The following is a 57,539-nucleotide window of genomic DNA, read 5'->3' as shown; positions in this document are numbered from 1 at the left end:
GATATGACGTCCTGATGCTCGGGTACGTGGCGGATTTCGGCGATTTCCTTATCCACCTTGGCCGCAGGCAGAACCCCGCCATGGGATGGTTTCGCGCCCTGCGACAGTTTGATTTCAATCGCTTTGACCACATCTTTTTGGGCTTTTTCAGCGAATTTATCCTTATCGAACGTACCTTCGAGCGTACGGCATCCAAAATAGCCCGTACCGATCTGCCAGATGATATCACCGCCCTCGGCCAGATGGTGCGGAGACAACCCACCCTCACCCGTGTTATGCGCAAACCCCCCATCCTTGGCACCGCCATTTAACGCCCGGATCGCATTGGCGCTGAGTGCGCCGAAACTCATGGCGGATACGTTCAGACGCGAGGCATTATAGGGTTTGGTACACTGGGGTCCGCCCAGCATGACCCGTTCCTCACTTTCGGCCACCTCTTTGGGTGCAAGTGAATGGTTGGCCCGGTGATACCCTACGGTCATGATGTCGAATTGTGTGCCAAAAGCCTGTGTATCCATCTGCCCCTTGGCGCGGGAATAGACCAGGCTGCGGATGATACGGTTATAGGGGCGCCCGCTTTCGTTGGTCTCAACAAAGTATTGGCGGATTTCCGGGCTGACAAATTCCAGCATGTACCGGAAATGCCCCAGAACCGGATAATTGTTCAAAACGTTATGCTTTGTGGTCAGCATGTCATACAGGCCAACCACTGCGTAGGGGATCAGCAGGACCAGTAACCAATGCGCCGGTGGCCAGTACAGCCCCCACAACACAGTCAGCGGCAAACACACGTAGCTGAGGAAGTAATAGAGTTGACGTACAATCATTTTGCGCTCTCCCAAGGTGTTGCCAAACCGGCTAATGGCAAGCGTGGATCAATTCGGCTTTTGATTGCAAGCGTTTGAACCAAACGTCACGCGATCAGGTTAGATTACAAAACAGGCAGAATACAGAGCCACTGTTGATCCCCCTTGCCCCAATAGGTATGCCAAAACAAAGGTGAAATTGGGCAGGAATCCAGGCCGTGACACAGACCCGACCCGCCGTCCGGACCACGGCCATCACGTTTGCTGCCGTTTTCGTAGGGGGCGCTGCGGGGTCGTTGCTGCGCGAGGCGCTCTCGGCCCAGATCCCCGGCGCTCCGATTCTGACGGCCACGTTTGGGATCAATATTGTGGCCTGTTTCATACTCGGTTGGCTTTATGCAGTGCGGTATCGCGTGCATGCGCATGTATTGCATCTAGGCGCCGTCGGGTTTTGCGGTGGTCTGTCTACGTTTTCCTCATTTGTGGCTGAGCTGGAGCGTATGGCGGCAACGCATCTTTGGGGCGCTATTTCGGCTGCTGGTCTGGAAATAGCGGTTGGCCTCGCGGCAGCCGTTCTGGGTGAGGCTATCGGACGGCGTCTCCTAGGGCAGAGGCCAGCAAAATGACTGAGCTGTACCTGCACGCCATGTTCGGGCTGGGCGGCGGTCTGGGCGCAGTGCTGCGCCATTGGGTCGCCCTGCGGGTTCGCCACGACCTGCCGTTTGCAACACTGATTGTAAATGTTCTGGGCAGCCTGCTTCTTGGTCTGTGGATCGGTTTCCTGGGTGGGCCAGTCGATTTGGGCGAAGAAGAAAAACGGCTGGTCTTCGGGTTCTGCGGCGGGTTCACCACTTTCTCAAGCTTTGCTTATCAGTCGCTGGAGTTGCGGCGGCAACGCACGATTGCGCTGGCGGCGGGGAATATTCTACTTAGCCTGATCTTGTGTTGGCTTGCCTTGTTGCTGGGATTGTTCCTGACACACTAGTGCGCGGGAACAGCAGACTGTGTGCCTGGCTTAGGAGCGCGGCAGAAAAACAGCAAAGGAATCGTCGCCAGGGCCAGCAAACCCAGGTTATTGAAAACGGTCAGATATGAAATCAGTTCAGCCTGCTGGCTGATCGCTTGCCCCAGTATGGCAGCGCCTTGCGCACTGTCGGGCGTCAGGCCAAGCGGTTGCAGATAAGCCTGCGCAACCGGGTTGTAAGGGGTCACATTCTGGCCAAGCACAGCGGTATTCGTCTGCAACCCGCGCACCACCCATGTCCCAACAAGCGAAATTCCAACCGACGACCCCAACTGACGGGTCACGTTGAACAATCCAGACGCTTCGTCCTGCCGGGTTTTTGAAATACTCTCGAACGCCAGAATCGACATGGGCACAAAGACCAACCCCATACCCAGACCGCTGACGGCACCTGGCCAGGCCAGCTCCCAAAACCCCGCATTCATATTCAGCGCGCCCATCATGAAGTTGCTTACCGCCGTCAACGCCATGCCCAGCCCGGCCAGAATACGCGGATCAAAACGATGCACCAGTACAGCGCCAGTAACCACCATGGACAGACCCGCCGTAATACCCCGCGGAATGAACAAATGGCCTGAGGCGATGACCGGATAGTCCAGCAGGTTCTGCACAAAAGTTGGCAGGATCGCGATGCCTCCGAACAGCGAGATCGCAAACCCTGCGATGACCAGATTGCACAGGGCAAAATTCCGGTCCGCGAAAAGGCGTAGATCAACGACGGGGCGCTTCGAGCTGAGCGCATGAACAACAAACCCCAACGCGCCCAGAACCGACGCGATCAGCGCCACCTGTATCACACGAGAGGTCAACCAATCCTTGGTTTCCCCCTGATCCAGTATGTATTGCAGGCACCCAATGCCGATGGCCAGCAAGGCCAAACCGATCCAGTCGATCTTGACCTCTTCGGTTTCATCATCCGGCAGCTCTCCGGCCAGCAACAGCAGGGCCATGGCCGCCACCGGCAGGTTTACGAAAAACACCATTCGCCACGAGAAATACTCGGTCAGGATGGCCCCGACTGTCGGCCCCAAGACGGGGGCAACCACGACGCCCAGACCAAAAACAGCCATCGCCTGCCCGCGTTTTTCGCGGGGATAGGCATCAAACAGGATGGACTGCGACAACGGGATTAGGAACGCACCGAACATGCCCTGCGCCAGTCGGAAGAAGACGATTGTCTCAAGGCTCCACGAGAGGCCGCACATGACGGACATAGCGGTAAAGCCCGTGATGGCGGTCAGGATCAGCCGTCGCCGTCCGACCCGGCGGGAAACAAACCCCGTCAGCGGCATGACCACGACAGCCGAGACGATATAGCTGGTCAATATCCACGTTGCCTGATCGGTTGTGGCCCCGAAAGCGGCCTGAATATGTGGCAGCGCAACATTGACAATGGTGCTGTCCAACACCTCGAGTATAGCGCTGAGAACAACGGCGATCACAATCACCGGATTGACGCGGCTGGCCGCCGATCCCGTCATTTTTCTGCCTGATCGACGGTCGTATCCACAGTCACTTTGCTGCTGCCACCCACACGTAGGGGCACATCGGTCGGATCAAGTTCAACGCGCACCGCAAAGCGGCGGGTGACCTTGACCCAATTGCCGCTGGCATTCTCGGACGGCAAAAGCGAGAAAGTATCCCCCGAGCCGCGCCCGATCGAGGCGACCTTGCCCGTCAGCGTCACACCCGGCAGCATGTCGATCTGAACCGTAACCGGTTGGCCCGGGCGAATGCGCGGCAGAGCGGTTTCCTTGAAATTCGCATCCACCCACCACTGTGACGACTCTACAATCGAAAACTGCGGCGCATTGGCGGCCACCGCTGAACCTGGCCGTAAGGTCAGGTTAGCAATCCAACCATCCGCCGCTGCATAAACCTTGGTCCATCCCAGATCCGCCTGTGCGATCTCAAGCTGTGCGCGGGCAGACAGAACGTCATCTTGCTTTGCGGCCACACCGCTTTGCAGGGCCAACAGGCCGGACTGGCTGGCGGTCAGTCTGGCCGAGGCCTGCGCGAATTCTGTCGTTGCCTGGTCCAATGTGACCTGCGCCACATCTCCATCCGCAAAAAGCGCCTTGTTGCGTTCAAAATTGTTGTTGGCCGTGTTGAAGGCGGACTGAGCTGAATCGACCGCTGCCTTGGCCGCTGCGATCTGGGTCGAAAACGTTTGAACCTGCTGTATGGCTCTGTCCAGATCGGCCTGCGCCTGATCGACGGTTGCCTTGAATTGCGTATCGTCGATGGTGAACAGTAGGTCCCCTGCCTTGATTGGCTGATTGTCATTGATCGGCACCTCAGCAACCTTCCCGGTTACCTGCGCCGCCACGTTGATGATATTAGCACCGACATAGGCGTCTTTGGTCGTGGGGTACCTTTCCTCATGGCGCCAATACAGCAACAGACCAGCGGCGATGGCAATCAGCATGGCGGCAACGGCGACGCCTTTAATCGATTTCATGCGTCAGACCTTATACAATTCGCTACATCGGGTATGTGTGCATTCGCACCGCCAAATTGCCCATAATCCAGACAGTCCCAAGGATGATGATCAATAGCACCAGCGTGGAGAAAAGGATCAAATCCAGGTCTTCCCGGCTGCTGCGGCGGCGATCAATATGCAAGAAATAAACCAGTTGCACGACCAGTTGCGCCAACCCCAATAACGCGATTGAAAGGTAAACCCCCTTGGTCTCGATGCCGTATTTATAGGCTATCGCGAACACCGCCCCTGTCAGCAAAAGCGAGCCACCATAGCCAATTATGTAGCGCCGACGCTCGCGCCGGTGCATCTCGCTGCGCTTATCCATAGGTCAGCCCTCCGAAATAAACGATGGTGATAATCCCGATCCAGATCAGGTCGAGAAAGTGCCAAAACAATGCCAACCGCACCACGCGCGACATCAGCAGATCGGTCAAGCCAAACAGGCGCAGCTGAATGCCCAACACGATCAACCACAAGCACCCAGCAGCCACGTGCAACCCATGCAGCGGCACCAGACCGTAGAAGGCCGATAGAAACCCGCTGCGTTGAGGGACACCGCCTTTTTCGGTCATCGCCACGAAGTCGCGGATTTCCAGCACCAGAAAGCTGAGACCCAATACCAGCGTCACGCAGAACCAGAACACGATCCGCCATCTGGGCAGGTTGTATTTCAGCGCCAGCATTGCCAGCCCCACGGTAAGGCTGCTGGTCAAAAGGATTATCGTCTGGGCAAAGATGCTTCTCAGATCGAACAGCTCGTGCGGACCGGGCCCGCCAGCCTGTGCGTCGATCATGGTGATGTAAATGGCGAACATCAGGCCGAAATAGACCAGATCGCTCATCAGAAAGACCCAGAATCCGAAAGTGACAACCTCGGCGGCCTGGTCCGCGCTTGCATGCCGCCGGCCGAGGTTCAGCCCCGGATAGCTGTGCGTCGGTGCGCGCTTCATGTCACTGCCTCCAGGTCAGGGCGGGCAAGGCCGCGATTTTCCGGAGCAATTTCATGATCGCGATCCACCGGTGCAGAGCTGCGCACCAAATCAAGCCAGGCTTCGTGTTGTTTGCGAACCTCCTCGGCGGGGATGACCTCTTCGGTGTCCAGCCGGAAGGTCCACAGGACGAAGGACAGCAACATCAGAGCAGTTACCAGTGCGGCCAGCCACCAGATCCACCAGACCAATGCGAACATCCAGACTCCGCTGAGTACACACAGGATGAACCCGATCCCAGTGTTGCGCGGCATCGAGATATCTTCGTACTCATCAGGTGTCGGATAGGCCTCACCCCGTTCCTTTGCGGCGGCAAAGTTATCCCGATCCGTCACCTGCGGGATGACGGCAAAATTGTAGGGCGGCGGCGGCGACGGGATCGACCATTCCAGCGTGCGCGCATCCCACGGATCGCCGACTGGTACGCGGGTGTTTTCCCGGTCGCGGATACTGACCCACAATTGCATAACCACCGCCAACAGCGCCGACAAGATCACCAGCGCGCCGATGACTGCGATGATCATATAGGGGTGGAAACTGGGGTCTTCCCAACTGAACGACCGGCGCGGCATCCCCATGAGGCCAACGAAATAAAGCGGCAGGAAAGTCAGCATGAACCCAACCGTCCACAATACCACTGTGATGCGCCCCCAACGCTCGTTCAGCCGGAACCCAAAAGCTTTGGGGAACCAGTAATTGTATCCGGCCAGCAGGCCGAACAGTACGCCCGGCAACAGAACATTGTGGAAATGCGCCACAAGGAACAGAGTGTTATGCACCTGATAATCGACCGTCGGGTTGGCAAGGATCACACCCGACAAGCCACCAATCACAAACAACATCAGAAAGGACAGACCGTACAGCATCGGCACCGAAAACCTGATACGGCCACGATACAAAGTCGCCATCCAGTCATAGACCTTCACCCCGGTTGGAATGGCGATCAGCATGGTGGCGATGCCGAACACAGCATTGATCAGAGCGCTTTGGCCCATAGTAAAGAAATGGTGCAGCCAGACGGTAAAGGACAGCACCGCGATGCACATTGTGGCAATCACTAGCGAGTTGTATCCGTAAAGCCGTTTGGCCGAGAATGTGGCGAAAACCTCGGAATAGATACCATAGGCGGGCAGAACCAGCAGATAGACCTCGGGGTGGCCGAACAGCCAGAACAGGTTGGCATAGTTCATCATGTTGCCGCCAAGGTCGTTGGTGAAAAAATGGAAATCCAGATACCGGTCCGCCGCCAGCATCAGTGCGGCCACGCCGAGCGGCGGCATGGCAAAGATGATCAGGATCGAGCTGCTGATGATTGTCCAGCAATACATTGGCAGCCGCATGAACTTCATCCCCGGCGCCCGCAGCTTATAGATCGTGACTGCAAAGTTGATCCCCGTCAGCGTGGTACCGATGCCTGAGACAACAATGGCCCATATCCAGTAATCCGGCCCCACGCCGGGGTTAAAGGCGGCCCCGGTATAAGGCGGATAAGCCGTCCACCCCCCGGTTGAGAAATTGCCAACCACCAGCGACACCATCAACATCATGCCCGCCGAGACGGTCAGGCCCAGACTGATCTGGTTCATTACCGGAAAGGCCACATCCCGCGCACCGATCATCAGCGGGATCAGGTAATTCGCGAGCCCGAAGACAAAGGGCACGGCGACAAAGAACACCATGATCGTGCCATGGGTGCTGAACAACTCGGCAAAGTGTTCGGCCTCAAGGAAACCATCGCCCGGCCCGGCTGCTTGTTGGGCGCGCATGACAACGCCTTCAAGCACGCCGCGCGCCAGCATGACGATGGCAAAGACGATGTACATAATGCCGATTTTCTTGTGATCTGCGCTGGTTAGCCAGTCGCGCCACAAAGGCCCCCACAGGCGGAACCATGTCAGTGATCCGACCACGACAATGACGCCTACGATCACCACGGCCGCCGCCGCGTTGGCCACGATTTCATTTGCGTTAGGGTTTTGGATCAGACCCGTGATCGGGAAGGCATCCCAGTTCAGACGGCCAAAGAATCCTGTTTCGGTCATTGCGCGCCCTCTTGCCCGTATTCAGCGGTTCCCGGTTGTTGATCGCGTGGCAACGGTTGCCCACCGTGATAGCGGTGCAAAATGGACTGGAACAGATCACCGTCTTCCAGCGTAAAATAGAGCGCATTGAGTGGCATCAGTGAGGTCCCCAATGCTGCCTGTACCTCATCCCGATCCGTGCGCATGGCCAGCGTTTTGTACGTGTCTTCGGTCAGAGGGATCCCATGGGTGCGAACACTTTCAACCCAGGCAGTGAAGTCTTCGGGCTGCATCGCCTGAGTCAGAAACTTCTGCTTGGTAAAGCCCCGCCCATTATACTGCGTGTTTTCGCCCTGCATCGTCTCAGGCGTATCGGCGACCAGATGCAGCTGAGTCGTCATCCCCGGCATCGCGTAGATCTGCCCCGCCAGGGCAGGGATCATAAAGGATTGCATCACCGTATCCGTCGTCAGCGTCATCGCCACTTGCTGTTTGACAGGAATGCCGAACTCTCCAACGGTGGCGATACCAAGATCGGGGTAAATGAACAGCCATTTCCAATCGAGGCCAACAACCTGCACGTTCAGCGCGGGTGTTTCACCGAACGGAGCGGCGTAAGGGTCCAGCCGGTGGGTGGCTTTCCACAGGTAAAACGAAAGCAGCGCCACGATCACGACCGGTACGCCCCACATGGCAAATTCCAGCTTGCCCGAGAAATCCCATTTGGGCCGGTACTCTGCCGCGCTACCCTTGCGCCGCTGGTACCGCAAGGCGATCAGCGGCACCAATACTAAAACCGGCAATACGGCGATCATGATCAGAACAGTCGCCCGCAGCAGGTGGGTTTTCTGAACCGCCGCAATAGGGCCTTGCGGGTCCATGAAGCTGTTGCTTGCCCACGCCATCTGTGCCGAGGTCACAACAACCGCGATCACCAATGCCATTGCTGAAGGTTTGAGTAAGGCCACGCCTGATAGTCCTCTTAAGCCTTCGTTTCGGCCAACTATCGGCAGAGTCACAGATTTTCTCAAGGTTTTTTCCAAAACCGTCGATTGTTTCACGCCCTGCCTGAACAACCACAGCATTAGGATCGTGCAAATCGCCTTCGATGATGCGGTTGACTTGGCATCGCAGCCGGGTGAGACATTTTGGTGATGCGTTGGATTATTCTCGCCCTCGGCCTTTGGTGCCTTACGACAAGTGCAAGCGCACAGGATCGCGCGACGGTGGAACGCCAGTTTCAAGCATGGCTGCAGGATACAGTCTGGCCGCGAGCCAAGGCCAAAGGTGTTTCACGCGCAACCATGCAGCGGGCCTTTGATGGGGTAACGCTCAACTGGAAGTTGCCCGATCTGGTGCCGCCGGGCAGTTCTGCTCAGACACCCAAACAGCAAAAACAGGCTGAATTTGGATCACCTGGCCGATACTTCAGTGCCGGTTCCGTTCAGGGTGCAACTGCTACGGGGCGGCAGATGGCGCGGCGTCACGCCAAGACCCTGGCGCGGGTCGAGGCGGAAACCGGGGTTCCCGGACGGATCATCCTGGCCATTTGGGGCCGGGAAAGCGGGTATGGCCAAGTACCCATCCGCCACGATGCCTTTCAGGTGTTGGGGACAAAAGGGTTCATGAGTACCCGGGCCGCGTATTTCACCGACGAGTTGATCGCCGCGCTGCAAATTGCCGAGGCCGGCCACGCCCCAACGGGCACGTTGAAAAGCAGCTGGGCGGGCGCGTTGGGTCAACCGCAATTCATGCCTTCGAACTTCCTGACCTTTGCCGCGGATGGAAATGGCGACGGGCGGTCCGACATCTGGGGCTCGGCCGAAGATACAATCGCCTCCATCGGGCATTTCCTGTCGCAACATGGCTGGGTCACCGGGCGCGACTGGGGGTTCGAGGTCACGGTTCCAACCCAGATAACCTGTGCGTTGGAAGGACCGGATCAGGGGCAACCTATTCAGGACTGGGCTGCCATGGGGATCACCCGCGTATCTGGCAAGCCATTTCCACCACACGAACTGCCGGGTGAGGGGTTTCTGATGATGCCAGCTGGACGCAAGGGACCCGCCTTTATCGTCACGCCGAATTTCTACGTTCTCAAGGATTACAACAAAAGCGATCTCTACGCTCTGTTCGTGGGCCATGTCGGAGACCGCATTCAGTATGGCGTTGGGGACTTCAAAGCCCGCTGGGGCAAGGTTGATACCTTGTACCGGTCAGATATCGCAGCCATGCAACGGGCGTTGGAAAACCAGGGCCATGATGTCGGTGGTGCGGATGGATTGCCGGGGTTCAAGACTCGCCGCTCGATTGGGCGCTGGCAACAAGTGACGGGGCGCAGCCCGACCTGCTTCCCAGAAACCAGCATGAAATCCGCTCTGACGCAGTAGCGATTCGCTGCAAATTTGATGTGAATCGAGCTTCCTTGGCGTCAAGTTTGCGGGGTGACCTTCACGAAAATGTCAAGAAACGATGAAGTTTCATTATTAAATTTCCCAACCTACGTCCATTTCGTTCACGATCCACCTGTAGTTGCTTAAATTGTGGGCACCATCTTTATCCCGATTTGAAATAATGCCACCTTCACCGGCAGTGAAAGGCGACTTTCGCAAACACGTTCCCGACTGCAAACCGAAAGACTGCGACGCGGTGTTCCTTGCGCTCTGAAAAAGCAAAATTCGAACCCGTCCTGGTCTTGTTCAGGGTCGGACAAACAAGGTGGCCTGTACCCATCCTGAAAGGATGCGCGTGCCGGACCCCTAAAAACGGGAGTAGAAAAACATGAACAAGTATATTCGTACATCTCTGGCGGGGTTGTTGACCACGACCATGATCACCGGGGCCGCCTTTGCTGCAGGCACCCATCCTACAACCGGCGAAGCGCTGGCGGATGACCAGACCTTTATCTACCGCCTTGGCGATGAACACAGCTCGGTCGACCCGCAGGTTGTCGAAGATACCTATGGGGCCGAAATCACCCGCGACCTTTTCGAAGGTCTGATGAACCAGGACGAAGACGGCAACCTGGTTCCTGGCGTTGCCACCGGTTACACCACCAACGACACCAAGGATGTTTATACCTTTACACTGCGCGACAACGCCAAGTGGTCGAATGGCGACCCGGTGACCGCAGGTGATTTTGTCTATGCCTGGAAACGCGCTGTCGATCCCGAACTGTCCTCGCCCTATGCCTGGTTCATGGAGCTGATGTCGATCGAGAATGCTGCTGAAATTATTGCCGGGAACAAGCCTATTGACGAGTTGGGCGTCAAAGCCCTCGACGATCACACTCTGGAAGTCACTCTGAGCGCGCCCCTGCCCTATTTCCCGCAGATGACCACGCACTCCACCACCTTCCCGGCCCCGCAGAAAGTGATCGAGGAACATGGTGACGCTTGGACCCGGCCCGAAAACATCGTCTCGAACGGTGCCTATATCTGGACCGAACACCTGCCGCAGGAACGCTCGGTCCGTGAACGTAACGAGATGTATTGGGATAATGAAAACACGATCTTGGACAAAGTCGTGACGCTGGTCATCAACGACGAAAACGTCGCTTTGACCCGCTATCTGGCTGGCGAACTGGACCGCACCGAAGTTCCCGCAGGGCAGTTTCCCCGCATGAGCCAGGAACACCCGGATCAGGCCATCAGCTTCCCGCGCCTGTGTAACTACTATTACACATTCAACCTGACGGAAGACGGTCCCGAAGCGTTCAAGGACCCTAATGTCCGCCAGGCACTGTCACTGGCCGTTGATCGCGAGATCATCACCGAAAAAGTCATGGCTGGTGGCCAGCCGCAGGCTTACACTTTCGCTCCCGAAGCGACCGCTGGATTCACGGTCCCCGAGGTCGAGATGGCCTCGATGACTCAGCCCGAGCGGGATGAACTGGCTAAAGAACTGCTGGCCGGTGCCGGTTACGGCCCCGACAATCCGCTGAGCTTTGAGATGGTCTACAACACCAACGAAGATCACAAGAAAGTCGCCGTGGCGCTGAGCCAGATGTGGAAACAGAAACTGGGCGTGAATGTCGAGCTGGCCAACATGGAATGGAAAGTCTTCCTGGAAGAGCGCGGCAACCAGAACTTCGATCTGGCCCGCGGCGCATGGTGTGGCGACTATAACGAGGCCTCCACCTTCCTGGACCTGCTGCAATCGCAATCGGGCTATAACGACGGCAAGTACAACAACGCCCGCGTTGACGAGCTACTGGCCGAAGCCAAAACCTCGGACGATCCTGCACCTCTGTACACCGAGGTTGAGCGTATCATCGCGCAGGAAACGCCTGTGATCCCGATTTACCACTATGCTGGCGTCTACATGATGGACACCGACGTGGGGAACTGGCCGATCAACAATGTCGAGCAGAACTGGTACTCGAAGAACCTCTACAAACGCGCCGAGTAATCGTCTTTGAACCTCGCCCTGTCCCGGATGCAACCGGGGCAGGGCCAATAAACATGGGGGCATGAAATGCTTGCCTATAGTCTGCGGCGACTGCTGGTCGCCATACCGACGATCCTGTTGCTGATCGTCGCCTGTTTCTTTCTTATGCACTTCGCGCCCGGTGGGCCCTTTACCTCGGAACGGCCTCTGCCACCGGCGGTTCTGGCCAATATCGAGGCCCGCTATGGGCTGGATCAACCGCTGTGGAAACAGTTGTGGGATTACCTCTACAACATCGTCGTGCATTTCGATTTCGGCCCGTCCTTCAAGTTCAAGGATCGTGATGTGAACGACATCATCGCGCAGGGTTTTCCGATCTCGCTGACCTATGGGTCGCTGTCGTTTCTGGTCGCCACAACTGTTGGTGTGGGTCTGGGGATCGCCGCCGCAATCAAGCACAACAGCTGGATCGACTATTTCGCCGTGGGTCTGGGCATTGCTGCGCAGGCGCTGCCGAACTTCATCATGGGCCCGATCCTGATCCTGACTTTCACCCTGTGGCTGGGGCTGCTGCCCGGCGGTGGTTGGAATGGTGGTCAGTGGCAATATCTGATCATGCCGGTCATTGCGCTGGCGACCTCGTACATGGGGTCGATTGCGCGGATCACGCGGTCGTCCATGCTTGAGGTTCTGAACTCGAACTTCATCCGCACCGCGCGCGCCAAGGGCCTGCCGACCAGAACCGTAATCTGGCGTCATGCGTTGAAGCCGACCCTTCTGCCTGTTGTGTCCTATCTTGGGCCGGTCTTTGTCTACGTGCTGACCGGTTCGGTCTTTGTCGACATCTATTTCTCGACCGGTGGACTAGGTCAGGCCTATGTCGGCTCGGCCCTGTCGCGGGACTATGCCGTGCTGTTGGGAGTCACGATCCTTTATGGCGCGCTAACCGTTGTCGTGAACTTGCTGACCGACCTGGCCTATGCCTGGTTCGATCCGAAAATCCGGTACTGAGGGGCTGGCAATGCTTGGAAAATCACAAAAAGCCGCTCAGTTGGCCGGAGACGTAACTGACTACACGGTTATTCAGGGACGTTCGCTGTGGCAAGACGCACGGATGCGTTTTGTTCGAAACAAAGCCGCAATGGCCAGCGTCTTCATTCTGACCATGATCGTCCTGTTCACAATCTTTGGCCCATATTTCGCCGTCTGGAGCAACGAGGAAATCGACTGGAACGTTATGGGGGACGTGGCTGGCATGGGCATGCCCTCAATCGAAACCGGGCACTATTTCGGCGTCGACGATCTGGGACGCGACCTTTACAGCCGCGTCATTCAGGCCACTACAACATCGCTGCTGGTCGGGCTTATCGGGGCGGCAACCGCACTGATTGTCGGAACCTGCTACGGTATCGCCGCCGGATATATCGGCGGGCGCACCGACGGTGTCATGATGCGGTTTGTCGACATCCTGCTGGCGATCCCGGCCACATTGATCGTCATCTTGCTGCTGGTCGTGGCGGGGCGGTCGTTCTTCATGTTGTTCATCGCACTTGGCGCGGTGGGCTGGCTAACCATGGCGCGGATCGTTCGGGGGCAAACCCTGACCCTGAAAAACCGCGAGTTCATTGAAGCCGCCCGTGCAGCTGGTGTCAGCGAGTTCACCATCATGTATCGCCATATCCTGCCAAACCTTTTGGGTGTGGTAATCGTCTATGCCTCGTTGTTGGTGCCGGAAATGATCCTGATGGAAAGCTTCATCTCGTTTCTTGGATTGGGCATTTCGGAACCCTACACGTCCTTAGGCCGTTTGATTGCCGAAGGCGCAGGAACGATGGCTTACGGGACGCTGTGGCAGTTGATGTACCCGCTGACAATCTATGTCGCCATCATCATCTCGATGTTTTTCATCGGCGATGGTTTGCGTGACGCTCTGGACCCGAAGGATCGCTGATATGAGCCTGTTCTCTGTTAAGGACCTGAGCGTCCAGTTCAATACGCCCGATGGTGTGGTCGAGGCCGTCAAAGGCATCAGTTTCGACATCAATCCGGGCGAATGCCTTGGCATCGTGGGTGAAAGCGGGTCAGGCAAAAGCCAGACCTTCATGGCCGCGATGGGATTGTTGCCGCCTGCCGGGCGGGCCATGGGGTCCGCTACTCTAAACGGCAAGGAAATCCTGAACCTGCCTATCAACAAGCTGAACAAGATCCGTGGCGATGATGTCGGCATGATCTTTCAGGACCCACTGACCGCGCTGACACCGCATCTGCGGATCGGTCAGCAAATGCGAGAGGTTCTGCAGGTACATGAAGGGCTGCAAGGGTCCGCCGCTCGGGCTCGCTGTCTGGAATGGCTGGATCGCGTCCGCATCCCCGAGGCAAAACGGCGGCTGGATCAATACCCGCACGAATTGTCGGGCGGTATGCGTCAGCGCGTGATGATTGCAATGTCGATGCTGTGCAATCCCAAGCTGCTGATCGCGGATGAACCGACCACGGCGCTGGACGTCACTGTGCAGGCCGACATTCTCGACCTGATGGTGCGCCTGCAAAAGGACGAAGGCACGGCGATTGCCCTGATCACCCATGACATGGGCGTTGTTGCGCGGATGTGCGATCGCATTCAGGTCATGCGTCTGGGTCAGTTTGTCGAGGCCGGAGACACGCGCGAAATCTTCCGCGCACCGCAGCACGAATACACCCGTACTCTGCTAGAGGCGATGCCGCGGATCGATGCTGGCGATGCGCCGAAGGCTTTGGACAAGGTCGAAGACCCGCTATTGAAAGTTGATGACGTCAAGGTCCATTTCCCGATCCACGTGCCGGGTGGCATATTTGGACGCAAGGTGCCATTGAAGGCGGTCGATGGCGTCAGTTTTGACATCCGCAAAGGTGAAACACTGGGTGTTGTAGGCGAATCTGGCTGTGGAAAATCCACTCTAGCAAGGGCGGTTCTTCAACTGATCGAGCCCAGCGGTGGCAATGTCAGCTGGCTGGGCCATCCCATTGTCGGGTTAAAACGGGCCGAGCTGAACAAATACCGCAAAGACTTGCAGATCGTGTTTCAGGACCCGCTGGCCAGCCTCGACCCGCGGATGACGATCTCGGCCTCAATCGCGGAACCGCTCAAGACCTATCGTCCCGATCTGACGGATCGGGAACGAAAGGAAATGGTCGCCGACATGATGGAACGGGTTGGTCTGAAGGCCAACATGATCAACCGTTATCCGCATGAGCTGTCCGGCGGGCAAAACCAGCGGGTCGGCATTGCACGGGCGATGATCAATAAACCCAAGTTGATCATCTGTGATGAGGCGGTTTCGGCGCTGGATGTGTCCATTCAAGCGCAAATCGTGGAATTGTTGCGCGAACTGCAACAAGAGTTCGGCCTGTCGATGATCTTCATCAGCCACGACCTGTCTGTGGTACGTGCGGTCTCGAACCGGATCATGGTTCTGTATCTTGGCCGAATAGTCGAGCTGGGGGATGGAGAGGTGATCTGTTCTGATCCAATCCACCCTTACACAAAATCCCTGATCTCGGCGGTGCCGATCCCGGACCCGGATGTGGAACGCAGCCGACAGCGGTTGAAGCTGCCTGGTGAACTGCCCTCACCCATGGATCCCAAAGCCGCATTGCGGTTTCTTCCCAGCCGGTTGGCCGCAGGTCAGACCGATTATGTGCCGCAGCTGAGCGAGGTGACGCCGGATCATTTCGTGGCCGAACACGACCCGCTGGAAATCATCATGAACGGGGCCTGACCCTGCTGCCCCGAAGCCGTTCACCCGGCTTCGGGGTTTGAATTGGACCCAGTGATTACGGCAACTGTCGGCAAGGCGAATCTATGGCAGGCAGATATCCGTTTCTGCTGCAGATAAGGGCAGAAATCCGCAATGTCGCGCAGGGTATATCCCGATCGTTTTGACTTCTACCGCACCGGGTGGCACCATCCTTTGCAAATGATACGTTGATTGTTACAGAGCGTTGATTGTTCGGACCACAGCGCCTAAGAGACCCGCGTAGTACGCTAACAGTCAGACATTGTTTTAGTAACTTGAGAGGTCAAATGACACGTAAGGTCACAAAGGCGATCTTCCCCGTCGCAGGGCTTGGTACGCGGTTCCTGCCCGCGACAAAGTCGGTCCCGAAAGAGATCATGACGTTGGTCGACCGCCCGTTGGTACAATACGCCATCGACGAAGCGCGTGCCGCCGGCATCACTGAATTCATTTTCGTGACCTCTCGCGGCAAATCTGCACTAGAAGACTATTTCGACCACAACTTGGTGCTTGAGCAGGAGCTGAAAGCCAAAGGCAAGGAAGACCTGCTGGAAACGCTGAACGCCACCAATATGGAAAGTGGCGCGATTGCCTATATCCGTCAGCACAAAGCGTTGGGTCTGGGTCACGCGGTCTGGTGCGCCCGTCGCCTGATCGGCGACGAGCCTTTCGCGGTAATGTTGCCCGACGACGTGATTGCTGCCGACAAGCCTTGCCTGCAGCAAATGATCGAAGCCTATGAAGAAACCGGTGGCAACATGGTGGCAGCCATGGAGGTTCCCGAAGACAAGACCAGCGCTTACGGTGTGTTGGACGTAGGTGAAAATATCGGAACGGTCGTACGCGCCCGCGGCATGGTCGAAAAACCCAAGCCCGAGGATGCGCCCTCGAATCTGGCCGTTATCGGCCGCTATGTGTTGGGGCCGTCGGTTTTGTACAATCTGAACCAACTGAAAAGAGGCAGCGGTGGTGAGATTCAACTGACCGACGCGATCGCCGAAGATATTGGCAATGGCGTGCCGGTCTTTGGGTACAAATTCAACGGACAGCGGTTCGACTGCGGCTCAAAATCAGGGTTCCTGCAGGCCACGGTAGCCTTTGCGCTGGCCCGCCAGGACTTGCGCGAGGATCTGAGCCAGTATCTGCGTGACGTTGTGGCGACGGATCAGGCTGCTCAGTAACAACATCTGACGACACATCGACCGGGGTTTTCTTCGGCACGGCATTTCCACAAGCCGGGGCGCTTAGCGCCTCGGCTTTTTTGATGCTTCTGAAAAGTAAGCAATTGGTTTTTCGGGCGTCCGGCACGGTCAGACGGAATTCATCCATCAAAAGGCAATGTGGCGCGCAATGCAATTGTCGGACCGACAGCCACAGGAGGACGCCCGTGCCACAAAATTCACCCCGATTGAGCCTTCCATTTCTGCAACCCTCACAGGCCCAGAAACACGTCACCCATAACGAGGCGCTGCGACAGCTGGATGTTGTTACCCAGCTGAGCCTGACCTCGACAAACGCGTCGACTCCACCTGCCGTTCCAGACCAGGGCGAGGTTCACGCATTGGGCAACGCACCAACAGGGGATTGGACGGGTCAGGCCGGAATGTTGGCTACTTGGCAGGACAACGCCTGGTATTTCGCCGCGCCCGGCACAGGCTGGCGTGCATGGGATGAAAGCACCGGTCAAATGAAAGTCTGGGACGGTGGGGCCTGGATCGACCCCCCGGTGGCGACGCACAATTTGGACGGAGTGGGTATCGCCACAAGCTATGACAGCACGAACCGCCTGTCGGTAAGATCTCCGGCCACATTGCTCAGCCACGAAGGCGGTGGGCACCAGCTGAAAATCAACAAGGCCGGTGCAGGCGACACCGCGTCCTTACTGTTTCAGTCCAATTGGACCGGCCATGCCGAGATGGGTTTGTCGGGCACTACAGGCTTTTCCATCAAAGTCTCTCCCGATGGCAGCAACTGGACTGACGCACTAAGCTTTGACCCCACGACCGGCATTGCAGATGGCGCGGCAATTCAGGCCAGCCCTGATGACATCACACCCGGGCGCCTGATGCGGGCTGACTACGGTTATGGCCCTGGCAACCTGTTAGGGTCCGTTTCCGAAAATGGCGGTGTACCAGACGGAGCGGTGATCGAGCGGGGCTCAACCCCCAATGGCGACTACGTGCGTTTTGCGGATGGAACGCAGATTTGCACCGTCACCCTGCCCGCAACGGGCTGTATACATGCTGATGGCGCGCTTTTCGCAAGCGGCGCGGCGGTTTGGTATTTCCCGATTACTTTTGCAACCGGTTCAGCCATTTCGGTCAGTGGCAGCGGAGGGGCCAGCAATCGGTTCATCGGCTTTGAAGCCCTGACCGAAACGCAGGTAGGTTTCAAGATTTTGGCCACCAACAGCGATGTGACGGCGCTGACACCAACGGCCATTGCCATTGGCCGCTGGTTCTGACGGAACGAACTGCCCGGGTCCCGACTTGGGCAGTTACTTAGCCCTCAAATCCGCCGCTGCCTGATCCAAGAACCAGGCATAGGTTTCGCGAATGCCGTCTTCCAGCCCAACGCGCGCGCGCCAGCCCATGTCGGCCAGACGGGACACATCCATCAGCTTGCGCATGGTGCCGTCCGGTTTGCTTACATCCTGAGTTATCCGCCCAGTGTAGCCGGTTGTTTTGGCCACCAACGCCGCCAGTTCCGCGATCGAAATATCCTCGCCACAGCCCACGTTGATGTGGCTCAACATCGGTTGGGTGTTCGCCTCATAGACATCGCGCGGCAGGTCGAGCACGAACAGCGATGCCTCGGCCATATCGTCCACATGCAGAAATTCGCGGCGGGGTTTGCCGGTACCCCAGATCACAACTTCGTCCAAACCATCGCGCTGCGCCTCGTGGAACCGGCGGATCAGGGCGGGCAGGACATGGCTGTTTTCGGGGTGGAAATTGTCACCCGGCCCATACAGATTCGTCGGCATGACCGAGCGGTAATCGACCCCGTGTTGCCGATTATAGCTTTCGCACAATTTGATCCCGGCGATCTTGGCAACGGCGTAAGGCTCGTTTGTGGGCTCCAGCACGCCTGTCAGCAACGCATCCTCGCGCATCGGCTGTGGCACGGCACGCGGGTAGATGCACGAACTGCCCAATTGCAGAAGATGTTTCACCCCAGCGGCAAAGGCCTGATGGATCACATTACATTCGATCATCAGGTTGTCGTAAATGAAATCCGCCGGATAGGTATTGTTGGCGTGGATGCCCCCCACCTTGGCAGCAGCAAGGATCACGACATCCGGGCGTTCAGCCTGCATAAAGTCGCGCACGGCGGCCTGATCGGTCAGATCTACTTCGGAATGTGTACGCGTGATCAACTCAAGCGCTTCGCCGGCTGCCTGACGATCCTGCAAACGCCGCAGAATAGCGCCACCTACCATGCCGCGGTGACCTGCTACGTAAATCTTGCGCATGTCGTGTTCCTCAGCCGTTTTCCAGACTTACCGGCAGTTCGTAACCATGCTCTTTCAACAGCGCATGGCGTTTCGCGGTTTTCAGGTCTTCGACAACCATTTCGGCGCACATTTCCTGCACGGTCAGTTCGGGCTCCCAGCCCAGCTTGGTTTTCGCATTCGAGGGATCGCCCAGCAGTGTTTCCACCTCGGCCGGGCGGAAATATTGCGGGTCGATGCGCATGATCACGTCGCCAGGTTTCAAGGCCGGCGCGTTTTCCCCTTCAATCGACGTGACGGTTGCGATTTCATCCACGCCGTCGCCCGAGAATTCCAACGTGATACCCAACTCGGCAGCGGACCATTCGATGAATTGGCGGACCGAATATTGCACGCCGGTAGCAATTACGAAATCTTCGGGATTGTCCTGCTGTAGCATCAACCACTGCATCCGCACGTAGTCTTTCGCGTGGCCCCAATCCCGCAGGCTGTCGATATTGCCCATGTACAGGCAATCTTCGAGACCTTGCGCGATATTGGCCAGACCGCGGGTGATCTTGCGGGTCACAAAGGTTTCGCCGCGGCGCGGGCTTTCGTGGTTAAACAAGATGCCGTTGCAGGCATACATACCATAGGCTTCGCGATAGTTGACGGTGATCCAATAAGAATACAGCTTGGCCACTGCGTATGGCGAACGGGGGTGGAACGGGGTCGTCTCACGTTGCGGCGTTTCCTGGACCAGACCATACAGCTCGGACGTGGACGCCTGATAGAACCGCGTTTTTTTCTCCAGCCCCAGAAAACGGATCGCTTCCAGCAGGCGCAGGGTTCCGATGGCGTCTACATCTGCCGTGTATTCCGGAGATTCAAAACTGACCGCCACATGCGACTGCGCACCCAGGTTGTAAACTTCGTCCGGCTGCACCTCTTGAATGATTCTCGTCAGGTTCGACGTGTCGCTCAGATCGCCGTAATGCAGGTGCAATTTGGGGTTGGGGTCATGAGGATCTTGATAAATGTGGTCGATCCGCTGCGTGTTAAAGGACGACGCCCGGCGCTTAATCCCATGAACTTCATACCCTTTTTCCAGCAGGAATTCGGCCAGATAGGACCCATCCTGCCCGGTAATACCTGTAATCAACGCCTTTTTCGTCATCTTATTTTCCCACGAAATACTGTGTGCATCTTTTCCACCTCAGAAACAGCAAGAACTCGCGGAATGCAACCCAACGCATTAAATCACTGAAAATACTGGCGGCTATTAACCGCCAGCCTGCGTATACATCACTATTTAACGTCAGGACGTCCCGTAGAGCGGCACATTGCTTTTAGCACCATCCGCCAGCGCTTTGCTCTGATCCCGGCGTACTTGTTCGTACAGAGCCAGCGATTGTTCAGAGAAGGCCGCGCTCGGGGGGGCGACATGAACAAAGTTTGACCGTTCGTCCTGACCGCGCACCAACATGGCATAGTCACGATCCGCAACCAGTTGCCGGGCGTTGGGGTTGAGATAGCGGATCGCCAGACCAATTCTGCGATCACCGGATCGGTTCGGACCCGAGCCATGAATAGTCAGCCCGTGATGCAGCGACATTTGCCCAGGGGCAAGTTCGATATGGGTTTTGTCTTCGTCTGCGACATCAACGGCGACTTCCTGCCCGCGCGACAACAGGTTGGTGTCGGAATAGGTGTCGTTATGCGGCAGGATCGGGTTTTTATGACTGCCCTGTACGAAATCCATACAACCGCTTTCGACCGTGGCCGGGGACAGCGCGATCCAGGCGGTCACTTGATCCGGTGTCTCACCCATGCCCCAATAGGTCAGATCCTGATGCATGCCCACCGTGTGTTCGGTATGGGCCTCTTTGACGAAAAACTCGGCGGACCAGACCATGATATCCGGCCCCAATACGCCTTCGACCACATCCAATACCCGCGGGTCCTGTGCCACCCTCGCGGCCAAAGGTATGACCAGATGTGCGTTTACACGCTTGTAGGTGTTCAATGGCAAAGGCAGATCTGCAGATAGCCAGTCGGTCTCGAGTTGTTCGAATTCCGCGCGGATTTCGGCGATCTCATCGGGAGAAAAAACCGTCAGAGGGAACAGAAATCCGTCTTCCCAATATTTCTCGGACTGGTTCACCGTCAGGGCGTGGGGTGAGTTAGCTGATTGCGGCATGAGGCACCTCTTGAATGATGATTCACGCAGGATAGGCCGGAACGCCACAAGGTCAGCGCACAACCTGTTGCCGGTTAGGCTAAGTTCAGCTTAGCCTATTCTCATGTCGTCCCGTATCCCGTCCCTCAACTGGCTGCGCGTGTTCGAGGCCGCGGCCCGCACCGAAAGCTTTGCCCGCGCGGCCACGCAGTTGAACATGTCGGCTGCAGCCGTCAGCCAGCAGGTGAAAGCGCTGGAAACGCGATTGGGCACGCCGCTGTTTCACCGCCACGCCCATGCCGTAACCTTGACCGAGGCGGGGCGGGCTTATTTGCCGTCTGTTCAACAATCGCTGCTGATGTTGGAAACCGCCACCACGGGGCTGTTCGGTGAAACGCGGGAACAGCGGTTGTTTGTGCAATCCATTCTGCTTTATGCGCACGGCATTCTGGCCGGTGGGCTGCCAGACTTTCACGCGTCGCACCCGCAGATCAGCCTGTCCTTGACCACCGGCAATCTGGTTTCAGATTTCGCCAACCAGTTCACCGATTTGCAGATCGTTTTCGGCAATCCGACACTCTATGGCGCGGACAGTGATGTGTTGTTGCATGAACGCCTGTATCCCGTAGCCCCGCCAAATATCGCCAATCAGATTCACCACCCCCAAGATCTGTTCCGTTTCCCTTTGATCGAGGTTTCGACTCACCGCGCCAGTTGGCTGCATCTGTTCGAGACCTTACGTCTGCCGACAGGTCAGGCGCGGTTTTTCTTTGCGGATAACTCCCTGATAGCGGCCGAGATATCGGCCAGCGGCGGTGGCATCGCACTGGCCCGCGCGCCCGCATCAGATCGGATCATGGAAATGTCGGGCCTTATCCCCTGCCTGCCTGACATTCAAGTGGCAGGTCACGAAACCTACCATCTGGTCTATCCATCCCGCGCAGCCCTGCGGCCACCGGCGCGTGCCTTTCGCGAATGGCTGCTGGATCACAATGCGGCGGTCCAGACCCGGTAACGCCCCTGCCCTGTCACCTCGCGGATCAGGCCGCGCCGGGCGAACCGGTCGATATTGCGCTGTACCGCTGCACGTGACGCTTTTGTCAGTTCCTCGGCCAGTGGGGCTGAAACCATGGGCCAGGCGGTCAGAACGTCGATCAACAAAGGCGGTGTCCGCCCGCTCAGCCCGCTGGTTGCCTCGCGCGCGCGTTGTTCCCAAGCGCTGACCCGATCAAGATGCATCAGCGCGGCTAAGGTTGCCTGCCCTGCCCCTCTGATCCAGGCCGAAAGCTTTTCGTCTACCTCGCCAACCCCGCGCAGCGCCCCGGGACCGGACAGCGCCAAAGGCATGAACATCGCCCCGCCCCGCCCCATCGTTGCCGCGTGGCGGGCCGCGATAATTGCGGCTTCGGTATCCTGTCCGATCCCCTGAGACAGCGCGCGCCAGGCATGGAACCCCATGGCCGCCTGCGTCACCGGATGCAAGCCTTCGGAATTGCGCATCACTTCTGCCAGATCGGCCACTGCCTCGGGGATGTCTTCGATACCTTGCGCCATGCGATCCAAAAAAGCGGTCAGGCCAATTTCCCACCCATCCGAAGACGGGCCCGGTCCGGAAGTTAAACGCCGTACCGCCCAACCGGCCCGAAACAAAGCCTGAACGTCATCACCGGTTGCACCGATCCGCAGACCGGTCCACAACGCCAGCCGGTCAACACTGATCCGGTCCCCGGTCCACCAGCCCAGATCGGATACATCCATCAGCGCCAGCCGATGCGTCCATCCATCCGGCCCGGCCCGCAACCTCTCATCCAAAGCACCGAAAATTGCCGCCAGGTCGGCAAGTTCAAAAGACAGCTCGGCCTGAGCCGTACGCCAATCGCGCGGATCGAACAGCAAACGGCGATCCACTTTCGGGCCCGGGGGCAAAAAATCCTCGACCGCCTCTTCATCCTCGGGCGGCAGAAACCACAAGTCATCGTCTTCGGGCGGGTCCACATCATAGATACTGGAAGGGCCTACCGCATCGGCGTCCTCATCCGGATCAGGCATGACGGGCTTTTTCTTCATACCCATTATATTTCGAGGATTTGCCTCGCTTCACAAGGCGTTTTTGCGCATTACGCGTTTAACCCGCAAAACTTTCAGTGAGAAAATCCAGCTGACCGCTCAGATCAGTCTGATCGTTATTCCCGATCAGCATGTAGCCATATCCGTCCCGCGCCCAGTTGGCTGTGGCCAATCCGCTCAGCACGGCCTGTTGTACGTCCTTGTTCGGCGCGCCCTCACCCTGTCGGATGACACAAAAGGCAAAGGGCCGACCTTCCGCATCGGCAAACACCACCTGAACCAACGGCTTGCCCTTAAATGACAGGACCTGCGCGCGTTTCAGCTCCATCCCCGGCAGGGTTTCAAGCTCTTCGCGGTTCAACGACCGACCCAGCTGTGCCTCAGCCTGTGCGAACTGCTCGTCTAAAGCCTGAGAGGAACTGTCCAGCGACGCAATCGTCTCTGGCACATACAACGACTGATAAATCGCTGCCTGTTGAACCCAGCCCAGCGGCTCTGGACGGGTCGCCCAAAAGGTCGCCGACGCAGCAACGACCGCGACCGAAGCCGCAACGGCAAGCAGACGCAGCCCACCACCGGCTCGCACGACCGGGGCCACCGGCTGTGGCAAATCAACCTGGGGCGTTTCCACTGGCACACGTTCGAAAACCGCCTGCACCACAGGTGCGAACGGGTCCAGCGCCATCAGGCGCTGTTCCAATGCGGGATCCGCCTCAACCGCGCTTTCGATCGCGGCGGCTTCGGCCTCATCCAGTTTGCCTTCCAGATACGCCAACAGCGTCTCGTCGGAAAACTTCATTTGCCACTCCGTCGAACGGTGTCTGCCGCCTCATGCTGCATCACAGTTTTCAGTTTCTGCCGGGCATTGGACAACCGGCTCATGATAGTTCCTATCGGCACCTCCAGCAACGCGGCAGCTTCGCGGTAGCTATAGCCCTCGACGAACACAAGCACGACCGTCTCCCGCTGCGCCTCTGGCAGCTGCATCACTTGTGTAAACACTTCAGTGGCGAAAATATTCGTTTCTGAATCGTTTCCGGGTGCAATTAAGTCTGCTTCGGGCGTCACGGACAGCGCCTGCGCCTTGCGAACCGAACGCGACCGCACCTCATTCAACCAGATCGAGCGGCAGATCGTCATCAGCCAGCTATCCAGCCGGTCATGTGACGTGACCTGGTGGTGTCGTTCCAACGCGCGCAGACATGTGGATTGTAGCAGATCGTCGGCCACGTCGGATGCGCCGGACAGTGCCAGCCCAAACCGCCAGACGCGTTTCGAATGCATCTGGATCGCGCCGCGCACGGCCTGTTCCGAACTAATCTCACCACCCATCGAATAAATCGCGACCTGTGTGTGTTTGCTTTCCACGGACCGGGCCCGCGGGGTCAGGACTGACATAACCCGAGGAGGAAAGAAATGAAACTTCTGTTGAAGGCAGTCACGATTGCGTCGGCAATTGTTGCAACCCCGGCGCTGGCGGACGGCTGGACCCTTGTCCCCGAAGGATCGCATCTGGCCTATGGGACCATCAAGAAAGACACCGTGGGCGAGGTCAATTCCTTCACCAACCTCAGCGGTCATGTCAGCCCGGACGGCAAGGCCGAGATTCAGATCGACCTGTTCTCGGTCGAGACCAATATCGACATCCGTAACGAACGCATGATCGAGTACGTGTTTCGCAAAGCAGGTACTGCGGCGCTGACGGCCACGTTTGACATGGCCGAAGTCTCAAGTCTGGGTATTGGCAAAACCACCACCGTCGATACCGAGGCCGTGTTGTCCCTGGCTGGAACGGATGTGGCCTTCGACGCCGAGATGTTTGTGGCCCGCCTTTCTGAGTCCTCGGTGATGGTGTCGACCAACGACATGGTGTTCATCAGCGCCGAAGACGCAGGCGTCAATGCTGGGGTCGAAAAACTGATGGAGCTGGCCAGCCTGCCCGGCATCACTCGCACGGTTCCGGTGACGGCCCGGCTGATCTTCAACTTGGATGGCGAACAGGCTGCGGTTGCCCCTGCTGCCCCGTCTGCCGTCGCCGCAGTGGAAGGAGACATCAAGGCGGGTAAGAAAGTGTTCCGCAAATGCAGCGCCTGCCACAAGCTCGAGCAAGACCGCCACACTGTCGGTCCGTCACTGCACGGGGTTATCGGCGCCACAGCCGGACAGGCGGACGGGTTCCGGTATTCGGCCCAATTGCAAGAGTCGGGCATTGTCTGGACCGCTGACACCCTGACCGCGTTCCTTTCTGACCCGCGCAGAACGATTCCCGGTAACAAGATGCAGTTTTCCGGCCTGAAAAGAGACGAAGATATCACCAACCTGATCGCTTATCTGCAGGCCGAAGCGCAGGGCTGATCCCGAACCCGGCGAAAACCGGGTTCCCTTTGCCCGCTCTGCCACGCTATCCCTTGTCTCAGTCACGATGAGGGAGACGCAGGGCATGAGCGAAACGGTCAAACTGTCATTGGACGAAGTCCGAGACCTCAGCCTTTCTATTTTGACCACGTCTGGTTTCGGGCCGGATCATGCCGCAGCGATCGCCGATACGCTAACCACCTGTCAAATCGACGATTGCCAATCACATGGATTGTTCCGCCTGTTCATGTGCGCCGACACGATAAATGCGGGTCAGATCGACGGGCATGCAGAGCCAGTCCTTGAACCGTCGGATAACGCAGTCGTTCGGGTTGATGCGCAGGGCGGGATGTCCCTGCTGGCGTTCGAAAAAGCGCTGCCGGTTTTGATCGAGAAAACCCGCACCCACGGCATCGCCGCCATGGCGATCAACCGGTGTTTCCATTTCTCGGCACTCTGGCCCGAGGTGGAGCGTCTGTCCGCGGTCGGTCTGGCGGCGATGGCGATGGGCCCAAGCCACGCCTGGGTCGCCCCCGCCGGTGGCACGCGCGGCAGCCTTGGCACCAACCCGCTGGCCTTCAGCTGGCCTCGCCAGAATAAAGACCCGTTTACCTTCGATTTCGCCACCAGCTCCTTTGCCCGGGGAGAGATCGAACTGTACCACCGCGCAGGCAAGCCCCTGCCCGAAGGTGTCGCCATCGACAAACACGGCAACCCGACCACCGATCCACAGGCCGCGATGGACGGTGCGATGCTGACCTTTGGCAGCTACAAGGGCTCGGCCCTGTCGATTATGATCGAACTGCTGGCCGGTCCACTAATCGATGATCTGACCAGTCTGGAAAGCATGGAATTCGCCGATGGCGCCGGCGGCGCACCTTATCACGGGGAAATCCTGCTGGCCTTCGATCCTGCGCAATTCAGCGGCGGTCGAGTCGATGAGAATGATACCCGTGCCGAGCGTTTGTTCGCCGATATCACCGATCAGGGCGCGCGTCTGCCGTCGCAACGGCGCTTTGCCGCGCGGGCCCGCAACACTGAACGCGGCTTCGTCGAAATAGCCAAAACACTGTACGACGACCTGCAGGCTTTGGCCGAACAGGCCCAGGCGCGCTAAAGCCCCTTTCCCTTGGCGATGCGGCTGGCTAAGAAGTCCCTCCAGACATATTCAGGAGGCCCCCTTGGACCGCATCGCCCGCACCATCGCCACCGAAATCAATGCCCGCCCCGAACAGGTGGGGGCCGCGGTGAAATTGCTGGACGAAGGGGCCACCGTGCCTTTTGTCGCCCGCTACCGCAAAGAGGTGACGGGTGGGCTGGACGACACCCAACTGCGCACCCTTTCTGACCGCCTGACCTATCTGCGCGAACTGGAAGCACGGCGCGAGACGATCCTGGGCTCGATCAAAGATCAGGGCAAGCTGACCGACGATCTGGTCAAATCCATCGCACAGGCCGATACCAAGGCGCAGCTGGAAGACATTTACCTGCCCTACAAACCCAAGCGCCGCACCAAGGCGATGATTGCCCGCGAGAATGGGTTGGAACCGCTGGCGGATGCCATTCTGACGGATCGGTCGGCTGACCCAGAAATTCTGGCGCAGGGATATGTCACCAAAGCAGTGGCAACCGTCAAGGACGCGCTGAACGGCGCGCGGGACATCATCACCGAACAGCTGACCGAAAACGCCGCCCTACTGGGCGAGCTGCGCAATTTCATGCAGCGCGAGGCCCTGCTGACTTCTAAGGTAATTGAAGGCAAGGAACAGGAAGGCGCCAAGTTCAGCGACTATTTCAGCCATTCGGAGCCTTGGGCAAAAGCCCCGTCGCATCGTGCGTTGGCGATGCTGCGGGCCTCGAAAGAGGGGATCGTGACACTGGATATCGCGCCCGATCCCGAAACCGGCGCCGCCCGTGCCGAAGCGATTGTCGCCGCGCACCTTCACACACGTGGAGACGGTCCCGGAGATCTGTGGCTACGTAAAGTGGCGGGTTGGACTTGGCGGGTTAAGCTGTCGCTGTCGATGATGGTCGAGCTGATGGCGGATCTGCGCGGCCGAGCGCAGGATGAAGCAATTGATGTTTTCTCGCGCAATCTCAAAGACTTACTATTTGCTGCACCGGCGGGTGCCAAGGCAACCCTGGGTCTGGACCCCGGCATTCGAACTGGCGTCAAAGCTGCGGTGGTTGATGCCACAGGTAAAGTGGTCGCGACCGATACGCTTTATCCGTTTCAACCTAAGAACGATCTACGCGGCGCGCAGGCCGCCATTCTGAACCTGATCGCTGCGCACGAAATTGAACTGATCGCCATCGGCAATGGCACCGCCAGCCGGGAAACCGAGAAACTGGTGGGTGATACGCTGAAACTGCTGCCAAAAGCTGTTTCGGCCCCGACCAAGGTTGTTGTGTCCGAGGCTGGCGCATCGGTCTATTCCGCCTCAGAACTGGCCGCGCGCGAATTCCCCGATCTTGACGTGTCGTTACGCGGTGCGGTTTCCATCGCTCGTCGGCTGCAGGACCCGCTGGCCGAACTGGTTAAGATCGAACCTAAATCTATTGGGGTCGGCCAATACCAGCATGACGTGGACCAGCACAGGCTGTCGCAATCTTTGGCCTCTGTGATCGAAGATGTGGTGAACGCGGTGGGGGTTGATTTGAACACGGCCTCGGCCCCCCTGCTCTCTCATGTCTCGGGGTTGGGGCCCGGCTTGGCCGAAGCAATTGTCATGCATCGCGACATGAATGGCGCATTTCAATCACGTAAAGAGCTGCTGAAGGTCGCCCGCCTTGGCCCGCGCGCTTATGAGCAAAGTGCAGGCTTTTTGCGCATACGCGACGGATCGGAACCTCTGGACGCATCGTCGGTTCACCCCGAGGCCTATAACGTGGCCCGCCGGGTTGTTTCGGCCTGCGGGCGCGACATCCGTCAGATCATGGGTCACGACGGAGCGCTAAAGGGGTTACGCGCAGAACAATTCGTCGACGACACCTTCGGCTTGCCGACCGTGCGCGACATCTTTGCCGAGCTGGAAAAGCCCGGTCGCGACCCTCGCCCCAGTTTTGTCACCGCCTCGTTCACCGACGGTGTCGAAGAGATCACCGACCTGAAACCGGGCATGGTGTTGGAAGGCACAGTGACAAATGTCGCCGCCTTTGGCGCTTTTGTGGATATCGGGGTGCATCAGGACGGGCTGGTCCATGTCAGTCAATTGGCCGACCGCTTCGTCAAAGACCCGCACGAGGTGGTCAAGACCGGACAGGTCGTCAAGGTCACCGTGGTCGAGGTGGATGTTCCCCGCAAGCGGATTGGCCTAACCATGCGCAAGGATGGCGGAACATCAGCTCGCGAAGATCGGGCCAGTCGAGGACCAAAAAAGAACACTGGCCTGTCAAAACCCAAAGGATCGCAACGCGCAAAATCTGATAGTAAAGCGCATAACAGCGCATTTGCGGATGCGTTGAAATCTGCGATGAAGGACCGTTGATGAAAACGGGCATTCACAGCCTTTGCCTTTGACGCCTAGGCGAAGGCGTCCGGCTCAAGCTCTTCCCAAAAATCAAAGATGGCATTGGCGTTCAGACCAGAACGCCAGCCATGGGCGCGGAAGTGTTCCCGGTCCAGATCATTGTCGAGCCCTGCCATAAACAAGCGTTTGTCTGCATCCCGCTGGGTTGGGTTTCGCCGCGAAACCAGTTCTTCAACGATAGACAGCTTTCGCGACCGCTCGGTACGCTCAGCCACTCGGGCTGCGTAAGCCTGATCTTCTAGCGCCTTCTCAACGTCCCGTACGCGCGCGGCCTCGACGGCCTCGGGGCTGGGTTCAGGCAGAGAATCGTTTTCCGGCGGTTGATAGTCGTCGCGCAAGGCGGCGGACAAATATCCAACCGTTGATTTCACATCCCCCTGCCCGCTTACATAATCCAATTTTTGCTGCACATAGTCTTCGCCATGTTCCGCAATCCACTGTCGCGCCAACCGGTCGGACACCCCTTGCTTACGGAGCGTCTTGTAAACTTGCAGATTGCGGACGCCATCGCTGTCATCGATTTCGAACATCGCCTTCTGTGGATTGCCTTTGATCAGAAACCGGATATCAGTAACCGTGCGGCCCTTTTTTTGAAACTGTGGCTCTATCAGTATGTCCGAACTTTTGTTCACCTCAGCCACGGCGGGTTTGATGATCTTGGCGTTGAGGTGTTTGAAGCTGCCGTAATAGTCGCTGCCGTCTACCCCCATGAGTTTGCGGAACACGTCCAGCGCCCACCAGCCCGTAGAACCGGTTCTGACGAACCTATAACAATTCTCATACAGCGCCAGGCCATGCCCAGAGCTAAAGTTCCTTTGGATCTGCACATTGATCAGGGCATAGATTTTCGGATCATAGAGCTTTTGGGCCAGCGCCGGGGAGTAGGCGTATTCACAGACCCCGTTCTTCAGCTTGGCGAAGCTGAGCAATGAGGACACGCCCCATTCTTGTCTGCCCTGCTCATCCAACATGTCCCACTCCGCGACGGTCTCGGCCAGCGCTCGCAAACTCGCCCGCAGCGTATCGAAGTCGTTTGAATTATAGCCGACCATCATCGCAAGCGTCCGCGCGTCGATAGTATGTGTCTGCGCCGAGGTTAGTGCGTCATACGCGTTCAACAACAGGACATTCGAGAGCTTACGTTGCAAAAGCGTAAGCTTGCCGCTGATGTGAATCGCGGCGACGTTTTTCTTGACCGTCTCCCGGCGCAATGCACCAGAGAGCTGATCCATATCCAATTGTGTATCCGGCATGATTCTGCCTGGCTGCTCGTTTTGGTATTTCTTGCACAAAAAGTACCCATGGATCAATTCTATTTGGGTACCCAAATACAGGAAAGAGGGAATCCTGTATCTGGGTACCTGACCTGAAAATCTTCGCAGTTATCCACAGAACCGGATCGAGGGTCGCCCAATTTGAGGGTTTTACATGTACTGCGACCCGGCGAAAAACAAAAATTTAGGGTCTAATCTGGTCGAAGTTTCAGTGTCCTGCGAATCGGCCCCCTTCTTCCTGAAACTCGGCACTCAGCAACCTGTAGACGGGTACCTTTGATACCGGAATCTGGTCCCTTTCATACCGTAAACAGGTTCTAAAGTGAGTTTAATTCTTTGGTTTTAAACACTATTTTTCTTGTAAAGTCTCTAAAACATCTAAAATAAATAAACTCTTTGTTAGCTTTGGTGTTGCCTATTTTACTGGTTTCGTGACGAAACCCACTCAGAGGGGCTTATTCTGTGGAAAACTCTCACTCTGAGGATAGCGTCATTAGAAAATGTTCGCTATGTTGGGCAATATACGCCGCTAAGGCGAACATTACCCGAGGCATCGACAGTGAATAAATCTAACCAACCTCCTCTGCCGCCCTATTTGAATCTGGATCCAGAGCTAGCAGCGCAAAAGTTGCCTGATCCTATCGGAACTTCTCGATTCGCCAAAGCGGCTACATTCTGCGCAAAAGGGCGCGAAGACCTGGCGCGACGTGGGTATGCTCCGGACGGGGAAAAAAGACTGCGTAGATTTTCCATCTGGGAGATCACCAAATACCTGATCCCGGTTGCACCTGCGCATCTGCGACGTGTGCTCAAAGCCAATCCCGAATTGCCGCAGGGTGAAGGCGAGGCTGGCTCCAAGTGGTTTTCGCTGGAGGAAGTACTGACCCTCCGACAACACTTTGCAGCCGAGGGTGTGAGCACCAAGGAATATCTGCCGTACCGACCAGATGGCCTTCCTGCAAAGGTGGTTGCTGTGGCCAATTTCAAAGGGGGTGTAGGTAAGACATCTACTGCCGCGCATCTGGCAATGTCAGCTGCGCTGGACGGATATAAAGTATTGGTTATAGATCTGGACAGCCAGGGATCGATGACCTCAATTCTAGGTGGGAGTGTTGCAGATGAATGGCAAACGGTTTTTCCACTTATAGCCAAAGATTACGCGCGTGCCGTACAAGAGGAAAACCGGGTCCGCAATGCGGCTGGGCAGCCTGAAATCCCCCTGGATGAAACGCTGCAAGAAGCGCTCAATACCCTGCCCCGCGATGTTATTCAGAAAACGCATTGGCCCAATATCGACCTGATTGGCGCCCAGTTGAACCTGTATTGGGCCGAGTTTCAGATACCCGTTTGGCGCATGGGTTTGCGCAGTTGGCCGCTTTGGGATGGTTTGACCAACTTTCTGCAGGATGAAGGAGTGTTGAACGACTACGACATTGTTTTCCTCGATACGCCTCCTGCACTTGGGTACCTAACGATCAACGCGCTGGCTGCAGCTGATATTTTGCTTGTGCCGTTGGGGGCCTCGTTTCTTGAATTTGATTCAACGGGCCGGTTCTTTGACATGCTCTACACGACTTTTGCCAGCATCGAGGACGGTGAGAACGCGGCGCAAAGGGCGGCTGGTTTACCCGAGCTCAAGTTTGAATGGGACGTGGTCAGGGCCATAATCACTCGGTTTGATGCCAGCCAGCAAACCGATATGGCAAATGTGATTCAGGCCTATTTCGGGGACTTCATGAATGCATACCGTCAGGACTATACCGCTCTGGTTGGCCAGGCGGGTGAGCAGGTCAACGGTATCTACGAAGCGGATTACAGGGACTTCAATCGCGATACGTATGTACGAGGTCGGGAAACATTCGACCGGACCTATGCCGAATTCAAGCAGGTCTTGATCGGCTGCTGGTGGCGCGACGCTCAGATGGAAGGAAACGCAGATGGCTAAACGCAGAAGACTGACCGCTCCGGACACGTCAGAATTGGAACAGCTTGAGGCTGGTTTCGCGGCGAAACCGTCGATCAGCCCGTTTGAAACCAAGTCATCGACGCCTCCGATTGCACAGGTCGCGGCTGAGGCTGCAACGCTCAACGGCATGGCAGCGGTGACCGATCGCCTTGCTCTGGCGCAGGATCAAGGTGATGCAGCTCGATGGCGCGATGCGCAGGATGCCGGACTGGTGGCGGAAATGCTATCGCTGGATCAGATTGATGCCGATTTCATTCGTCGCGACCGGATGGTTGAAGATGAAGAAGCCATGGCAGAACTTTTGGAGTCCTTGCGCGTTCACGGGTTGCGCACACCAATTGAGGTCACGCGTGACGGCGAAGGTTACGGGTTGATTTCTGGCTTCCGACGATTGAATGCCTTCCGGCGCCTGGCCGAGACCGATCCGCGGTTTTCTGAAATCCCAGCCTTTGTCCGAGAGGCTGGTTCGGGGCAGGGCGCCTATGTCTCAATGGTCGAGGAAAACGAACTTAGGGCAAATCTCAGCCCTTATGAACGTGGACGCATTGCGGTTTTAGCCGCGGGACAGGGGGTATTTGCATCGACCGAAGCCGCTGTTGACGTTTTGTTTGCTGCTGCGTCCAAGGCAAAACGATCCAAGGTTCGTAGTTTTGCGGTGGTACACGAAGCACTTGGTGACTTGTTGCAGCACCCGGTCGCCCTGTCCGAAAAAGCAGGACTGAAACTAGCGGCCGCATTGCGGGAGGGGGCACAACCCCAATTGCGTCAGGCTTTGGCCGAGGTGGGCGAGCTGGACCAAAAATCGGAATGGGCGTTGCTGGAAGCCGCCCTAAAGACGTCACCTGCCCCTGTGAAAGACAAGGCGAGGGGAGGGCGTCCGCAACAGGTTCAGCGCCTGGTTCCGGTGGCGTTGACCGGAGGCAGCGACATTCTGGCCGAAGTGTCCGCAGGCGAATTACGCCTTCGTATTCGTGGAATGGATATCCCTGCCGAAGACGCGCAGAACATCGTTGAACGGTTGGCCGATTACCTGCGTGAGTTTCGCGGCAAAACATAAAGCGGGAAGGTGAGATAGGACCGCAAAATCAGACCCGCTATGTGGTGCGCAAAATGACATATTTTTGCGCACCAATTGGGTCGACCGTTTGACACCATAGGACGCTGGGATTCCACGTAATGTGCCAACGGTTATGAGGATCATGCCGTACCTGTATGAAACGGGAACTTGGTTTTCAGGACGTCAAATGGGACGGGTTCGGAATGGCTGACCGCCGTTCGATCAGCTGACCGTCAAGCCGTTCGGCACTGGGTCTTTCTTGATCCGAAATCCAGCGTGCGAGGGCAACGGCGGCTTTCTCGCCCATTTGAGACACCGGCAAATGCACTGTGGTGATGGCAGGCACTGCGACAGCAGAACTGGGCAGATCGTCGACCCCAACCAGAGAGATATCGTCGGGCACGCGGACATCCTCGGCCTGAAGACCGAACAAAACCCCCAAGGCAACGACATCTGACAGGCACAAAATGGCGTCCGGTTTTTGAGCCTGTCCGCAGATGAGTTTGGCACTTTCCGCGCCGCCACGATGGCTGATCTGGGTCTCGTAGCAGGTTAGCTTTCCGTCCCAGGGCAGGTCCTGCAGCCCGGAAAGTCGTGCGCGTGTTCGGTCATTATCATGCACCGGGCCGTGTACGACAGCTATGTGGCGATGCCCAAGGTCGGCAAGATGCTGAAGGGCAAGCTGAGCCACCGCTTCGTTGTCATACCCGATGGTCGGCAGAGGGTTTGTTGCGTCATAAAAGGATGTGATGATCGTCGGCAGCATCGTCCGATCGATCAAGTCGTGCAGTGCGTCGCTGTGGGTGGCACCTGTGATAATCAGACCTTCGGCTCCGATATCAACAAGGCTTTGCGCTTTCTCGGCTTCGATTTCGAGGTCCGAGTTCGTTGTCGCAACGACAAGGGACAATTGGTGTTCGGACAGCTCACGCTCTAGCGCGGCAAGGAACCGGGCAAAGATCGCGTTGTCCAGCGTTGGCACCAAAGCTCCGACAAATCGGGTGCGGCCGGAATTGATCGCCCGTGCGGCGGCGCTGGGTACGAATTTCAACGCGTCAATGGCAGCCTGGACTTTCTCAAGCGTGTCTTTCTTCACCACGCCTGGTTCATTGAGAACCCGAGACACCGTTGCGACCGATACACCCGCCGCTTTGGCCACGTCTCTGAGATTTGCGCGTTTTTTGGGTTCAGGGCTTCTTGGCTTCACCGTTTTCTGGGTCCGTTTCTGCGGTCGTATAAGAAAGTGTTGACATATGTAACTAGTTTCAGCAACCTCTGTAACTAGTTACATTTTGGCTATCTGGCTGCACCATGCACGGATCTTCAGTCTTACATACGTTCGCGAATACGGGGTTTAACGGCCTTGGCCGGCGGTTTCCGGGCTTTCCGAAAATCTCAGATGCGCGTACGCATATCCTGGCCCCGCGCGAGGCGTTGCAACTGAAAATGTCCGCTGGGGATTTGCTGTCGATAGAAGGGGTTGGCCCGGCGCAACCTCTGGATTTGACGGCATTTGACGAGGTTGGGCAACCAATGTTGGCAACCTTGGGGCTTACTGCAAACGGACAGATCGCAGCGGGCGACTTTGATAGTGCCCGATTTTCAGGATGGATTGCTGCGCAAGGCGGGGGGGAACCGGTTCCCGGACACAGGTTGGATCAAGTGACCGATCCGGTGATTCTGCGCGCCGACACGTCCGTTACGGTCTGGGTGATCCGTCCCATTGAGCGTTCGGGGTTGATCGAAGGTGCAGGGGCCGGATGCGTTACGGTTCAACACAAATCATCCGCTGCGCAAGACCCGCACCTGCCACCTTTGCTGGGTGATACACGGGATGAATTCACCGTACCGCGGGGCAGGGCAGTTGCCTATGAACTGAAGGCAGGAGAATTTGTTCAGATCATCGACGTCGAAGGCCAGCAGTGTTCAGATTTCATGGCGCTGCGCGCTGATGGGTTGGATTGTGGTGACGAATGGATGATCGACTCGACCGCCACCCGCTCGATGGTGCGTCGTGCATTCCCGGGGCCCGGGTTGCTGGACAAATTTTTTGATCGCGAGATGCGTCCGCTGTTGAATGTCATACAGGATACCTGCGGGCGGCATGACACTTTCGGTCTGGCTTGCACCGCACGCGGGTATGAGGAGCGGGGGTTTCCCGGTCATCTGAATTGTTCCGACAACATGTCGAATGCCTTGGCCCCGTATGGCGTCGCACGGCGTGCGGCCTGGCCGGCCATCAATTTCTTTTGGAACACATGGATCGACCCGGCGACCCATCACATCCAGACCGAAGAATCCCATTCTCGTCCTGGGGACTATGTCGCGATGCGCGCGATCGAGGATCTGGTCTGTGTCTCGACCGCCTGCCCGGATGACATTGATCCGATTAATGGTTGGAATCCGACAGATGTGCATGTGCGCATCTATCGCCCCGAAACACCGATCCGCCGCGCGGTGGCCTATCGCGAAAAGGAAGATGCCCCGATGTCGATCAGTCAGGAATCCGCGTTTCACGACCGGCTCGCTCCGCTGACCCAGCATTTCGCGCCGGCGCGCGATCTGTGGGCGCCGGTCAGCTATCCCGCCCACGGCACGCTGGGAGAATATTGGGCCTGCCGTCAGGCGGTGACGGTTCAGGATATGAGCGGGCTGCGCAAATTCGACATTATCGGCCCGGATGCCGAGGCGTTGTTGCAGCTGGCGACCACGCGAAACGTGGCCAAGTTGCCGGTGTGGCGTGGGTCTTACACTTTGATGTGTGACGAAAGCGGGGCCGTTATTGATGACGGCACCTTGTTCCGCCTTGCGCCCGAGATTTTTCGCTGGTGCTGTGGCTCGGAAGAAAGCGGGCGCGTGTTGCAGACGCTGGCGGATGAACGCGGTTTGCAGGTGCGCGTGCATGCATTGCGCGGTGCGATGCCGAACCTGGCAATCCAGGGTCCGAAATCGCGCGACCTGTTGCGCAAGATCGCCTTTACGCAACCTCATGTGCCCGGGCTGGATCACCTGAAATGGTTTGGCGTCACCGTCGCCCGTCTGCGCGATCGCGAGGGCGCGCCATTCATGCTGTCGCGCTCAGGCTATACCGGAGAACTGGGGTATGAGGTCTTCTGCTCTAAATCCGATGCAGTCGCAATCTGGGACGCGGTGATGGAAGCGGGTGAGGAATTCGGGATCACGCCAATGGGTTCGGCCGCGCTGGACGTTATCCGGATCGAGGCCGGTCTGGCCGCCGCCAACGCCGAATTCGAGCCGGGTGTCGATGCGTTCGAAGCGGGGTTGGGTTTTGCCGTCGACCTGACCAAATCCGACTTTACCGGCAAGGCTGCGCTGGAACGTAATGCGCGCGAACCGCGCCGGGTACTCAAGGGGTTGCTGATTGGCTGCGATGATGTACCCGCCCACGGTACCCCTGTCTTTGCAGGTGAGCGGCAGGTGGGTGTGGTCACTTCGGCCACCCGCTCACCGATGTTGGAACACGCCATCGCGATGGCGCGGCTGTCGGTCGAACACGCAGAAAATGGCACCGAACTTGAGATCGGACAGCTTGATGGGCGGATGAAGCGCCTGTGCGCCGCCGTCTCGGACATTCCATTCATAGACCCGCAACGCAAGCGGGCGCGCGCTTGATGGCGCATGCAACTCAACGCAACGGGAGAAGACATATGAGGAAACTAACATTCACGGCAACCTTGACCATGATCTTGGGCGCAACAACGGCAATGGCGCAGGAGAAGGTCATGGTGGGTGAACCCAGCTGGCCCGGTGCCAAAATCATGAGCCGCGTAATCGGTCAGGTCATCGAAACCCGTTTGGGCGGCGAAGTCGGTTATGCTCCTGGTGCTAACGCGGTGATCTTTGCCGCCATGGATGGCGGGCGCGGCGATATCGACGTACACCCGGACGTCTGGTTGCCGAACCAGTCTTCGTTCACCGATGAGTACGTTGATCAGAAGGGCACGGTTGGACTGTCTTCGGGCAGCTACGAAGGCCGCGCCGGGATTTGCGTGCCGAACTACATGGTTGAAGATCACAATATCAAATCCATCTACGATCTGGCCACCCCAATGGCGCAGGAGCTGTTCGATTCAGACGGTGACGGGCTGGGCGAGGTCTGGGTCGGCGCGTCCGGCTGGGCGTCGACCAACACGTTCAAGGTGCGGGTACGGGACTACGGCATCGAAACCTTCCTGACACCCACCACCGAAGACGAAACCGTGTTTTATTCGCGTCTGAAGGATCAGATCGACCAGCAGAAAGGGGCCGCGTTTTACTGCTATGCGCCGCATTATGTGCATGCCCTCTATGACGTAACCATTCTGGAAGAGCCCGAGCATGACGCGGCCACCTATAAGATGGTGCAGCCGGATCAGGATGCCGACTGGTACAACAAATCCCATGTCAGCACCGGCGAGCCGGTTAAAACCGTGACCGTGGCGCATTCCAAGTCTTTGGAACAGCGCAATCCGGCGGCTGCCTCTTTTCTGGCCAATATCGACATGGACGCAGCCCAGCTTAGCGGATTGACCTACGAGGTCGTGGTCAAGGGCCGCGAGATTGACGAGGTCGTGGCCGAATGGATCGCCGGGAATGGCGATACCGTCGATGGTTGGCTTGGTCTGAAAACAAACTAAAGCCGTCGCGCCCCCGGTGTTTCGGGGGCGCCCTGTAACACTCTCAACAGCGGTGGGGTCAGTATGACAGCGGATATCGCAATCGACGCAAAAGGCGTGTGGAAAGTATTCGGCGCGCGCTCGCAGGAGGCTTTGAAAGCCATCCACAGCGAAGGGCTGAGCAAGGCCGAAGTGCTGGACCGCTTCAACTGCGTTGTTGGCGTGGCCGATGCCAGTTTCGAAATTGAGCGTGGGGAGCTGTTCTGTGTCATGGGCCTGTCTGGTTCGGGCAAATCGACCCTCGTGCGCCATGTAAACCGACTGCTCGAGCCAACGGATGGTCATATCTATCTGGATGGCGATGACGTGATGGGCCTGAATGACGAAGGATTGCGCGATTTACGCAACCGGCGTGTTGCCATGGTGTTCCAAAACTTCGGCCTGATGCCGCACCGCACCGTGCGTGACAACGTGGCGATGCCGTTGGAAATACGTGGCACCGGCAAAGCCCGCCGCTGGGAAGAGGCGGACCGGGTGTTGGAGCTGGTCGAACTGAACGGATGGGAAGACAAATACGCCCATGAGCTTTCGGGTGGCATGCAGCAGCGCGTGGGCCTTGCCCGCGCCATTGCAGCCGATCCGGAAATCCTGTTGATGGATGAGCCATTCTCGGCCCTCGATCCGCTGATCCGCAAACAGTTGCAAGATCAGTTCATGGACCTCAGCCACAAGCTGAATAAAACGACGATGTTTATCACGCACGATCTGGACGAGGCCATTCGCATCGGCCACCGCATCGCGATTATGAAAGACGGGCGTATCGTGCAGATTGGTACGCCGGAAGAGATCATCCTCAACCCCGCCGACGACTATGTTGCCGATTTCGTTGCCGGTATATCTAAGCTCAACATGATCTTCGCCCATTCGGTGATGAAACCGGTGGACGAATTCGAGGCCCATCATGGCGAGGTGCCGGAGGATGCAAAGGAAGCGCATCCCGAGATGGATTTGTCCGATCTGATGAACCTTTGCGTCGACGGCCACGGTGTCGTCGCGGTCACGCAGGATGGCAACACGGTCGGGGTGATTAACCGCGCGGGTCTGATCCGCGCCATTCAGGACAGCCAGGCATAAGGGGACCGATATGAAACATGTTGATGTGCAACAGATCCAACCGGAAACCGCTGATCGGCTGAACGGGCTGATCGCCGATTTCGTGGGGCAGGGGCAGGAATACTACCAAAAAACCTTTGCTTATATGATGCAGGCGCCCGGTTATCGGTTCACGCTGAACAAGGCCGCAGCGATCCTGGGGCCGATCTGGTTTGGCGCGCGTGGGTTGTGGTCGTGGTTTCTGGGCTTTCTGGTGCTGGAAACACTGGCCTATATCCAGATCGGGCTGGGGCTGTTCGGTGACCTTGGTCGCGAGTTCCGTGAACGCGCAGCCCAGATCGAACAGACGCTGGAACTGCGCCGCCAACAGATTGCCGCTGCCGAACAATCCGGCTCCGCCACGTTGGAGTCGTTGAAACGTGCGGCGGAATCGCTTGAGGGCGCGTTGGTCGGGGCCCAAGAGGCCGCGCGCAGTGCGGATTCCACCGGTGTCGCTTATCTGATGGTTGGAATTGTGCTGTTGCTGGCGGTCAAGTTTCTGGCAGCGTCGCTGGCCAACTGGACGCTTGAGGGTCAGTTTGCGCGCTGGCGCTCGGACACAAGTGTCGCAAATGGCTGGTCGACCCCCCGGATGGTTGTGGCCGCGGCATTGACGGGCATTGTCGTTGTGCTGTCGATGATCAAATTTGCGCAGCCTGACGCTTTGGCGGTGCTGAAAACCTTCCCGACCAATCGCGACTGGCGGCTGAATGTGGGCGACGGGGTGCAGGCGGTTTTTGAATGGACCAAGACCGCAGGGCGCGGCTTCTTTGACGGCCTGACCTATGGCATGCGCACCTTGCTGGACTGGATTGAGGTGGTGCTTGTTGATACGCCCTGGCCGGTGGTGGCTCTGGTGATCATCATGCTGGCTTATCTGTCCGCTGGTGCGCGCGTGGCAATCTTTACCGGGGCGGCGCTGGCCTATCTTGGGCTTTTGGATTTCTGGGAAAAGGCGATGACCACGATTGCCTTGCTGGGTGCAGCGGCGTTGATTTCGATCACGCTGGGCATCCCGCTGGGTATTTATTGCGCCCGCCGCCCACGTGCCTTTGCCATCGTGCGGCCCATTCTGGATTTCATGCAGTCGATGCCATCCTTTGTATACCTGATTCCCGTGGTGGCTTTCATCGGGTCAGGCAAACCAGCAGGCGTCGTGGCCACGATGATTTTCGGTAGTCCCCCGGTGATCCGCTTCACCGTTCTAGGTTTGCAGCAGGTGCCGGAAACGGTGCGCGAGGCTGCGCTCGCCTTTGGGGCCACGCCGCGTTACCTGCTGTGGCGAGTGGATCTGCCGCTAGCGCATAAGACCATCATGGCAGGCGTCAACCAGACCATCCTGATGTCGCTGGCCATGGTCGTTGTTGCCTCGCTGATCGGTGCTAAGGGTCTGGGGGAAGACGTGCTGGAAGCGTTGCAGTACGCGGCGGCAGGTCAGGGTATTCTGGCCGGTCTGGCGATCCTGTTCTGTGCGCTGATCCTGGATCGGATCGTGGCCGGTAAGAAGTAGAGATCTACCGCGATCCAAAGCTGTCTGGCCGGGGGCTGCCCCCGGCCAACGCATCCCGGTTACGACCAGCGTTCGATCAGGCGAATGGCCCAGACCAGCACGATGCCATAGATCACATGCCCGACTAGCGCGACCCATGTGATACCAGTGAAATTTAAGAAGAACGGCAAACCGGCGATGGTCGTGATACCGCCAATGGCAAATACCCAAAGCCCAAAACCGTAGACTGCTGATCCCACAAATATGTGGCGGCCTTTGAACAGCGTCGCCCAAACCGGGTTGAAGACGTAGAGCCAGCCAATCGGATAACCGATCAGGCCAACCAGATAGAAGTGAACGAAATACCCGGCGAAATCGCCATTGGGCAGGCCCAGTGTTCCGAGCAAGCTGCGCGCAAGCCCGTGCGGAGACAAATTGGCAAACCCCAATGACGGGCTGATCAGCTGCCCCCACAGGTCAAACGCATTGGACGCGAAGAAACCTGAAATGAACATCATACCCAAAAGCGGGATGTTGAATCGTGGGAACAGACCCGTCGAAGAATGCGCAGTTTCTGACATCGCCATGGGATGACCTTTCATGCCGGTTGCGTTGCTTTGTGCCTTTAAAATTGTGAAACGGCGGCTGAATTCAACGAATTGAAAGAGCTTTCACGCACAGGTGACAAAGCGAAGAATATTGAAACAAACCTGTGGGGATGGCCAGCTATCTGCGGCGTGCGGCTCGCCTCAGCAGCGGGATTTCAAAACGTCCACGACCGCATCAAAGGCCTGTACATCTTGTTCGGCGCGGGCGGTTAAAAGCGCCCCTTCCAACACGGCCAAGGTGGCGCGGGCCTCGGCCGCTGGATTTGTCACGCCTGTGATTGACTTGTCTTGCAGGCCCAGTTGAAAGATCGCTTCGATCTGCTTGATCACCATGGCGCGGAAGGCTTTGATCTTTTCAATCACTTCGTCTGACAGGCTTTCAAGGCTGCTGATCAGCGAAACGCACAGGCACAGGGTTTTGCCATCGTTGAGTGCATTTCGGTACAGCCCGATCAAGGCCAGCAATCGTTGCGACGCGGTGTCATGGGCAGCCTCGGCTTTGCGGCATTCGGCCTCAAAGGTCGAGTGGTAGCGATCCATCAAAGCAGCCGACAGGGCGGCCTTGGTGGGAAAGTGATAATGGATCGAAGCCTTGCGAATACCCACCGCATCAGCCAGATCGGCATAGCTGAACCCATCGAACCCGCGCGCTCGGGCGGCATGTTCGGCAACATCCAGCAAGGCGGTTTTGGTATCGGTCGCCATCTGTGTTCAATCCCTTTCCGAGCTATTCAAAGGCAGCGGTGATCCCCCTGCCTTTGACACCCTCAAAGCAGTACCGGCCCGGCCCCTAAAATGCCAGAGGGATCGCGTTTCACGTGCTAGACCGCCGGAGCCTTGGCAAAGGGCAAATGCCCGGTTTTCATCCAGACTTTTGCGCCATGGGAACCCGCGCTGGCTGAAAGGGCCTGGCCTTCGGGCAGGCGCAACCAGCCATCTTTGGTCAGGTCATCACCGCCGGTGGTGATGGACCCGTCAATGATCAAAAGTTCGATGCCGCCAGCGGCGTCAGAGTTGAGAACCGCGCCCGGATCAAGATGACTGTAGGTGACGATCTCACGGTCATCCTTGTGCAGCGTGGCGGTTGACACGCCATTTACCGGGGCGGCCAGTTCATCCGCCATGGTCTTGCGGAACTGGGTGCGGTCGTCCAGATCGAACTGCCATAGCTTGACGAAGATAGTGCAACCGGGTTCTGATCCGGGCGTATGCGCCGAGGTTGGAGGATTGCGCACATAGGTTCCTGCGGGGAAGTCACCGTGTTCGTCCTGAAATACACCATCGAGTACGATGAACTCTTCACCGCCAGTGTGAGTATGAGCCGAAAACTTGCTGCCCGGCGCGTACCGCACGATGGTGGTGGCGCGGGCAACTTCGCCGCCGATCCGGTCCAGCATGCGCCGGTCCACACCCTTCATGGGCGAGGCTTGCCACTCAAGCTGATCAGAGTGAACGACGACGCGGGACGAGAAATCCGAGTTGAGTTCCATTGATAGTATTCCTTTCGACTTCAGTGGCAGGGGCTGGTTCAGGCCGCGATGGACGGGCGCGTCGCCATTTTTGCACGCCATGCCTTTAGATGGGTCAGGTTTTCCGGGATGTCGACCTTGGCGAAGTCGGCAAAAGCCAATCCGGCGAAGGCCGTGATGTCTGCCACCGAGAAAGTGTCGCCCGCAAGATATTCATTCTCGGCCAGAACTGAATCCAGATAAGCCATGGTTTGCCCGGCCACCTCTTTCTGTTTCAAGCCCCATTCAGCACATTGATAGGTTTCAAGATCCGGTCCAAGGCCGGGGGTGGCGTGGTGGAAATATGTGCCGACCGCGTTCAGCAGACCGTTTTCCGCCCGCAGGTTCATCATCGAGATTTGCGCGCGTTCCTTGGCTGTTTCCCCAGTCAGCGATGGGCCGTCGAATGTCGCATCAATATATTCGGTGATCGCGTTGCACTGCGCGATATGTGTGCCATCGGGCAACTCCAGGCAGGGAACTGCGGCGTCAGGGTTTTTAGCTTTGAATTCAGGGGTGCGGTGCTCACCGCCCATCACGTCCACCGGAATGAACTCAACTTTGTCAGATGCGCCCTTTTCAGCCAAGGCGATGCGGATGCGGGTTGGGTTTGGAAACCCTTCGATATCATGGATTTTCATAGGTGCGATTCCTTTGGAAGTATTATCAATGAATACCTACCTATCAGAAGGTAGTTTATTTTGCAACCATGGTTCAGCCCCCACATCTTGCGGTTAGAAATATTCGAAGGCGTTGAGGCTCTAAGCTCCGCGTAACTGTTTCACCAGAAAGTCGATTAACGCTCGAATCCGAGCGGTCAGGTGGCGGTTTTGCGGATAGGCTGCGTAGAGTCCCAGCGATATTGCCTCTTGTGCTTCAAACAGCAATTGCAGACGGCCCGTGTCCAAAAAGGGCTGTGCCGTGTACAAGGGAATCCGGCCAATCCCCAGCCCGTCCGCTGCCATATGCGCCACAGCGCGAGGGGAATTTGCGCGAAAGTTTCCGGATACAGAAACCACGTATTCCCCGTCCGATCCCTTGAAAGCCCAATTGTCGATCATGTTGCCGGTGGTCTGCAGTAGACAGTTGTGGGTGGATAAGGCGGCGGGCTCTTGCGGCGTCCCATGTTGCGCCAGATATTCGGGCGACACACAGCAGACAATACGCATGTCCGTCAGCTTGCGCGCCACAAGGTTGGAATCCTTCAGTGCGCCAAAGCGAATGGCAAGGTCATACCCTTCTTCGACCATCGAGACGTGATGGTCAGACAGGTGCAATTCGATCGTGACTTTCGGATGTTCGGTTTGGAACGGTTTCAGCAGATGTATCAGTTCGGCCGAGCCAAACCCGGTTGGCGCGGTGATCCGTATACGCCCCGCCAATTCGGTCTGCCGTTTCTGGACCAGCCCTTCCAATTCATCAAACTGGTCCAGCAGTGAAAGGCAACGCTCGTAATAGGACCGTCCGGTATCGGTCAGGGTGACGCTGCGGGTGGTGCGGTTGAACAATTGCGCGTTCAGGCGGTCCTCAAGCTGACCGACATATTTGCTGGCCAGCTTGGTGCTGATGCCGATCTGTTTTGCGCCTTCGGTAAACGAAGAATGCGCCGCCACCGCCGCAAAGGTGCGCATGCCTTGGATCGTGTCCATTGTCTACACTTCGTTCATAGTAATTCTCTGAACGCGTATATTATCGCCTCTGATAAAGCAATCTAAGTTTGGCGCATAGATGCTGACCCTCAGCCGAACCCCTTCAATCAGAGAAAGAGCTTTCAAATGTCCAACGCAATCCGAATTCACAGCTTCCCCCTGTCCGGCCATGCCCATCGTGCCGTCCTGTTTGCCAGCATTGCCGGTATTAATCATGACGTCATCGATGTGGATTTGGCTGGTGGTGAGCATAAGCGCGAGCCGTTTTTGGCGATGAACCCAGCGGGGCAGGTACCGGTGCTTGAAGATGGTGATGTGGTCATCACCGACAGCAACGCCATTCTGGTCTATCTGGCGCGCAAATATGCACCGTCCTATCTGCCTGCGGACCCAGTGCATGAGGCCGAAGTGCAGAAGTTTCTGACCCTCGCAGCTGGTGAGATCGCCTTTGGCCCTGCCGCTGCGCGTTTGATCAATGTTTTCAATGCGCCCTTGAACAAGGACTTTACCCACGCCACCGCGGCAAAGGTTCTTGCCAAGCTGGATGCGCATCTTGAAGGCCGCGAGTGGCTGGTTGGGGATGCCCCAACAATCGCGGATGTCGCCATCTACAGCTACACCGCGCATGCGCCTGAAGGTGACGTTTCGCTTGAACCTTACGCAAACGTGCGCCGCCTTCTGGCCAATGTCGAGGCGCTGGACGGCTTTGTCCCGATGCCTCGCACCGCGGTTGGTCTGAACGCGGCCTGATCCACCCCTTGGCCAGCTGCGCATTTGTGGCTGGTCAACCCGCCCCTGACATATGAGGTCTGCCATGAACGCCCCGACCGCATCAGATACATCGCCTTTCCACGCAGGTGAACGGGATATGCAATCCCGCATCGGCAAACGGGAAAAGATGGAGGCTGTTGGCCGGAACTACATCCGCCCCTACATGCCCGATCAGCATCGAGAGTTCTTTGGCAAGCTGCCTTTTCTTGTAGTGGGCAGCGTCGATCCTGATGGTTGGCCCTGGGCGTCGATGATCTCGGGTCGGCCGGGGTTTATCCATTCACCGCATGACCGTCGGCTTGATGTTGACGTCCAGCCTCTGCCAGACGACCCGGTGCGAACGGCGCTGAAGCCCGGCGCGCCCATCGGTGTCGTCGGGGTCGAACTTTCCACGCGGCGCCGCAACCGTATGAATGCCACCGTTGGGCGGGTCGAAAATGGCGGTTTCTCTCTGGATGTGGTGCAGTCATTCGGGAATTGTGCGCAGTACATCCAGACCCATGATGTTACCTTTGTCCGAGAGCCGGACGCCAACGTCGCCCGCTCTGTCGATCGGCTATTTGAGCTGGACCCAAGAGCCCGGGACATGATCGCGACGGCCAATTCGTTTTATGTCGCCAGCCACGCCAACACCCCCGACCATACGGGCGTTGACGTTTCACATCGTGGCGGGCGGTCGGGGTTTGTGCGGGTTGAGGGCAACAGCCTGTTGGTTCCTGATTTTGCAGGCAATAATTTCTTCAACACGCTGGGCAACTTCCTCGTAAATCCGAGGGCGGGCCTAGTATTTCCGGATTATCAGACCGGCGATGTGCTGATGCTGACTGGGACGGTTGAGGTGCTGTCAGAAGACCATCCCGATATCGCGGGCTTCCATGGTGCAAGCCGGGGTTGGTGGTTTCATCTGGATCACGGCCTACGCCTTCATGACGCGCTGCCTTTCCGAGCTGAATTTCTTGAGTTTTCGCCCAACAGTCTGATGGCGGATGACTGGCAAACAGCCGAGGCCAGGCGAGAGGCCGAAGCACTGCGCCGTCAGTGGCGAACCCTGCGGGTGGCTGCGGTTCAGGATGAAAGCGACGTGATCCGTTCCTTCACCTTCGAGGCCACGGATGACCTGCCTCTGTTGCCGTTTGAAGCAGGTCAGTTTCTGACACTTCGCACTAGCCCCGATGGTACGGCGCCGGCAACGCGGACCTACACGGTATCCTCAGCGCCCGGCGATGCCGGGTATCGGATTTCCGTCAAGCGCGAACCGGGTGGTGTGATGTCAAACCATTTGCACGAAACACTGTCGGTCGGTGATCTGGTCGAGGTCAAAGCCCCGAAAGGTCAGTTTTTTCTGGATGCGTCTGAAACCCGGCCTGCTGTGCTGTTTGCGGGCGGGGTCGGTATCACACCGATGATGTCGATGACCCGCCACGTGATGCACGAAGGCGCGCGAACCCGCCACACGCGCAACCTGACCATTTTTCACGCCGCGCAAACCGTGGGACAGCGGGCTTTTCACAGTGACCTGCAACAGGCTGCGGCCGAGGGCGGCGGAAAGATCCGTTATGTCTCGGTTGTCTCACAGCCCGAAGAAGGCACCCGCGTGGGGGTGGATTTTGACGCCAAAGGCTACATCACGCCCGAACTGATCCAAGATACGCTGCCTCTGGATGACTACGACTTCTTTCTTTGTGGCCCGGCCCCTTTCATGCAAGCGATCTATGACATGCTGCGCGGTCTCGGCGTGCGGGATGACCGTATTTATGCCGAAGCCTTTGGCCCTGCCGCATTGGCGCGGCGCGTCGACGAGAACACCGTCGCGTTCCAGCCCGAGCCTGAGGCTGAGGCCGCCAATGTGGAATTCAAAGCCAGCAATCAAAAGATGCATTGGGTGCAAGGCGACCCGACCCTGCTGGAGGTGGCCGAGGCGCAGGGATTGACACCAACCTTTTCTTGCCGTTCAGGATCATGCGGCAGCTGTCTAACCCGCAAGATCGCCGGTCAAGTCGCCTATCGCACCGAACCATCAGCGGATCATTCAGAAGACGAGGTGCTGATCTGTTGCGCCGTACCCGCCAAGGGGTCGGACACGGTTGTGCTGGATATCTGAGGGGAAAGGTTTTCGAGACATTGTCGTAAGCGCCGGGTAAACAGGTCTGATGAAACGCGCGACCATGTAAGGAAACCCAATGACTGATGCCAAACTCAGAACCACATCGGGCAATGGCCGGATCTTTGACAGTGTACTCGACACGATCGGAAACACCCCCACGATCCGCATCAACAATCTGGGACCCGAAGCCGTCAACCTGTTCGTTAAACTCGAGGCGTTCAACCCCGCCGGATCGGTCAAGGATCGTCTTGCCGTTAATATCATCGAAGCCGCAGAACGCAGCGGTGCCTTGAAACCTGGCCAGACGGTTGTCGAGGCCACCAGTGGTAATACGGGCATCGGTCTTGCGATGGTTTGCGCGCAAAAGGGTTATCCGCTGGTTGTGACCATGGCCGAAAGCTTCTCGACTGAACGTCGTCGCTTGATGCGCATGCTGGGCGCTAAAGTCGTTCTGACGCCAAAGGCGGAAAAAGGCTTTGGCATGTACCGCAAGGCAGTCGAACTGGCCGAGGAACACGGCTGGTTTCTGGCGCGTCAGTTCGAAACCCAGGCCAATGCCGAGATCCACGCTGCAACAACCGCGCGAGAAATTCTGGGGGATTTCAATGGCGACAGGCTGGACTATTTCGTGACTGGCTATGGCACCGGCGGCACGGTCACCGGAGTGTCGCGGGTTTTGCGCGCTGAAAGTCCTGAGACTAAAATTATCCTGACCGAACCGGCCAACGCGCAGTTGGTGGGCAGCGGCGTCGCGACCGAACGTGGCAAGGATAGCGATCCAGTTTCAAGCCACCCCGCGTTCGAACCGCATGTCATTCAGGGCTGGACGCCGGACTTTATTCCCGCAGTTCTGCAGGAATCCATCGACAACCGCTATTTTGATGAGCTGATCCCGGTGGCTGGTCCGACAGGGGTTGAATGGGCGCAGAAGTTGGCCAGCCAAGAGGGTATCCTAACCGGCATATCCGGTGGCGCGACCTTTGCCGTCGCAATGCAGATTGCTGAACAGGCCGAGCCCGGCGCGTCGGTCCTGTGCATGCTGCCTGACACGGGTGAGCGGTATCTGAGTACACCCCTGTTCGACGGGTTCCCGGTTGAGATGACAGAAGAAGAGACTGCGATCTCACGCTCGACACCCGGATATCACACCGGCTGACGATAAAGCGATTCTTGCCTAGTACCCCCTGTAACTGCAATGATATCGGCAAGTTACGGGGGAGCGCAGATGCGAAAACATCTATTGCTGCTGAAAGTCGCAATCGCGATGGCTGTGGTCAGCATTGGTACTTTTACCCTGGATGCCCGGGCCCAGGGAACGACCAGCCCCGCTGTGCAGGGTCAAAGCTTGGCTGATGTGAAATCGATCATGGACCGTCGCTGTGTCGTCTGCCACAGCTGCTATGACGCACCCTGTCAGTTGAAGCTCACCTCGCCCGCAGGCGTTCAGCGCGGGGCAAGCAAACAGACCGTTTATCATACCGAGCGTTTGACCGATGCCCAGCCCACGCGGCTGGGGATTGATGCGCAAACGGTCCCCGAATGGCGGGCGCTGGGATTTCACACGGTAACCCGTGATCCAAGTGATGCCGAAGCTCCGGGCCTGCTGGAACGGTATCTTGAGCTTGGGCGACAGAATCCGATGCCGATTAACGCGCCACTTCCGAGCGAGCTTGGTCTGGCGCTGGATCGCCCTCTTGTCTGTCCGACATCCGGTGAATTTGATCAGTTCAGCCGCGATCATGCGCTTGCGGGCATGCCTTATGGCACAGCGCCACTGGCGGATGCCGAATTTCAGGCCCTCATGACCTGGGCGCGCAGCGGCGCAGCGCTGCCACCTGTTGCAACCGAAATTCCCACAGAGATTCAGGACCAGATCACGCAGTGGGAGACATTCCTGAACTCAAACGACATGCGCAGCCAGTTGATGAGCCGGTATCTGTACGAACACCTGTTTCTGGCCCGCCTCCATTTTCAGGGCGACGATGCGCGGCGGTTCTTCCAACTTGTCCGCTCGACCACCGCGCCGGGTGACACCATAGACATTATTGCCACGCGGCGGCCATTCGATGATCCGGGGGAGGGTGCGTTTTACTATCGTTTGCAGCAGGTCACCGAAACGATCGTACACAAGGAACATCTGGTCTATTCGATGGGACCAGATCGCATGGCGCGCTATCAACAATTGTTTCTGGATCCCGATTGGACACTCACTGAGCTACCCCCCTATGGCGATGCCGAGGGCGGCAATCCATTCAGCACCTATATGCAGATGCCCGCCAAAAGCCGCTATCAGTTCCTGTTGGATGATGCGCTGTTTTTTGTCCGCAGCTTCATACGCGGCCCTGTCTGTCACGGAGCGACCGCAGTTGATGTGATCGAAGACCGGTTCTGGGTCAGCTTCCTTGACCCGGAAGCGGATTTGTCTGTTACCGACCCCAGCTTTCTGCAAGACGGGGCCATCTATCTGGAGTTGCCCGTGTCAGAGGCCGACGCCAGTGCATTGGGCGCGTTGCCGGGGTTTTCGCACAAGAACCAGGTTCGGTATCTCGAGTTTCGGGATGCACGGTACAAGAAGGCCCCGATATACGAAACCGGGTTTGACTATGGCTCGATCTGGGACGGCGACGGCTCGAACCCCAACGCTCTGATCACCGTGTTCCGTCACTTCGACAACGCCTCGGCCATGACCGGATTTCACGGCGGCATTCCCGAAACCGCGTGGGTTCTGGATTTCCCGGTGTTCGAACGTATCTACTATGACCTGGTCGCGGGCTATGATGTTTTCGGCCGGGTCGAGCATCAGCTGACCACGCGGCTTTATATGAACGAGCTGCGGATGGAGAGTGAGGATACGTTTCTGTTTTTCATGCCACGGGATGTCAGGTCGCAGATGCATCAAGGCTGGTATCAGGGCGTGTTGGCCGAATGGCTTACCTATTGGCACCGTCGCCACGTTGATGGACATTTCCCCACCGGCATCACCTTTGCAACCACCACTCCTAAGCAAGAGTTCCTCTTGACCTTGCTGGAACGTGGCAACGGCCTGTGGCCCACCACCGACCCGATCAACCGATGTGTGGACGGTGATTGCCCCTCGGATCAGTCAGGCATTTTGCTGCGCGATCTGGCGGATCAGACCGGAGATTGGGTGAAGTATCTGCCCGACCTGTCCGTTCTTGTGGTCGAGCAAGATGGCGGCGCGGCAGAGCTGTTCACCCTGGCCCATGACAAGGCGCATTCCAACGTCGCCTTTCTGTTTGAAGAAAAGGCGCGCCGACTCCCGGCCGAGGACAAGTTGACAATTCTTCCGGGCCTGATCGGCAGTTATCCAAATTTTTATTTCCATGTCCGGCCGGACCAGTTGGCTCCTTTCATCACTGGATTGAAATCCGTCAGATCGCAAAGCGATTACATGGCCTTGGTGGCAGAATACGGCGTGCGCCGGACAAGCCCCGAATTCTGGGCGCTCAGCGATCGGATTTACAAGATATTCCTGGATCAGAAGCCAATTCAGGCAGGGGTGTTTGACCTGAACAGGTACAAAGACCCCAAGGCAGGGGATGATCCGACCTAAACTTGTCGGGTTGCGATCCGACCCCTAGATTTAAGACATGTGGTCTTTTGCAGATATCCGGCCGGCCTATACCCGGGCCGAACGTATCAGCGATGGGGTTGTACACGTATTGGGCGTGGCCGCGGCCCTTGTTGCCGTGCCGGTTCTGATCACAATCACCGCCCAGCACCGGTCCGAGCCCGAGGCGGTACTGGGAGTTTCGATCTATGGCGTGACACTGGTGTTGATGCTGACGTTTTCCGCCCTCTACAACATGGTCGACAATGACAGATGGTCCGATCTACTGCGTCGGCTGGATCATTCGGGTATCTACGTCAAGATCGCCGGCACCTACACGCCGTTCGTTTTGCTTTCGGGCGGGCAGGCATGGGGGCTTTTGATTGGCTTATGGTCGTCGGCGACGCTGGGATCAACATTGAAGCTGATCGATCCAAACCGGTTTCGGTGGTTTGGTCTGGGCCTGTATCTGATGATGGGATGGGCCATCATTTGGGCCGGACAATCCATGCTGACCGAGCTGTCGCCGATAATAGTGTGGCTGATGATGGCGGGCGGTGTCGTTTATACCGTCGGTGTTGCATTCTATCTTTCGGAACACCTGCCGTTTCACAACACCATCTGGCACGTGTTTGTCCTGACCGGCAGCGCGCTGTTTTTCATCGCGATTTCGGTTCGAATTCTGTTGGAACCACACCCGTTTTCCTGACGGTGGCGCCGGTTAACGGGGCTCAAACCTGATCGGTACAGAAAAGCGAAAGCTGTCGCCCTGTAACCCCTTGGGTGCTTTCGGTACGCGCTTTGTACGGGCCACAGCGCTAAGCGCGGCCTGATCCAGTGCCGAATTGCCCGAGGATTTCAGCAGTTTATGCGACAACAGACGCCCATCGCGCGAAACGGTCAGGGTGATCGTGGCGCTGCCACCATCCGTGCGGCGCAACGATTGCTTGTTGCGCTCGATGCGGGCGCGAACTTTTGCACCCCAAAACACCTTGAGCTTTGCTTGCTTTCCAGAGGACCCAGCGTTCACTTCCGCCGATCCCGCCCCGGCCTGCGATCCGTCACCTGAACCTGCGGCAACCTGTTTGTTGACACCTGCGGCGGTTACCTTGGCTTTTCGACCGTCCTGCGCGGGCGTCTTGTCTGGCTGTTGAGATTCACGCTCGGCCCTTTCCGTCGGCGCGACAACTGGTGGCGGCTGTGCCGTGTCCACCTGCGGCAGCTTCTCCGGTTCTGGCGGGGCAAGTGCGATTGTCATTTGAGCCATTGGGGCCTGATCGATTTTCAAGGTTGGCCTGGCGGGGACGGCCGGGGTTTGCGGCACTTGCACGGTCGGCGTCTGCCGGGTGGGCGTGACGGGCGCAGCCTCCCACGTTTTGACCATCTCGGCCACCGAGGGGGCGGCAGCTTTTATCGTTGCCAGATCCGCACCACCAACACCGCCCGCAACAACACCAGACTTTGGCTGGCTGGCAAAGGCGGCGAGATGCAAGGCGGCGGCCAGAGCGACAAAAACAAAGGCTTCAACCCAGCGTTTCACTTTCGGGCCACCACAAGCTCGACCCGGTTCAGCCCCGCTTGCGCAAGACCACGCAGCAGCCCGGACATCACTTTGGCCTCAAGCTGCGCATCGGCGCGAACCTGGACGACGCTGTTGGTTTCGCTAATCGTTGCCAAGGCGACCAGCGCCGCGTTTCCTTCCTCCCCTTCGAAGGACATACGGCCAGTTTTGTCGACATAAAGCACCCGCTCGACCTTGGGGTCGGTGTCGGATGTCGATTTTGGCGGGGTAACTTCGAACGGCTCGGGTTTGATCAGGTTCGCCGTCATCAGGAAAAAGATCAGCAGTAGAAACACGACATTGATCATCGGCAGGATGGATGCAGGGCGCGGTTTGCCGGATGGGTCCGAGAAATTCATCGCGCTATTCCACCAAAACGACCGAAATAAACCCGGCGTCACGCAGGATTTCAGTGACGGTCACGATCCGTTGCAATGTCGCGCCATTCCTGCCGCGCAAGATCACCAAATCCGTGGGGGCCTGCATCAGTGGTGCAAGATCGCGAGCTATATCCGCGCTGGCGATGCCGTTCAGCAACTCTTGGTCGGGCAGGACGTCAATCAGGCGCGGCGGTCCGCTATATTCGTGGCCCGCAGAGGCCAGCGGCAGCGGCAAGATGGACTCGATGCCGAAGCGGGACGCCAACATGAAGAACACCAAAAGCAGGAACACCACGTCGATCATCGGCGTGAGGTTGGGCTTGCGTCTGGGTTTTGCAATTGGGGCGAATTGCATCAGATCACTCGGCAGCCAGTTTCAGATTGCCCTGCTTGCCTGATACGAAAATACGGGTTGCGCCGTCTTCCAAATCGCGGCGGATGCGGTCGATTACGGCCTCGAACCACGTCAGCGCGGCCGAGGCTGGGATGGCCACGGCCATACCTGCTGCGGTGGTCAGAAGCGCCTCCCAGATGCCGCCAGCCAATAGGGAGGGATCGGCGCGGTTGCCTGACTGTTGCAGCGCCTGAAACGCTGCAATCATGCCCAGAACTGTGCCCAACAGACCCAACAGAGGTGCGATCGTTGCGATCAGCTCTAGTGCTCGAAGGCCGGTACCGGCGTCGGCAATCTCGCGTTTGGCCACGCGCGAAACCTCTTCGCGGGCGCGGTCTTCGGGTAGGGTGCGAATGGACCGGATGGCATGGCTCATCACCTTGGATCGAATTCCCCGGCGGCCATGGAGCGTCGTAGCAGCGGCATCGGGCTCCCCAGTCTCGAACAAATCCACGGCCTGACCGGCCTTGCCTCTCGACCATGCCCCGATCAGGGCCAGCCGCCAAATCTTCCACAGGATCAGGGCAACGGTGACCACAGACAGTACCGCGATGGCCCAGATCGATGGTCCGCCTTTGCGCAGAAACTCGGCCGCCTGGACCGAGGCATCCTGTGCGGTTTCCACGCCTGTGCTGTGTCCAGGCACGGGCTCGTTGGGTTCAGCCGAATCTGGTTGCGCTGGTCCAATCTGGTCGCTTGACACCAGAACCTCTGGCACTGGGGGTGTCAGGGTGTCTTGCGCGGCGAGGGCAACCGGTACCATCGCAAGGGCCATAAACAGGATCAATCGGGATATCATAAGGTTCTCCTGTGTGCAGGACCAACCGGGTTACCCCGTGGCCCCGCTGTTCTCCGGGTCAGAAGGTTGCAGTGACGAATAGGTTGATATTGCGTCCTGCAGCCGGGATCTGGTCATTGGCCCGGTAGGACCTGTCGAGGATGTTGTTAAGCTCGAGCGTCAGCAATGCGTTCTCGGTCAAATCCACGCTGCCGCGGAAGTTCAGCGTGGTCCAGCCCGAGGTCGGGTTGGTGCCGGTGGCTGTCCCGCTGTCCACGATATTGCCGTTTTCGTCGCGCAACTCGGCCGCGCTTTCGCCCCGCAGGAACATATCCCAGGTGCCCGTCAAGCTGGCTGTCTGCCAGTCTGAGCGCACACCAAGCGTCCCTGTCCATTCCGGGGTGCCACTGTCTTTGGTGCTGAACCCGTTGGAATAGGTGAACTCTCGGGTCACATTCGACACGATGACATAGGGGCGCACACCGCCCCAGCCGGGATCAACCTCGGCCGCGATTTCAATGCCCCAGCTGTCTGCGCTTTCGACATTGTCATAGATCAGCTCGGCCGGATTGACCGGATCGGCCACGGTGGTGATGTAGTCCTTGGCTTCGGTATAGAAAATGGCCGTATCCAGCACGAAGTTCCCGCGATTCACGCGCGCACCGATTTCATAGTTTGTCGCGGTTTCGGGTTTCAGGTTCGGATTGCCATTGATGACCTGGCCGCCAGCCGACGTGGACAGGTACAGCTCGGACAGGGACGGGAAGGTATAACCTTGCGAGATGTTGGCCCGCAGGATGGCGTCATCTGACAGATTGTAGACGGCACCAATCGAGCCCAGCCAGCGGTCATCGCTGTTGCTGGCATCCGGCAGCGGAAACCCGTTGACCGTGCGTTCGTTCAGATCGCTTTCGACGCTATAGTATCGCGCGCCGACCGTGGCGACGAAATCGCCAAAGGTTGCTTCGTGCTGTCCAAAAATACTGGCTGTTCGGATTTCCGCATCCGTGAAAGAGGGCACGCTGATTTGGCTGGGCGGTCCAAAGGGCGGAATGATCGTGATATCAGAGGTCTTGGTGGTCTCTAGCCGGTCATCGTCATATTCAAGCCCGATGACCGATCGGTGACCGGGCGCAAATTCAAAGTTTGCTGTTGCCACGAACCCGCTGGTTGTCTGTTCATCGTCCGATCCCGCGTTGACAATGGTGGTGACCGGCCCGCCGCTGCTGGTGAATTCGCTGTCGAACACGCGGTCGACCTTTTGCGTGTAAGCGCTGAACTTCAGCATCGACATCCAGGGCGTCAGGTCTTCGCCTTCGTAGAACGCGCTGTATTTGCGCAGGTCCCGTTTGGGCAGGTTGATCTTGGCATCCGGGCTGCCGGTGAAAACCTCGGTCGAGGCGTCGAAATCCTGTGCGCGCAGGCCGACATAGCTGTTGCCAAAGCGGTATCCGACAAAGCCCAGCACGCCGTGTTCTTCACTGCTGGAGGGCACCAGATCACCGTCGGGTGTTTCGCGGTCGTTCAGGTCCAGTTTCGAATACGACAGACGATAGTCAAAATCGTTGAACGTACCTGCGATGCTGGCAGCGGCGCGATAGCCGTCATTGGACCCGATGTAACCTGCGGTGCCGGAAACCTCGACCGGTTTGTCTGCGCCGCGTTTGGTGATGATGTTCACGACGCCACCGATGGCCCGATTGCCTGAGACAACCGATGAAGGGCCACGCACGATCTCGATCCGTTCGATATCGGTGGGTGACACCAGCAGAGGTGTTCCATAACGGTTGTGATCCGACAGGCGCTGACCGTCCAGCAGGATGGCGACGCGCTGCGAATCTTCGCCACGGATACGGATACGATCCAGATCATTCTCGGACACCTGAACGCCCGGCACATCCGACAACAGATTGGCGACTGAGGCCGGGGGGATTTCGCGGATTTCACCGGCATCCACAACGGTGACGGAGGACGGGCTGTCGAAAACCTCGGTTGGAAGCCCGGTGCCGGTGACGATGATGTCATCGAGTTGGATGATGTCGTCTTCTTGTTCTTGCGCCCATAGCGGCGTTGCCGCCAAAACGGCGCTGGTCAGGGCCACGCTTGCGGTAGGCCGCTTTAATGCTGATTTCATTGAAACCCCCAGTATGTGTATCGTGCAGTCAGAGATGCACCCGCCTGAAACAGGCGAAATTCAGATGCTACCTCGCGATGTGCTGGGTGTTTCTACGGGCCTGCGCGCTAGATGCCGCGCGCTGTGGTCCATGTGGGCGGCTCCTTAGCGGATTAGATTTTTTAATACCATACTATTTTTGTCAGAAAACTGCTGCGTGCCCTTGATGCCACAGGCCGGACCGCTTAGGACAAGGGCAAAGAAAGCTAAAAAAGCGCGCAGCCCGGTCGTCTCGGTCCCAGCCAAATGCGTTTCGATACCATTGTGGAGACGACCATGACCCATCCAAGCCCTTCTGAAATCCGCGCTGCGCGGTTGGAAAACCCCAAGCGGCGCGAGCGTGATCTGGCGGATCAACTCGGCATCACCGAGGCACAGCTGGTGGCCGCGCATGTCGGACACGGAGCCACCCGCATAAGCCCCGACATGGATCGGCTGATGCCCTTGGTGAACCGATTGGGCGAGGTCATGGCACTGACTCGCAACGAAAGCTGCGTGATCGAGAAGGTGGGGATTTACGATGATTACCGTGGCGGCCCCCACGCGGCGCTGATCGCCAATCATGAGATTGATCTGCGCATGTTCCCGCGTCACTGGGTTTACGGCTTTGCTGTACACAAAACTCTTGAGGATGGCTCGGAACGCCTGTCCCTTCAGATTTTCGACGCCGCAGGTGATGCGGTTCACAAGGTCTTTTTGCGCGATACCTCTGTGATCGAGGAATGGGATGCCGTGATCGAGGCCCTGAAACTGCCGGACCAGTCAGACACTCTGACAGTTGAACCGCGCGCAGCGGTTGAACCCGCCAAGGTCGAGCCCGAGAAAACCGACCGTCTGCGTGCTGGATGGGATGAAATCACAGATACCCATCAGTTTCTCCAGATGGTTCGCAAGCTCAAGCTGAACAGGTTGGGGGCCTATCGCATGGCCGGGGCGCCATATGTGCGGCCTCTGGCGATATCGGATGTCGACACAATTCTGCACAGCGCCGCCAAAACAGGCCTGCCGATCATGGTTTTTGTTGGCAATCAGGGGTGCATCGAAATTCACACCGGACCCATCAAAGAGGTCAAGCAGATGGGCCCATGGCTGAATGTGCTGGATCCTGGCTTTAACCTGCACCTACGCACCGATCACATCGCCGAGGTCTGGCAGGCCAGGAAATCCACCAAACGAGGCGATGCGATCTCGGTCGAGGCGTTTGACGCGCAGGGCGCACTGATATTGCAAATCTTTGGCGTGCTGGCCGAGCCTGCCTCAGCTGCAATCTGGAACGACCTTGTTGCGTCGCTTGAGGGCCGCCCAGAGGAGGTTCCGGCATGACTCGGGTGGGCGCAAAACTGAAACTTGCCGGATTGGTGCTGTTGGTATCTGCATTTGGTCTGCATGCCGACCCGGCGCAACGCATTGTCTCGGCCGGGGGATCGATCACCG

General features: G+C 57.7%; 52 protein-coding genes (2 of these 52 running past the window's edge). 27 read left to right on the top strand and 25 right to left on the bottom strand.

Annotated elements, in window-relative coordinates; translation table 11 throughout:
* Positions 1 to 827: the 5' portion of an FMN-binding glutamate synthase family protein gene (locus ACR0AJ_RS08905; RefSeq protein WP_480647368.1), read on the bottom strand. 754 nt of this gene lie to the left of the window's left edge; only the first 827 of its 1,581 coding nucleotides appear in the window; the start codon lies at positions 825 to 827; its stop codon lies off the left edge, out of view.
* Positions 828 to 1,024: 197 nt separating this feature from the next.
* On the opposite strand from ACR0AJ_RS08905, the gene ACR0AJ_RS08900 reads away from it, so the two are divergent.
* Both ACR0AJ_RS08900 and ACR0AJ_RS08895 read left to right on the top strand, forming a co-directional pair.
* Positions 1,025 to 1,432, top strand: coding sequence for a CrcB family protein (locus ACR0AJ_RS08900; RefSeq protein ID WP_368040139.1), 408 nt, complete (start codon positions 1,025 to 1,027; stop codon positions 1,430 to 1,432).
* The gene (locus ACR0AJ_RS08895; RefSeq protein WP_170349992.1) at positions 1,429 to 1,791 is read left to right on the top strand and encodes a fluoride efflux transporter FluC; all 363 of its coding nucleotides are present in this window, start codon (positions 1,429 to 1,431) and stop codon (positions 1,789 to 1,791) included. The genes ACR0AJ_RS08900 and ACR0AJ_RS08895 overlap by 4 nt, the downstream gene beginning before the upstream one ends.
* On the opposite strand, the gene ACR0AJ_RS08890 is transcribed toward ACR0AJ_RS08895, so the two are convergent.
* From ACR0AJ_RS08890 to ACR0AJ_RS08865, 6 genes are read right to left on the bottom strand one after another with little or no spacing between them, the layout of a single operon-like run.
* Complete coding sequence (locus ACR0AJ_RS08890) at positions 1,788 to 3,311, bottom strand: DHA2 family efflux MFS transporter permease subunit (RefSeq protein ID WP_480740639.1); 1,524 nt, start codon at positions 3,309 to 3,311, stop codon at positions 1,788 to 1,790. The two genes, ACR0AJ_RS08895 and ACR0AJ_RS08890, sit on opposite strands and share 4 nt — an antisense overlap.
* Positions 3,308 to 4,291 carry an HlyD family secretion protein gene (locus ACR0AJ_RS08885; protein ID WP_170349990.1) on the bottom strand — a complete coding sequence of 328 codons (984 nt, stop codon included), beginning with the start codon at positions 4,289 to 4,291 and terminating at the stop codon, positions 3,308 to 3,310. Before ACR0AJ_RS08885 ends, ACR0AJ_RS08890 begins: the two co-directional genes overlap by 4 nt.
* 22 nt (positions 4,292 to 4,313) lie before the next feature.
* A complete protein-coding gene (locus ACR0AJ_RS08880; protein WP_170349989.1) occupies positions 4,314 to 4,640 on the bottom strand; it encodes a cytochrome o ubiquinol oxidase subunit IV in 327 nt (108 codons plus the stop codon).
* Positions 4,633 to 5,265: a cytochrome c oxidase subunit 3 gene (locus ACR0AJ_RS08875; protein WP_170349988.1), complete on the bottom strand. Its 633-nt coding sequence runs from the start codon at positions 5,263 to 5,265 to the stop codon at positions 4,633 to 4,635. The genes ACR0AJ_RS08880 and ACR0AJ_RS08875 overlap by 8 nt, the downstream gene beginning before the upstream one ends.
* Positions 5,262 to 7,346 (bottom strand): cbb3-type cytochrome c oxidase subunit I, encoded by a 2,085-nt coding sequence (locus ACR0AJ_RS08870; RefSeq protein ID WP_480662663.1) that lies wholly within the window; start codon positions 7,344 to 7,346, stop codon positions 5,262 to 5,264. The genes ACR0AJ_RS08875 and ACR0AJ_RS08870 overlap by 4 nt, the downstream gene beginning before the upstream one ends.
* Positions 7,343 to 8,206, bottom strand: coding sequence for a cytochrome ubiquinol oxidase subunit II family protein (locus ACR0AJ_RS08865; protein ID WP_480740637.1), 864 nt, complete (start codon positions 8,204 to 8,206; stop codon positions 7,343 to 7,345). Before ACR0AJ_RS08865 ends, ACR0AJ_RS08870 begins: the two co-directional genes overlap by 4 nt.
* On the opposite strand from ACR0AJ_RS08865, the gene ACR0AJ_RS08860 reads away from it, so the two are divergent.
* From ACR0AJ_RS08860 to ACR0AJ_RS08825, 8 genes are all read left to right on the top strand, one after another.
* Positions 8,205 to 8,480, top strand: a complete 276-nt coding sequence (locus ACR0AJ_RS08860) for a hypothetical protein (protein ID WP_480639259.1) — start codon at positions 8,205 to 8,207, stop codon at positions 8,478 to 8,480. The genes ACR0AJ_RS08865 and ACR0AJ_RS08860 overlap by 2 nt on opposite strands.
* Positions 8,480 to 9,715, top strand: a complete 1,236-nt coding sequence (locus ACR0AJ_RS08855) for a lytic murein transglycosylase (protein WP_480740636.1) — start codon at positions 8,480 to 8,482, stop codon at positions 9,713 to 9,715. The genes ACR0AJ_RS08860 and ACR0AJ_RS08855 overlap by 1 nt, the downstream gene beginning before the upstream one ends.
* A gap of 391 nt (positions 9,716 to 10,106) precedes the next feature.
* Entirely contained in the window at positions 10,107 to 11,735 is a 1,629-nt protein-coding gene (locus ACR0AJ_RS08850) for a peptide ABC transporter substrate-binding protein (RefSeq protein WP_170349985.1), read from the top strand.
* Between the two features lie 66 nt (positions 11,736 to 11,801).
* Positions 11,802 to 12,725 (top strand): oligopeptide ABC transporter permease OppB, encoded by a 924-nt coding sequence (oppB, locus tag ACR0AJ_RS08845; RefSeq protein WP_170349984.1) that lies wholly within the window; start codon positions 11,802 to 11,804, stop codon positions 12,723 to 12,725.
* A 10-nt stretch (positions 12,726 to 12,735) separates the two neighbouring features.
* Entirely contained in the window at positions 12,736 to 13,665 is a 930-nt protein-coding gene (locus ACR0AJ_RS08840) for an ABC transporter permease subunit (protein ID WP_170349983.1), read from the top strand.
* A gap of 1 nt (position 13,666) precedes the next feature.
* Positions 13,667 to 15,472, top strand: a complete 1,806-nt coding sequence (locus tag ACR0AJ_RS08835) for an ABC transporter ATP-binding protein (protein ID WP_170349982.1) — start codon at positions 13,667 to 13,669, stop codon at positions 15,470 to 15,472.
* 305 nt (positions 15,473 to 15,777) lie between these two features.
* Positions 15,778 to 16,671: a UTP--glucose-1-phosphate uridylyltransferase GalU gene (gene galU, locus ACR0AJ_RS08830; protein ID WP_170349981.1), complete on the top strand. Its 894-nt coding sequence runs from the start codon at positions 15,778 to 15,780 to the stop codon at positions 16,669 to 16,671.
* Between the two features lie 206 nt (positions 16,672 to 16,877).
* Positions 16,878 to 17,954 (top strand): DUF2793 domain-containing protein, encoded by a 1,077-nt coding sequence (locus tag ACR0AJ_RS08825; protein ID WP_170376955.1) that lies wholly within the window; start codon positions 16,878 to 16,880, stop codon positions 17,952 to 17,954.
* Positions 17,955 to 17,987: 33 nt separating this feature from the next.
* Here ACR0AJ_RS08825 and fcl read toward each other — a convergent pair whose 3' ends face one another.
* The 3 genes from fcl to ACR0AJ_RS08810 form a co-directional block, all read right to left on the bottom strand.
* Positions 17,988 to 18,965, bottom strand: coding sequence for a GDP-L-fucose synthase (gene fcl / locus ACR0AJ_RS08820; RefSeq protein WP_170376957.1), 978 nt, complete (start codon positions 18,963 to 18,965; stop codon positions 17,988 to 17,990).
* 10 nt (positions 18,966 to 18,975) lie between these two features.
* A complete protein-coding gene (gene gmd, locus ACR0AJ_RS08815; protein ID WP_170349978.1) occupies positions 18,976 to 20,100 on the bottom strand; it encodes a GDP-mannose 4,6-dehydratase in 1,125 nt (374 codons plus the stop codon).
* Between the two features lie 141 nt (positions 20,101 to 20,241).
* Positions 20,242 to 21,123, bottom strand: coding sequence for a phytanoyl-CoA dioxygenase family protein (locus tag ACR0AJ_RS08810; RefSeq protein ID WP_170349977.1), 882 nt, complete (start codon positions 21,121 to 21,123; stop codon positions 20,242 to 20,244).
* Between the two features lie 103 nt (positions 21,124 to 21,226).
* Here ACR0AJ_RS08810 and ACR0AJ_RS08805 point away from each other — a divergent pair, with 103 nt between their 5' ends.
* Positions 21,227 to 22,117: a LysR family transcriptional regulator gene (locus ACR0AJ_RS08805; protein ID WP_480647348.1), complete on the top strand. Its 891-nt coding sequence runs from the start codon at positions 21,227 to 21,229 to the stop codon at positions 22,115 to 22,117.
* Here ACR0AJ_RS08805 and ACR0AJ_RS08800 read toward each other — a convergent pair.
* The 3 genes from ACR0AJ_RS08800 to ACR0AJ_RS08790 are packed head-to-tail and all read right to left on the bottom strand — an operon-like array spanning position 22,090 to position 24,537.
* Positions 22,090 to 23,169 carry a helix-turn-helix domain-containing protein gene (locus ACR0AJ_RS08800; RefSeq protein ID WP_480740721.1) on the bottom strand — a complete coding sequence of 360 codons (1,080 nt, stop codon included), beginning with the start codon at positions 23,167 to 23,169 and terminating at the stop codon, positions 22,090 to 22,092. The two genes, ACR0AJ_RS08805 and ACR0AJ_RS08800, sit on opposite strands and share 28 nt — an antisense overlap.
* Before the next feature lie 58 nt (positions 23,170 to 23,227).
* Complete coding sequence (locus ACR0AJ_RS08795) at positions 23,228 to 23,968, bottom strand: hypothetical protein (RefSeq protein WP_226689424.1); 741 nt, start codon at positions 23,966 to 23,968, stop codon at positions 23,228 to 23,230.
* Complete coding sequence (locus ACR0AJ_RS08790) at positions 23,965 to 24,537, bottom strand: RNA polymerase sigma factor (protein ID WP_480647344.1); 573 nt, start codon at positions 24,535 to 24,537, stop codon at positions 23,965 to 23,967. Before ACR0AJ_RS08790 ends, ACR0AJ_RS08795 begins: the two co-directional genes overlap by 4 nt.
* Positions 24,538 to 24,585: 48 nt before the next feature.
* On the opposite strand from ACR0AJ_RS08790, the gene ACR0AJ_RS08785 reads away from it, so the two are divergent.
* The 3 genes from ACR0AJ_RS08785 (at position 24,586) to ACR0AJ_RS08775 (ending at position 29,012) form a co-directional block, all read left to right on the top strand.
* Complete coding sequence (locus ACR0AJ_RS08785) at positions 24,586 to 25,524, top strand: c-type cytochrome (protein WP_480740633.1); 939 nt, start codon at positions 24,586 to 24,588, stop codon at positions 25,522 to 25,524.
* Positions 25,525 to 25,609: 85 nt separating this feature from the next.
* The gene (locus ACR0AJ_RS08780) at positions 25,610 to 26,641 is read left to right on the top strand and encodes an Ldh family oxidoreductase (protein WP_480740631.1); all 1,032 of its coding nucleotides are present in this window, start codon (positions 25,610 to 25,612) and stop codon (positions 26,639 to 26,641) included.
* Between the two features lie 64 nt (positions 26,642 to 26,705).
* Positions 26,706 to 29,012: a Tex family protein gene (locus ACR0AJ_RS08775; RefSeq protein WP_480740630.1), complete on the top strand. Its 2,307-nt coding sequence runs from the start codon at positions 26,706 to 26,708 to the stop codon at positions 29,010 to 29,012.
* 35 nt (positions 29,013 to 29,047) lie between these two features.
* Here the strand turns inward: ACR0AJ_RS08775 and ACR0AJ_RS08770 are convergent, their stop codons facing one another.
* Complete coding sequence (locus tag ACR0AJ_RS08770) at positions 29,048 to 30,307, bottom strand: replication initiation protein (RefSeq protein WP_170349971.1); 1,260 nt, start codon at positions 30,305 to 30,307, stop codon at positions 29,048 to 29,050.
* Between the two features lie 580 nt (positions 30,308 to 30,887).
* Here ACR0AJ_RS08770 and ACR0AJ_RS08765 point away from each other — a divergent pair.
* Both ACR0AJ_RS08765 and ACR0AJ_RS08760 read left to right on the top strand, forming a co-directional pair.
* Positions 30,888 to 32,273, top strand: a complete 1,386-nt coding sequence (locus ACR0AJ_RS08765) for an AAA family ATPase (RefSeq protein ID WP_170349970.1) — start codon at positions 30,888 to 30,890, stop codon at positions 32,271 to 32,273.
* Complete coding sequence (locus ACR0AJ_RS08760) at positions 32,266 to 33,351, top strand: ParB/RepB/Spo0J family partition protein (protein ID WP_480740629.1); 1,086 nt, start codon at positions 32,266 to 32,268, stop codon at positions 33,349 to 33,351. The genes ACR0AJ_RS08765 and ACR0AJ_RS08760 overlap by 8 nt, the downstream gene beginning before the upstream one ends.
* Before the next feature lie 175 nt (positions 33,352 to 33,526).
* On the opposite strand, the gene ACR0AJ_RS08755 is transcribed toward ACR0AJ_RS08760, so the two are convergent.
* Positions 33,527 to 34,510 (bottom strand): LacI family DNA-binding transcriptional regulator, encoded by a 984-nt coding sequence (locus ACR0AJ_RS08755; RefSeq protein WP_170349968.1) that lies wholly within the window; start codon positions 34,508 to 34,510, stop codon positions 33,527 to 33,529.
* A 152-nt stretch (positions 34,511 to 34,662) separates the two neighbouring features.
* On the opposite strand from ACR0AJ_RS08755, the gene ACR0AJ_RS08750 reads away from it, so the two are divergent.
* From ACR0AJ_RS08750 to ACR0AJ_RS08735, 4 genes are all read left to right on the top strand, one after another.
* Positions 34,663 to 36,984 carry a DUF1989 domain-containing protein gene (locus tag ACR0AJ_RS08750; protein WP_480740627.1) on the top strand — a complete coding sequence of 774 codons (2,322 nt, stop codon included), beginning with the start codon at positions 34,663 to 34,665 and terminating at the stop codon, positions 36,982 to 36,984.
* 35 nt (positions 36,985 to 37,019) lie between these two features.
* Positions 37,020 to 37,988: an ABC transporter substrate-binding protein gene (locus ACR0AJ_RS08745; RefSeq protein ID WP_170349966.1), complete on the top strand. Its 969-nt coding sequence runs from the start codon at positions 37,020 to 37,022 to the stop codon at positions 37,986 to 37,988.
* A 63-nt stretch (positions 37,989 to 38,051) separates the two neighbouring features.
* Positions 38,052 to 39,101 carry a quaternary amine ABC transporter ATP-binding protein gene (locus ACR0AJ_RS08740; protein ID WP_170349965.1) on the top strand — a complete coding sequence of 350 codons (1,050 nt, stop codon included), beginning with the start codon at positions 38,052 to 38,054 and terminating at the stop codon, positions 39,099 to 39,101.
* Positions 39,102 to 39,111: 10 nt separating this feature from the next.
* Positions 39,112 to 40,629 carry an ABC transporter permease gene (locus ACR0AJ_RS08735; protein ID WP_170349964.1) on the top strand — a complete coding sequence of 506 codons (1,518 nt, stop codon included), beginning with the start codon at positions 39,112 to 39,114 and terminating at the stop codon, positions 40,627 to 40,629.
* Between the two features lie 59 nt (positions 40,630 to 40,688).
* On the opposite strand, the gene ACR0AJ_RS08730 is transcribed toward ACR0AJ_RS08735, so the two are convergent.
* From ACR0AJ_RS08730 to ACR0AJ_RS08710, 5 genes are all read right to left on the bottom strand, one after another.
* Entirely contained in the window at positions 40,689 to 41,210 is a 522-nt protein-coding gene (locus tag ACR0AJ_RS08730; RefSeq protein ID WP_254437248.1) for a hypothetical protein, read from the bottom strand.
* Between the two features lie 147 nt (positions 41,211 to 41,357).
* Positions 41,358 to 41,921 carry a TetR/AcrR family transcriptional regulator gene (locus ACR0AJ_RS08725; protein ID WP_480647333.1) on the bottom strand — a complete coding sequence of 188 codons (564 nt, stop codon included), beginning with the start codon at positions 41,919 to 41,921 and terminating at the stop codon, positions 41,358 to 41,360.
* 116 nt (positions 41,922 to 42,037) lie between these two features.
* Positions 42,038 to 42,706: a cupin domain-containing protein gene (locus ACR0AJ_RS08720; protein ID WP_480740626.1), complete on the bottom strand. Its 669-nt coding sequence runs from the start codon at positions 42,704 to 42,706 to the stop codon at positions 42,038 to 42,040.
* 38 nt (positions 42,707 to 42,744) lie between these two features.
* Complete coding sequence (locus ACR0AJ_RS08715) at positions 42,745 to 43,365, bottom strand: glutathione S-transferase family protein (protein ID WP_170361783.1); 621 nt, start codon at positions 43,363 to 43,365, stop codon at positions 42,745 to 42,747.
* 120 nt (positions 43,366 to 43,485) lie between these two features.
* A complete protein-coding gene (locus tag ACR0AJ_RS08710; protein ID WP_170412265.1) occupies positions 43,486 to 44,373 on the bottom strand; it encodes a LysR family transcriptional regulator in 888 nt (295 codons plus the stop codon).
* Between the two features lie 126 nt (positions 44,374 to 44,499).
* Here ACR0AJ_RS08710 and ACR0AJ_RS08705 point away from each other — a divergent pair, with 126 nt between their 5' ends.
* The 5 genes from ACR0AJ_RS08705 to trhA all read left to right on the top strand — a co-directional run bounded on the left by ACR0AJ_RS08705 (position 44,500) and on the right by trhA (position 51,528).
* A complete protein-coding gene (locus ACR0AJ_RS08705) occupies positions 44,500 to 45,123 on the top strand; it encodes a glutathione S-transferase family protein (protein WP_170349959.1) in 624 nt (207 codons plus the stop codon).
* A 64-nt stretch (positions 45,124 to 45,187) separates the two neighbouring features.
* Complete coding sequence (locus ACR0AJ_RS08700) at positions 45,188 to 47,245, top strand: FAD-binding oxidoreductase (RefSeq protein WP_480740624.1); 2,058 nt, start codon at positions 45,188 to 45,190, stop codon at positions 47,243 to 47,245.
* A 79-nt stretch (positions 47,246 to 47,324) separates the two neighbouring features.
* Positions 47,325 to 48,404, top strand: a complete 1,080-nt coding sequence (cysK, locus tag ACR0AJ_RS08695; protein WP_480740622.1) for a cysteine synthase A — start codon at positions 47,325 to 47,327, stop codon at positions 48,402 to 48,404.
* A gap of 69 nt (positions 48,405 to 48,473) precedes the next feature.
* The gene (locus ACR0AJ_RS08690; protein ID WP_480740621.1) at positions 48,474 to 50,822 is read left to right on the top strand and encodes a fatty acid cis/trans isomerase; all 2,349 of its coding nucleotides are present in this window, start codon (positions 48,474 to 48,476) and stop codon (positions 50,820 to 50,822) included.
* 37 nt (positions 50,823 to 50,859) lie between these two features.
* Complete coding sequence (gene trhA / locus ACR0AJ_RS08685; protein ID WP_170412274.1) at positions 50,860 to 51,528, top strand: PAQR family membrane homeostasis protein TrhA; 669 nt, start codon at positions 50,860 to 50,862, stop codon at positions 51,526 to 51,528.
* Positions 51,529 to 51,540: 12 nt separating this feature from the next.
* Here the strand turns inward: trhA and tolA are convergent, their stop codons facing one another.
* The 5 genes from tolA to ACR0AJ_RS08660 are packed head-to-tail and all read right to left on the bottom strand — an operon-like array spanning position 51,541 to position 56,066.
* Complete coding sequence (gene tolA, locus ACR0AJ_RS08680) at positions 51,541 to 52,359, bottom strand: cell envelope integrity protein TolA (RefSeq protein WP_480740619.1); 819 nt, start codon at positions 52,357 to 52,359, stop codon at positions 51,541 to 51,543.
* On the bottom strand, positions 52,356 to 52,739 hold the full coding sequence (locus tag ACR0AJ_RS08675) for an ExbD/TolR family protein (protein WP_480740618.1): 384 nt from the start codon (positions 52,737 to 52,739) through the stop codon (positions 52,356 to 52,358). Before ACR0AJ_RS08675 ends, tolA begins: the two co-directional genes overlap by 4 nt.
* Before the next feature lie 4 nt (positions 52,740 to 52,743).
* Positions 52,744 to 53,115: an ExbD/TolR family protein gene (locus ACR0AJ_RS08670; RefSeq protein ID WP_480740616.1), complete on the bottom strand. Its 372-nt coding sequence runs from the start codon at positions 53,113 to 53,115 to the stop codon at positions 52,744 to 52,746.
* 4 nt (positions 53,116 to 53,119) lie between these two features.
* Entirely contained in the window at positions 53,120 to 53,953 is an 834-nt protein-coding gene (locus ACR0AJ_RS08665; RefSeq protein WP_480740614.1) for a MotA/TolQ/ExbB proton channel family protein, read from the bottom strand.
* Positions 53,954 to 54,011: 58 nt separating this feature from the next.
* A complete protein-coding gene (locus tag ACR0AJ_RS08660; RefSeq protein ID WP_480740612.1) occupies positions 54,012 to 56,066 on the bottom strand; it encodes a TonB-dependent receptor in 2,055 nt (684 codons plus the stop codon).
* 315 nt (positions 56,067 to 56,381) lie between these two features.
* On the opposite strand from ACR0AJ_RS08660, the gene ACR0AJ_RS08655 reads away from it, so the two are divergent.
* Positions 56,382 to 57,428 (top strand): hemin-degrading factor, encoded by a 1,047-nt coding sequence (locus ACR0AJ_RS08655; RefSeq protein WP_480740610.1) that lies wholly within the window; start codon positions 56,382 to 56,384, stop codon positions 57,426 to 57,428.
* Positions 57,425 to 57,539, top strand: the beginning of a protein-coding gene (locus ACR0AJ_RS08650) for a heme/hemin ABC transporter substrate-binding protein (protein WP_480740608.1). Its footprint extends 737 nt past the window's final position; 115 of the gene's 852 nt are visible here — the first part of the coding sequence; it begins with the start codon at positions 57,425 to 57,427; its stop codon lies off the right edge, out of view. Before ACR0AJ_RS08655 ends, ACR0AJ_RS08650 begins: the two co-directional genes overlap by 4 nt.

The sequence above is a fragment of the Ruegeria sp. CJ9 genome, from assembly GCF_056536625.1.
The sequence above is the reverse complement of the archived record's forward strand: the minus strand, read 5'-3'. Positions and strand labels throughout refer to the sequence as shown.

Coding starts and splice junctions, on each gene's coding strand:
- ACR0AJ_RS08895 (WP_170349992.1), top strand. CDS start 1,429: ATGACTGAGCTGTACCTGCACGCCATGTTCGGGCTGGGCGGCGGTCTG.
- ACR0AJ_RS08890 (WP_480740639.1), bottom strand. CDS start 3,311: ATGACGGGATCGGCGGCCAGCCGCGTCAATCCGGTGATTGTGATCGCC.
- ACR0AJ_RS08885 (WP_170349990.1), bottom strand. CDS start 4,291: ATGAAATCGATTAAAGGCGTCGCCGTTGCCGCCATGCTGATTGCCATC.
- ACR0AJ_RS08880 (WP_170349989.1), bottom strand. CDS start 4,640: ATGGATAAGCGCAGCGAGATGCACCGGCGCGAGCGTCGGCGCTACATA.
- ACR0AJ_RS08875 (WP_170349988.1), bottom strand. CDS start 5,265: ATGAAGCGCGCACCGACGCACAGCTATCCGGGGCTGAACCTCGGCCGG.
- ACR0AJ_RS08870 (WP_480662663.1), bottom strand. CDS start 7,346: ATGACCGAAACAGGATTCTTTGGCCGTCTGAACTGGGATGCCTTCCCG.
- ACR0AJ_RS08860 (WP_480639259.1), top strand. CDS start 8,205: ATGAAGCTGTTGCTTGCCCACGCCATCTGTGCCGAGGTCACAACAACC.
- ACR0AJ_RS08865 (WP_480740637.1), bottom strand. CDS start 8,206: ATGGACCCGCAAGGCCCTATTGCGGCGGTTCAGAAAACCCACCTGCTG.
- ACR0AJ_RS08855 (WP_480740636.1), top strand. CDS start 8,480: ATGCGTTGGATTATTCTCGCCCTCGGCCTTTGGTGCCTTACGACAAGT.
- ACR0AJ_RS08850 (WP_170349985.1), top strand. CDS start 10,107: ATGAACAAGTATATTCGTACATCTCTGGCGGGGTTGTTGACCACGACC.
- oppB (WP_170349984.1), top strand. CDS start 11,802: ATGCTTGCCTATAGTCTGCGGCGACTGCTGGTCGCCATACCGACGATC.
- ACR0AJ_RS08840 (WP_170349983.1), top strand. CDS start 12,736: ATGCTTGGAAAATCACAAAAAGCCGCTCAGTTGGCCGGAGACGTAACT.
- ACR0AJ_RS08835 (WP_170349982.1), top strand. CDS start 13,667: ATGAGCCTGTTCTCTGTTAAGGACCTGAGCGTCCAGTTCAATACGCCC.
- galU (WP_170349981.1), top strand. CDS start 15,778: ATGACACGTAAGGTCACAAAGGCGATCTTCCCCGTCGCAGGGCTTGGT.
- fcl (WP_170376957.1), bottom strand. CDS start 18,965: ATGCGCAAGATTTACGTAGCAGGTCACCGCGGCATGGTAGGTGGCGCT.
- gmd (WP_170349978.1), bottom strand. CDS start 20,100: ATGACGAAAAAGGCGTTGATTACAGGTATTACCGGGCAGGATGGGTCC.
- ACR0AJ_RS08810 (WP_170349977.1), bottom strand. CDS start 21,123: ATGCCGCAATCAGCTAACTCACCCCACGCCCTGACGGTGAACCAGTCC.
- ACR0AJ_RS08805 (WP_480647348.1), top strand. CDS start 21,227: ATGTCGTCCCGTATCCCGTCCCTCAACTGGCTGCGCGTGTTCGAGGCC.
- ACR0AJ_RS08800 (WP_480740721.1), bottom strand. CDS start 23,169: ATGAAGAAAAAGCCCGTCATGCCTGATCCGGATGAGGACGCCGATGCG.
- ACR0AJ_RS08795 (WP_226689424.1), bottom strand. CDS start 23,968: ATGAAGTTTTCCGACGAGACGCTGTTGGCGTATCTGGAAGGCAAACTG.
- ACR0AJ_RS08785 (WP_480740633.1), top strand. CDS start 24,586: ATGAAACTTCTGTTGAAGGCAGTCACGATTGCGTCGGCAATTGTTGCA.
- ACR0AJ_RS08780 (WP_480740631.1), top strand. CDS start 25,610: ATGAGCGAAACGGTCAAACTGTCATTGGACGAAGTCCGAGACCTCAGC.
- ACR0AJ_RS08770 (WP_170349971.1), bottom strand. CDS start 30,307: ATGCCGGATACACAATTGGATATGGATCAGCTCTCTGGTGCATTGCGC.
- ACR0AJ_RS08760 (WP_480740629.1), top strand. CDS start 32,266: ATGGCTAAACGCAGAAGACTGACCGCTCCGGACACGTCAGAATTGGAA.
- ACR0AJ_RS08750 (WP_480740627.1), top strand. CDS start 34,663: ATGCACGGATCTTCAGTCTTACATACGTTCGCGAATACGGGGTTTAAC.
- ACR0AJ_RS08745 (WP_170349966.1), top strand. CDS start 37,020: ATGAGGAAACTAACATTCACGGCAACCTTGACCATGATCTTGGGCGCA.
- ACR0AJ_RS08740 (WP_170349965.1), top strand. CDS start 38,052: ATGACAGCGGATATCGCAATCGACGCAAAAGGCGTGTGGAAAGTATTC.
- ACR0AJ_RS08735 (WP_170349964.1), top strand. CDS start 39,112: ATGAAACATGTTGATGTGCAACAGATCCAACCGGAAACCGCTGATCGG.
- ACR0AJ_RS08730 (WP_254437248.1), bottom strand. CDS start 41,210: ATGAAAGGTCATCCCATGGCGATGTCAGAAACTGCGCATTCTTCGACG.
- ACR0AJ_RS08725 (WP_480647333.1), bottom strand. CDS start 41,921: ATGGCGACCGATACCAAAACCGCCTTGCTGGATGTTGCCGAACATGCC.
- ACR0AJ_RS08720 (WP_480740626.1), bottom strand. CDS start 42,706: ATGGAACTCAACTCGGATTTCTCGTCCCGCGTCGTCGTTCACTCTGAT.
- ACR0AJ_RS08715 (WP_170361783.1), bottom strand. CDS start 43,365: ATGAAAATCCATGATATCGAAGGGTTTCCAAACCCAACCCGCATCCGC.
- ACR0AJ_RS08710 (WP_170412265.1), bottom strand. CDS start 44,373: ATGGACACGATCCAAGGCATGCGCACCTTTGCGGCGGTGGCGGCGCAT.
- ACR0AJ_RS08705 (WP_170349959.1), top strand. CDS start 44,500: ATGTCCAACGCAATCCGAATTCACAGCTTCCCCCTGTCCGGCCATGCC.
- ACR0AJ_RS08700 (WP_480740624.1), top strand. CDS start 45,188: ATGAACGCCCCGACCGCATCAGATACATCGCCTTTCCACGCAGGTGAA.
- cysK (WP_480740622.1), top strand. CDS start 47,325: ATGACTGATGCCAAACTCAGAACCACATCGGGCAATGGCCGGATCTTT.
- ACR0AJ_RS08690 (WP_480740621.1), top strand. CDS start 48,474: ATGCGAAAACATCTATTGCTGCTGAAAGTCGCAATCGCGATGGCTGTG.
- trhA (WP_170412274.1), top strand. CDS start 50,860: ATGTGGTCTTTTGCAGATATCCGGCCGGCCTATACCCGGGCCGAACGT.
- ACR0AJ_RS08675 (WP_480740618.1), bottom strand. CDS start 52,739: ATGAATTTCTCGGACCCATCCGGCAAACCGCGCCCTGCATCCATCCTG.
- ACR0AJ_RS08670 (WP_480740616.1), bottom strand. CDS start 53,115: ATGCAATTCGCCCCAATTGCAAAACCCAGACGCAAGCCCAACCTCACG.
- ACR0AJ_RS08665 (WP_480740614.1), bottom strand. CDS start 53,953: ATGATATCCCGATTGATCCTGTTTATGGCCCTTGCGATGGTACCGGTT.
- ACR0AJ_RS08660 (WP_480740612.1), bottom strand. CDS start 56,066: ATGAAATCAGCATTAAAGCGGCCTACCGCAAGCGTGGCCCTGACCAGC.
- ACR0AJ_RS08655 (WP_480740610.1), top strand. CDS start 56,382: ATGACCCATCCAAGCCCTTCTGAAATCCGCGCTGCGCGGTTGGAAAAC.